The organism is Bacillus salacetis, from assembly GCF_003581585.1.
Taxonomy (GTDB): domain Bacteria; phylum Bacillota; class Bacilli; order Bacillales; family Bacillaceae_B; genus Rossellomorea; species Rossellomorea salacetis.
In genome coordinates this window covers 1-57,671 of sequence record NZ_QXIR01000027.1, presented here as the reverse complement: position 1 = coordinate 57,671, position 57,671 = coordinate 1, and the positions used below count along the sequence as shown (strand labels likewise).

At 41.9% G+C, this 57,671-nt stretch carries 57 protein-coding genes and 1 tRNA gene (1 of these 58 running past the window's edge); 42 read left to right on the top strand and 16 right to left on the bottom strand.

The features are described from left to right. Both D3H55_RS24465 and D3H55_RS17270 read left to right on the top strand, forming a co-directional pair. Positions 1-437, top strand: the 3' portion of a protein-coding gene (locus D3H55_RS24465; RefSeq protein WP_119548572.1) for a hypothetical protein. It extends 88 nt beyond the left edge of the window; 437 of the gene's 525 nt are visible here — the last part of the coding sequence; its start codon lies beyond the left edge, outside the window; it ends in the stop codon at positions 435-437. A 23-nt stretch (positions 438-460) separates the two neighbouring features. Beyond that, a complete protein-coding gene (locus tag D3H55_RS17270; protein ID WP_119548571.1) occupies positions 461-1,345 on the top strand; it encodes an MBL fold metallo-hydrolase in 885 nt (294 codons plus the stop codon). 179 nt (positions 1,346-1,524) lie between these two features. On the opposite strand, the gene D3H55_RS17265 is transcribed toward D3H55_RS17270, so the two are convergent. The 4 genes from D3H55_RS17265 to D3H55_RS17250 all read right to left on the bottom strand — a co-directional run bounded on the left by D3H55_RS17265 (position 1,525) and on the right by D3H55_RS17250 (position 4,307). Further along, positions 1,525-2,199 (bottom strand): DUF421 domain-containing protein, encoded by a 675-nt coding sequence (locus tag D3H55_RS17265; protein WP_119548570.1) that lies wholly within the window; start codon positions 2,197-2,199, stop codon positions 1,525-1,527. Between the two features lie 128 nt (positions 2,200-2,327). Next, the gene (locus D3H55_RS17260) at positions 2,328-2,747 is read right to left on the bottom strand and encodes a GNAT family N-acetyltransferase (protein ID WP_420808765.1); all 420 of its coding nucleotides are present in this window, start codon (positions 2,745-2,747) and stop codon (positions 2,328-2,330) included. A gap of 12 nt (positions 2,748-2,759) precedes the next feature. Further along, positions 2,760-3,275, bottom strand: coding sequence for a YjcG family protein (locus D3H55_RS17255; protein ID WP_119548568.1), 516 nt, complete (start codon positions 3,273-3,275; stop codon positions 2,760-2,762). 306 nt (positions 3,276-3,581) lie between these two features. After that, entirely contained in the window at positions 3,582-4,307 is a 726-nt protein-coding gene (locus D3H55_RS17250; protein ID WP_205685505.1) for an alpha/beta hydrolase, read from the bottom strand. Positions 4,308-4,565: 258 nt separating this feature from the next. Here D3H55_RS17250 and D3H55_RS17245 point away from each other — a divergent pair, with 258 nt between their 5' ends. Next, positions 4,566-5,120 (top strand): phosphatidylglycerophosphatase A family protein, encoded by a 555-nt coding sequence (locus D3H55_RS17245; protein ID WP_119548566.1) that lies wholly within the window; start codon positions 4,566-4,568, stop codon positions 5,118-5,120. A 132-nt stretch (positions 5,121-5,252) separates the two neighbouring features. Here D3H55_RS17245 and D3H55_RS17240 read toward each other — a convergent pair whose 3' ends face one another. After that, positions 5,253-5,510 carry a hypothetical protein gene (locus D3H55_RS17240; RefSeq protein ID WP_119548565.1) on the bottom strand — a complete coding sequence of 86 codons (258 nt, stop codon included), beginning with the start codon at positions 5,508-5,510 and terminating at the stop codon, positions 5,253-5,255. Between the two features lie 152 nt (positions 5,511-5,662). On the opposite strand from D3H55_RS17240, the gene D3H55_RS17235 reads away from it, so the two are divergent. Continuing rightward, positions 5,663-5,734: transfer RNA gene (locus tag D3H55_RS17235), tRNA-Val, on the top strand. Between the two features lie 49 nt (positions 5,735-5,783). On the opposite strand, the gene kynA is transcribed toward D3H55_RS17235, so the two are convergent. Next, positions 5,784-6,626 (bottom strand): tryptophan 2,3-dioxygenase, encoded by an 843-nt coding sequence (gene kynA, locus D3H55_RS17230; RefSeq protein WP_119548564.1) that lies wholly within the window; start codon positions 6,624-6,626, stop codon positions 5,784-5,786. 295 nt (positions 6,627-6,921) lie between these two features. Here kynA and D3H55_RS17225 point away from each other — a divergent pair, with 295 nt between their 5' ends. The 3 genes from D3H55_RS17225 (at position 6,922) to D3H55_RS17215 (ending at position 11,126) form a co-directional block, all read left to right on the top strand. Next, entirely contained in the window at positions 6,922-7,974 is a 1,053-nt protein-coding gene (locus D3H55_RS17225; RefSeq protein WP_119548563.1) for a M42 family metallopeptidase, read from the top strand. 556 nt (positions 7,975-8,530) lie between these two features. Then, positions 8,531-9,556 carry a DmpA family aminopeptidase gene (locus D3H55_RS17220; protein WP_119548562.1) on the top strand — a complete coding sequence of 342 codons (1,026 nt, stop codon included), beginning with the start codon at positions 8,531-8,533 and terminating at the stop codon, positions 9,554-9,556. Between the two features lie 100 nt (positions 9,557-9,656). Beyond that, positions 9,657-11,126 carry a UDP-N-acetylmuramoyl-L-alanyl-D-glutamate--2,6-diaminopimelate ligase gene (locus D3H55_RS17215; RefSeq protein WP_119548561.1) on the top strand — a complete coding sequence of 490 codons (1,470 nt, stop codon included), beginning with the start codon at positions 9,657-9,659 and terminating at the stop codon, positions 11,124-11,126. Positions 11,127-11,357: 231 nt separating this feature from the next. Here D3H55_RS17215 and D3H55_RS17210 read toward each other — a convergent pair whose 3' ends face one another. Together D3H55_RS17210 and D3H55_RS17205 are read right to left on the bottom strand one after the other, a co-directional pair. After that, complete coding sequence (locus D3H55_RS17210) at positions 11,358-12,431, bottom strand: FUSC family protein (protein ID WP_119548560.1); 1,074 nt, start codon at positions 12,429-12,431, stop codon at positions 11,358-11,360. A 297-nt stretch (positions 12,432-12,728) separates the two neighbouring features. Then, positions 12,729-13,946, bottom strand: a complete 1,218-nt coding sequence (locus tag D3H55_RS17205; RefSeq protein WP_119548559.1) for a NupC/NupG family nucleoside CNT transporter — start codon at positions 13,944-13,946, stop codon at positions 12,729-12,731. Between the two features lie 212 nt (positions 13,947-14,158). On the opposite strand from D3H55_RS17205, the gene D3H55_RS17200 reads away from it, so the two are divergent. The 11 genes from D3H55_RS17200 (at position 14,159) to D3H55_RS17155 (ending at position 27,307) form a co-directional block, all read left to right on the top strand. Continuing rightward, entirely contained in the window at positions 14,159-14,395 is a 237-nt protein-coding gene (locus tag D3H55_RS17200; RefSeq protein WP_240628641.1) for a YueH family protein, read from the top strand. Between the two features lie 87 nt (positions 14,396-14,482). After that, positions 14,483-16,051: a peptide chain release factor 3 gene (locus tag D3H55_RS17195; protein WP_119548557.1), complete on the top strand. Its 1,569-nt coding sequence runs from the start codon at positions 14,483-14,485 to the stop codon at positions 16,049-16,051. Positions 16,052-16,151: 100 nt separating this feature from the next. Then, positions 16,152-16,283 (top strand): hypothetical protein, encoded by a 132-nt coding sequence (locus tag D3H55_RS25305; protein WP_276310252.1) that lies wholly within the window; start codon positions 16,152-16,154, stop codon positions 16,281-16,283. Further along, positions 16,276-17,067 carry a nuclease-related domain-containing protein gene (locus tag D3H55_RS17190; protein WP_119548556.1) on the top strand — a complete coding sequence of 264 codons (792 nt, stop codon included), beginning with the start codon at positions 16,276-16,278 and terminating at the stop codon, positions 17,065-17,067. The genes D3H55_RS25305 and D3H55_RS17190 overlap by 8 nt, the downstream gene beginning before the upstream one ends. Before the next feature lie 628 nt (positions 17,068-17,695). Beyond that, positions 17,696-18,724 carry an EAL domain-containing protein gene (locus D3H55_RS17185; protein ID WP_119548555.1) on the top strand — a complete coding sequence of 343 codons (1,029 nt, stop codon included), beginning with the start codon at positions 17,696-17,698 and terminating at the stop codon, positions 18,722-18,724. A gap of 211 nt (positions 18,725-18,935) precedes the next feature. Then, positions 18,936-22,016: an efflux RND transporter permease subunit gene (locus D3H55_RS17180; protein ID WP_119548554.1), complete on the top strand. Its 3,081-nt coding sequence runs from the start codon at positions 18,936-18,938 to the stop codon at positions 22,014-22,016. A gap of 122 nt (positions 22,017-22,138) precedes the next feature. Then, positions 22,139-23,227 (top strand): SDR family oxidoreductase, encoded by a 1,089-nt coding sequence (locus D3H55_RS17175; RefSeq protein WP_119548553.1) that lies wholly within the window; start codon positions 22,139-22,141, stop codon positions 23,225-23,227. 99 nt (positions 23,228-23,326) lie between these two features. Then, a complete protein-coding gene (locus D3H55_RS17170; RefSeq protein ID WP_119548552.1) occupies positions 23,327-23,800 on the top strand; it encodes a hypothetical protein in 474 nt (157 codons plus the stop codon). Positions 23,801-24,068: 268 nt separating this feature from the next. Then, positions 24,069-25,244 (top strand): DUF5667 domain-containing protein, encoded by a 1,176-nt coding sequence (locus D3H55_RS17165; RefSeq protein ID WP_119548551.1) that lies wholly within the window; start codon positions 24,069-24,071, stop codon positions 25,242-25,244. A 180-nt stretch (positions 25,245-25,424) separates the two neighbouring features. Beyond that, complete coding sequence (gene sigI, locus D3H55_RS17160; RefSeq protein WP_119548550.1) at positions 25,425-26,177, top strand: RNA polymerase sigma-I factor; 753 nt, start codon at positions 25,425-25,427, stop codon at positions 26,175-26,177. Beyond that, positions 26,174-27,307 (top strand): anti-sigma-I factor RsgI family protein, encoded by a 1,134-nt coding sequence (locus D3H55_RS17155; RefSeq protein WP_119548549.1) that lies wholly within the window; start codon positions 26,174-26,176, stop codon positions 27,305-27,307. The genes sigI and D3H55_RS17155 overlap by 4 nt, the downstream gene beginning before the upstream one ends. Positions 27,308-27,354: 47 nt before the next feature. Here the strand turns inward: D3H55_RS17155 and D3H55_RS17150 are convergent, their stop codons facing one another. Next, a complete protein-coding gene (locus tag D3H55_RS17150; protein ID WP_119548548.1) occupies positions 27,355-27,546 on the bottom strand; it encodes an alpha/beta-type small acid-soluble spore protein in 192 nt (63 codons plus the stop codon). Positions 27,547-27,723: 177 nt separating this feature from the next. Between D3H55_RS17150 and ykzP the strand changes: the two genes are divergently transcribed. Together ykzP and ykzE are read left to right on the top strand one after the other, a co-directional pair. After that, complete coding sequence (ykzP, locus tag D3H55_RS24460; protein WP_168413156.1) at positions 27,724-27,900, top strand: protein YkzP; 177 nt, start codon at positions 27,724-27,726, stop codon at positions 27,898-27,900. Beyond that, a complete protein-coding gene (ykzE, locus tag D3H55_RS24455; protein WP_205685504.1) occupies positions 27,890-28,030 on the top strand; it encodes a protein YkzE in 141 nt (46 codons plus the stop codon). Before ykzP ends, ykzE begins: the two co-directional genes overlap by 11 nt. 202 nt (positions 28,031-28,232) lie before the next feature. Here the strand turns inward: ykzE and D3H55_RS17145 are convergent, their stop codons facing one another. Together D3H55_RS17145 and D3H55_RS17140 are read right to left on the bottom strand one after the other, a co-directional pair. Then, positions 28,233-29,987: a B12-binding domain-containing radical SAM protein gene (locus D3H55_RS17145; protein WP_119548547.1), complete on the bottom strand. Its 1,755-nt coding sequence runs from the start codon at positions 29,985-29,987 to the stop codon at positions 28,233-28,235. Positions 29,988-30,204: 217 nt separating this feature from the next. Continuing rightward, entirely contained in the window at positions 30,205-31,257 is a 1,053-nt protein-coding gene (locus tag D3H55_RS17140; protein WP_119548546.1) for an acyltransferase family protein, read from the bottom strand. Between the two features lie 269 nt (positions 31,258-31,526). Between D3H55_RS17140 and D3H55_RS17135 the strand changes: the two genes are divergently transcribed. The 6 genes from D3H55_RS17135 to D3H55_RS17110 all read left to right on the top strand — a co-directional run bounded on the left by D3H55_RS17135 (position 31,527) and on the right by D3H55_RS17110 (position 37,787). Beyond that, the gene (locus tag D3H55_RS17135; RefSeq protein ID WP_119548545.1) at positions 31,527-33,692 is read left to right on the top strand and encodes a PAS domain-containing sensor histidine kinase; all 2,166 of its coding nucleotides are present in this window, start codon (positions 31,527-31,529) and stop codon (positions 33,690-33,692) included. Then, positions 33,689-34,159 (top strand): methylated-DNA--[protein]-cysteine S-methyltransferase, encoded by a 471-nt coding sequence (locus tag D3H55_RS17130; RefSeq protein ID WP_420808764.1) that lies wholly within the window; start codon positions 33,689-33,691, stop codon positions 34,157-34,159. The genes D3H55_RS17135 and D3H55_RS17130 overlap by 4 nt, the downstream gene beginning before the upstream one ends. Before the next feature lie 426 nt (positions 34,160-34,585). Next, positions 34,586-35,170, top strand: a complete 585-nt coding sequence (locus D3H55_RS17125) for a DUF2087 domain-containing protein (protein ID WP_119548544.1) — start codon at positions 34,586-34,588, stop codon at positions 35,168-35,170. A gap of 83 nt (positions 35,171-35,253) precedes the next feature. Then, complete coding sequence (locus D3H55_RS25040) at positions 35,254-35,583, top strand: aspartyl-phosphate phosphatase Spo0E family protein (RefSeq protein ID WP_240628633.1); 330 nt, start codon at positions 35,254-35,256, stop codon at positions 35,581-35,583. A 148-nt stretch (positions 35,584-35,731) separates the two neighbouring features. Then, the gene (locus D3H55_RS17115; RefSeq protein ID WP_119548542.1) at positions 35,732-37,306 is read left to right on the top strand and encodes a bifunctional metallophosphatase/5'-nucleotidase; all 1,575 of its coding nucleotides are present in this window, start codon (positions 35,732-35,734) and stop codon (positions 37,304-37,306) included. A 31-nt stretch (positions 37,307-37,337) separates the two neighbouring features. Continuing rightward, positions 37,338-37,787 carry a MarR family winged helix-turn-helix transcriptional regulator gene (locus D3H55_RS17110; RefSeq protein WP_119548541.1) on the top strand — a complete coding sequence of 150 codons (450 nt, stop codon included), beginning with the start codon at positions 37,338-37,340 and terminating at the stop codon, positions 37,785-37,787. A gap of 445 nt (positions 37,788-38,232) precedes the next feature. Here D3H55_RS17110 and D3H55_RS17100 read toward each other — a convergent pair whose 3' ends face one another. Continuing rightward, the gene (locus D3H55_RS17100; protein ID WP_119548539.1) at positions 38,233-40,329 is read right to left on the bottom strand and encodes an ATP-dependent Clp protease ATP-binding subunit; all 2,097 of its coding nucleotides are present in this window, start codon (positions 40,327-40,329) and stop codon (positions 38,233-38,235) included. A gap of 296 nt (positions 40,330-40,625) precedes the next feature. Between D3H55_RS17100 and D3H55_RS17095 the strand changes: the two genes are divergently transcribed. Both D3H55_RS17095 and D3H55_RS25035 read left to right on the top strand, forming a co-directional pair. Further along, positions 40,626-41,666, top strand: coding sequence for a YkvI family membrane protein (locus D3H55_RS17095; protein WP_119548538.1), 1,041 nt, complete (start codon positions 40,626-40,628; stop codon positions 41,664-41,666). A 61-nt stretch (positions 41,667-41,727) separates the two neighbouring features. Then, positions 41,728-41,853, top strand: a complete 126-nt coding sequence (locus tag D3H55_RS25035; protein ID WP_240628624.1) for a DUF6254 family protein — start codon at positions 41,728-41,730, stop codon at positions 41,851-41,853. A gap of 458 nt (positions 41,854-42,311) precedes the next feature. On the opposite strand, the gene D3H55_RS17090 is transcribed toward D3H55_RS25035, so the two are convergent. Continuing rightward, positions 42,312-42,491 carry a YkvS family protein gene (locus D3H55_RS17090; RefSeq protein WP_119548537.1) on the bottom strand — a complete coding sequence of 60 codons (180 nt, stop codon included), beginning with the start codon at positions 42,489-42,491 and terminating at the stop codon, positions 42,312-42,314. 251 nt (positions 42,492-42,742) lie between these two features. Here D3H55_RS17090 and ykzS point away from each other — a divergent pair, with 251 nt between their 5' ends. Then, positions 42,743-42,937 carry a protein YkzS gene (ykzS, locus tag D3H55_RS17085; RefSeq protein WP_119548536.1) on the top strand — a complete coding sequence of 65 codons (195 nt, stop codon included), beginning with the start codon at positions 42,743-42,745 and terminating at the stop codon, positions 42,935-42,937. Positions 42,938-43,034: 97 nt separating this feature from the next. Beyond that, positions 43,035-43,775, top strand: a complete 741-nt coding sequence (locus D3H55_RS17080) for an SDR family NAD(P)-dependent oxidoreductase (RefSeq protein ID WP_119548535.1) — start codon at positions 43,035-43,037, stop codon at positions 43,773-43,775. Between the two features lie 392 nt (positions 43,776-44,167). Here D3H55_RS17080 and D3H55_RS17075 read toward each other — a convergent pair whose 3' ends face one another. Further along, positions 44,168-44,572 carry a PilZ domain-containing protein gene (locus D3H55_RS17075; RefSeq protein WP_119548534.1) on the bottom strand — a complete coding sequence of 135 codons (405 nt, stop codon included), beginning with the start codon at positions 44,570-44,572 and terminating at the stop codon, positions 44,168-44,170. 103 nt (positions 44,573-44,675) lie between these two features. Here D3H55_RS17075 and D3H55_RS17070 point away from each other — a divergent pair, with 103 nt between their 5' ends. The 10 genes from D3H55_RS17070 to D3H55_RS24450 all read left to right on the top strand — a co-directional run bounded on the left by D3H55_RS17070 (position 44,676) and on the right by D3H55_RS24450 (position 53,785). Continuing rightward, the gene (locus D3H55_RS17070; protein WP_119548533.1) at positions 44,676-45,608 is read left to right on the top strand and encodes an AAA family ATPase; all 933 of its coding nucleotides are present in this window, start codon (positions 44,676-44,678) and stop codon (positions 45,606-45,608) included. A gap of 2 nt (positions 45,609-45,610) precedes the next feature. After that, complete coding sequence (locus tag D3H55_RS17065; RefSeq protein WP_119548532.1) at positions 45,611-46,804, top strand: DUF58 domain-containing protein; 1,194 nt, start codon at positions 45,611-45,613, stop codon at positions 46,802-46,804. After that, positions 46,774-48,063, top strand: coding sequence for a hypothetical protein (locus tag D3H55_RS17060; protein WP_119548531.1), 1,290 nt, complete (start codon positions 46,774-46,776; stop codon positions 48,061-48,063). The genes D3H55_RS17065 and D3H55_RS17060 overlap by 31 nt, the downstream gene beginning before the upstream one ends. 66 nt (positions 48,064-48,129) lie before the next feature. Continuing rightward, the gene (locus tag D3H55_RS17055; RefSeq protein ID WP_119548530.1) at positions 48,130-48,762 is read left to right on the top strand and encodes an ABC transporter ATP-binding protein; all 633 of its coding nucleotides are present in this window, start codon (positions 48,130-48,132) and stop codon (positions 48,760-48,762) included. Next, entirely contained in the window at positions 48,759-49,541 is a 783-nt protein-coding gene (locus tag D3H55_RS17050; protein ID WP_119548529.1) for an ABC transporter permease, read from the top strand. Before D3H55_RS17055 ends, D3H55_RS17050 begins: the two co-directional genes overlap by 4 nt. 85 nt (positions 49,542-49,626) lie before the next feature. Continuing rightward, positions 49,627-49,893 (top strand): hypothetical protein, encoded by a 267-nt coding sequence (locus tag D3H55_RS17045; RefSeq protein WP_119548528.1) that lies wholly within the window; start codon positions 49,627-49,629, stop codon positions 49,891-49,893. Positions 49,894-50,304: 411 nt separating this feature from the next. After that, a complete protein-coding gene (locus D3H55_RS17040) occupies positions 50,305-50,571 on the top strand; it encodes a phosphocarrier protein HPr (protein ID WP_006836389.1) in 267 nt (88 codons plus the stop codon). Beyond that, a complete protein-coding gene (ptsP, locus tag D3H55_RS17035; RefSeq protein WP_119548527.1) occupies positions 50,571-52,289 on the top strand; it encodes a phosphoenolpyruvate--protein phosphotransferase in 1,719 nt (572 codons plus the stop codon). Before D3H55_RS17040 ends, ptsP begins: the two co-directional genes overlap by 1 nt. A gap of 398 nt (positions 52,290-52,687) precedes the next feature. Continuing rightward, positions 52,688-53,563, top strand: coding sequence for an NAD(P)-dependent oxidoreductase (locus D3H55_RS17030; RefSeq protein WP_205685503.1), 876 nt, complete (start codon positions 52,688-52,690; stop codon positions 53,561-53,563). A gap of 84 nt (positions 53,564-53,647) precedes the next feature. Then, complete coding sequence (locus D3H55_RS24450; protein ID WP_168413153.1) at positions 53,648-53,785, top strand: hypothetical protein; 138 nt, start codon at positions 53,648-53,650, stop codon at positions 53,783-53,785. A gap of 90 nt (positions 53,786-53,875) precedes the next feature. Here the strand turns inward: D3H55_RS24450 and D3H55_RS17025 are convergent, their stop codons facing one another. After that, positions 53,876-55,042, bottom strand: a complete 1,167-nt coding sequence (locus D3H55_RS17025; RefSeq protein WP_119548526.1) for an aminotransferase A — start codon at positions 55,040-55,042, stop codon at positions 53,876-53,878. Between the two features lie 142 nt (positions 55,043-55,184). Here D3H55_RS17025 and corA point away from each other — a divergent pair, with 142 nt between their 5' ends. After that, positions 55,185-56,180, top strand: a complete 996-nt coding sequence (gene corA, locus D3H55_RS17020) for a magnesium/cobalt transporter CorA (RefSeq protein ID WP_119548525.1) — start codon at positions 55,185-55,187, stop codon at positions 56,178-56,180. A 144-nt stretch (positions 56,181-56,324) separates the two neighbouring features. Next, entirely contained in the window at positions 56,325-57,224 is a 900-nt protein-coding gene (locus D3H55_RS17015) for a chemotaxis protein (RefSeq protein ID WP_119548524.1), read from the top strand. Here the strand turns inward: D3H55_RS17015 and D3H55_RS24445 are convergent. Next, a complete protein-coding gene (locus tag D3H55_RS24445; protein WP_168413152.1) occupies positions 57,219-57,500 on the bottom strand; it encodes a hypothetical protein in 282 nt (93 codons plus the stop codon). The two genes, D3H55_RS17015 and D3H55_RS24445, sit on opposite strands and share 6 nt — an antisense overlap. Positions 57,501-57,671 lie beyond the last annotated feature (171 nt).

Below are 57,671 nucleotides of genomic sequence, written 5' to 3'. Positions count from 1 at the left end.
CAATGAAAGGTCAATCACACAATCGTCATTACTTCATAAAAAGTACAATACTCAAAAAAATTTCTTTTCACCCGCGCAAATGCATACTCTTCTCCGTATTTAATAGTAATAGAAAGAGAGTTTATGTTTATTCTCGAGCGGGAAATGAAATGAAAAGCGAGGTGAGTATAATGGGATACATTGCACCGGTCCCTCATTATCAATATATGCAGTATGCGGAGCGTGAAATCAGCAAGGATTACGACCCTTTTACATTTATGCCCGTCACTAGGATCCGTCCGCTGGTGAATAAAGACCAGCAATACGATGGTTCTCTTTCAGACGGTAATATAGAAAAATTCGGGAATCGAAAAAGAAGCAGCAAGAGTGAACACATTTCATCTGAGTTTTTAGCAGATATTACAGGAAAAGGGAAGTACGTTAACGAATATGTATAAAAAACGGAAAGGATGTATTTCCCTTGGAACTGAGAAAAATCAATGAAAACTGCTATTATTTTTCTTCTGCGGTCAATGCAGGGTATATCCTCAACGAGGGGGAAGGGATGCTCATCGATACAGGAATCGATGATTCTTCCATAAAAAAAATGCTTAAAATCTTGCTGCAGGAGAACCTTCCTTTGGATTACTGCATTATTACACATGCCCATACTGATCACTTTGGAGGAGCCTCTTACTTGAAGAAAAAGGGAATAAAATTATTTGCTCCCGTATTCGAGAAAGCCATTATGGAAAATCCATTGCTGGAACCGGTATATTTATGGAATGGGGCATTCCCATTGAAGGAATTAAGGAACAAATTTCTGGAAGGAAAGCCGGTAGAAATTGATGAATGGTTTTCACCTGGAGAAATGAAAGTAGGGGCATTCAAACTGGAAGCCCTTCATCTTCCAGGGCACAGCATCGGACAAGCGGGCATTGTGTATAACGATATTCTTTTCGCTGCTGATTCTTACTTCGGGCAGGAAGCTTTGGAAAAACATATCGTTCCATTTATTACAGATGCCCAGAGAACAATTGAGACACTGGAAAGAATAATGAGCCTTTCGGTTGAAGGGGCTGTACCCGGGCATGGTGAGCTGGAGAGAGATATAACGGCCACTATTGAAGCGAACATCTCATTACATAACAAATTATTGGGCCAGATAATAGATATTGCAGGAAACAGCAAGCGGGATTTCGATTGTATGCTGAAGGAGTTCCTGGATCTAAACGGAATTGATGCCGGGTCACTTGGACAGTATTTACTTTATCGAACAAGCTTCACAGCTTATCTTACCAAGTTAGTGAGTGATGGAATATTGAAGGTCACTCTGGAAAAGAATAAGATATATATTAGTAAATAGGAGAGGGCCCAAGAGGCCTTTTTATTTTTTTCGCGTTTTGCCAAAATTGGTGCTTTGTGAAAAGATCCTGGGTTTTCTCCTGTGAAAAGAAAGACCAGATCTTTAATCCCTGCTTAGCAGGAATTTGCAGGTACAACGGGGTGGCAATAAGTTCACATTAACAGGCCTTACAAAAAGATTTAGTAGCCTTGAAGCAGCAACTCTTTTCCATCCTGCCATTCACCAAACAAAACGTCCCTTGCAGACGTGAATCCTTTCTTGTGAAGTTCACTGACCAGCCAATTTTCATCGACATCGATCATCTTCAAGTTATCATAAATGATTTCTCCGTCGAGGATAACCGAAATGGGGATGGCTGCCGACGCAGGTGCAAGATTTAAATCCTGTTTTTGTACAGAAGCATACAACGGTTTCTTAATAACACTCAAGCTTCCATCAGTCTCAAGGATGGCATACTCACATTCACGCACGGAAAATACGTCTTTTGCACGCAGCAGCTGCTGAAGCTGATTGAGATCGAGGTGATTCTTTTTCAATTCCTTAAATTCGATCTGCCCTTTTCTGATGATGATGGATGGGGTATTTTCAAACAGATGCCTTAACCTACGTGACCGTTGCGTGAGCTTCTCAGTAAGAAAAATCAAACCGCCCCAGATCGAAATGGCAAAAAGGATTTCTTTTACCCCTTCCTTATTATCATAAAGAGAATTTCCCACAAGTTCCCCAAGGATAATCGCTGATATGAAATCGAAAGGAGTAATCTGTGAGATCTGTGTCTTTCCCAATACTTTAGTCAATATAAGAAGTGCAACAAAGCCCACGATAAGTTCAAAGGCAATTTCCAAATAATCCATAGTGTTTCTCCCGTTTCCAATTGAGTTATTTATTATTCATTCTCAACAAAACCCTGGAGATTTATTCAGTTGTTAAGATGACTTGGAACAAAAAACAACCGTGTTCCAGCATAGGAACACGGTTGTACTTATTTCAATTCTTTTTTCATGGATTTATGGGGAATCCCGGCATCGAGGAATTCACCTGATGTAACAGAGTAGCCAAGATTTTCATAGAATGGAATGGCATGTGTCTGTGCATTCAGGATCAAGGCAGGGATATCCTTGCTTCTCGCATGATCCTCTATGAAATTCATGATCAGTTTCCCGGCGCCTTTTCCGCGTGCACTGGAAAGTACACATATACGTTCGACTTTTCCTTGGCCATCCTTTACACGAAATCTTCCGGCACCGACTGGTTCCCTCTCATCATACAAGACAAAATGAGCGGAAGAGTTCTCGAATTCATCTATTTCTTCTTCTAAAGGTACGTTCTGTTCACCAACAAATACTTCTTTGCGGACAAGCATGGCATCATTCAGTTCTTTGTCGGTTTTCACTAGAATCATTTCCAAAGCAGTCTATTCCTTTCCCAGGCGGAATGTTTCATATACTGTCCATGAGCCATTTTCAAGCTGATAGAGCAGGTGGAAACGATCCACTGTTTCTTGATAATCGACCCCCATCATTCTGAGGGAACCGAATACGTCCGAGTGTTCATCATCCGAGAGGTTTTGGGCTACGGTGATGTGCGGCACGAATGCATATTCCGGTTCTTGACCATTGAACTCAGGAGAGTGCATGTCATCATGCAGTCCTTCCAATTCGGGAGTGGACTCCACTTTGAAGTAGATAACATTGTTCACCGGCTGAAAAGAACTGACCCTGTAGACTTTCAGGTTGAACGGATCATAATTCTTGGCGATGTCCCTTAACTTGTTGGCAATGTCCTTTATTTCACTATCATCTGCAGAAAAAACATTCTTAAGAGTCAAGTGGGGAGTGATTAGCGCGTAATGGGGATCATAACGCTTCCTGTAGGCATTGGCTTTATCCTGAAGCGATTTAGATGGAAAAATAACGACACCATAATTCATAAATGTTACCTCCTTAGTTCGAGAAGTTCGATAAATTCAAAATAATTTAATATATCAGTTATTATAGCACAAAAAAGTAAGAAATTAACTAGAGCGAAAGGTGGTATTCTGATAGCGAGTTTAAGAGAAGGTTTGTTACCAGGCAAGCATTCAGTCATTCTTCATATATCTTGCCTGGGAAAACAATTCATGAAGCTTTGCCAGCCTCTGAATTGTTCCCTGCCAGGCATCCATTCAGAGGTGCCGAAAAGTAAATGGAAAATGAATTAGAATGACAATAATTATTATGCCATACTTTCTGATGTCTTATGAGAACATATGCTTTAGCGCACGCTTTAAGTCTGGCTGCCAATGCTTCCAGGTATGGTCTCCGTCGAATTCCTCATAAAAGGTGGAGAAATTCTCTTTCTCAAACAGTTCATGAAGCTCCCTGTTCGGGCTCAGGAAATCAGCGGTTTCCCCGTTTGTGGTCTTGACCTCGGTTTCACCTTTCCCGATGATATGGTAGATATCCAATAGATGAGGCTGTCCATTCCGCTTTACTGCGTCAAGGACTTTATCATTGACAAAAGGTGACTGGAGGATGACCTTTCCAAAAGTATTAGGATATTTTAATGCGGCCATCAAAGATACAGAAGCACCAAGTGAATCACCTATCAGTGCCCTTCCCATCCCCATATGGTACACAGGATATTGTTCATCAAGGTATGGCACTAGTTCATGGCCTAAAAACCTGATATAGGCCGCATTCTCTTCACCGTCCGGGTGGTACTTCCTGCGGCGGTCATGGACATCCTTATAGGGGATTGCAACGATGATCATATTTTCAATTTCCTGATTGCCGATCAATTCATCAGCCAGCCTTGGGAGCCTTCCTAATTGGAAATAATCCTTCCCGTCCTGACAGATTAATAAAGAATATTTATATAATGGCGAATAGGAAGGAGGCAAATAGACAAGCATGTTAATTTCTTCATTCAATTCTTTACTGAAGAGGCTTATTTCATTGATCGTTCCTCTAGAAGCTGACATTATAAGTGACCTCCTTATATTATAGTTTGTTCAATTTACTGGGTTATTCTTTCAAGGCATTTGCGAAAAGCCTTCCAAAAAAGATTGTACCATATTTATTTCTTAAAATCCCTGCAACCGCTCACATCATCCATTGTTTTACCCCGGCAGGTTTTAAAGGTCAGGTCTTTGTGAAAAGTATAAGAGGTTGGCAGTTTCATATTCGGTGAAGTGTCAGTATAATGTGAAAAAAGGATAGGTTAACTTAGGAGGGGAATCATGTCTAAAATCGTACATTCTAAAGATGTTACATATGCAGCCAGACAGAAACTCGAGGAAAGAGGTGTTTCGGTAGAAGATATAGCAGACATCGTCTTTCAAATGCAATACCCTTATCATCCGGAGCTTGAAATGTCGGATTGCATAGAGAGTGTTGAGAAGGTCTTGCTAAAGAGGGAAATCCAGCATGCGATACTTGTTGGGATTGAACTGGATGTCCTGGCAGAGAAGAAACAGCTTTCGGAACCGCTGCAATCAATCGTCGAGACGGATGAAGGCCTGTTCGGGGTCGATGAAACCATTGCCCTGGGAGCTGCACTTGGGTATGGCAGTATCGCCGTTACTACCTTCGGCCATCTTGATAAAAATAAAATCGGTGTAATCCGCGACCTCGATACAAAGAACGGAGAAGGTATCCACACCTTCCTGGACGACATGGTGGCAAGCATTGCAGCCAACGCAGCGTCAAGGATAGCCCACAGGCTGCGGGATGAAGAGGAACAATTCAGCGATGAACAAATCAAGGCACACGATGAAGAGGAAATCATCGGATAGCAGATTCCCCCGTTAAATGTACGGGGGATTTCTTAAGTTGGATATCTATCTGCCTTGTATTGATTTTCAGGGAAGGGTATATTCGCAATTGTTGATTGACTAATGCCAATTACAAAAAGCTCAATCCCTATATCATAAATCAATTTTTCCGTACCTTGGAACATTCCAGGTTGAGGGATTTTTTCGGAAACAGCCTTTGGGAAAGGCAGCAAGAATATTTTCCGTCCTGAACGTGCGGAACTGCTTCCTCATGCAGCAAAATGCCCTGATATGATCTTTTTCGATTTTCATGATCAGGATGGATCGCTGGGTAAAAACATTCTCCTCGGTTCTGTAAATAATCTCCACTTGTGTATTGTCCGCAAAAGCTCTCTTCAAAATCTTTTCCATAGGAGTGTCTCCTTTTAACAGAAGATAAGTAGTCTCAGTTTACGCGAACATCCGTTCTTTTATTCCGTTGTTGAATAAAAATAGTAAAGAGTGTATTGACAAGTGCGGATTTTTTCATATAATAGAGTATGTAGCAAAAATGCTGATAACACGATCTGATAGTTCAGCGGGAGAATACATCCTTGACAGGGATGGGGTCGGGGGTTCGAATCCCTCTCAGATCATACCAAAGAGGGCTGCTTTTCAAATATGAAAAGCAGCCCTCTTTTTTGTTTACAATTTGGTGCGTACATCCCAAAGTTCAGGGAAGAATCGATGGTCAAGGACTTTTTTGAGGTAGCCGACCCCTGATGATCCTCCTGTCCCTTTTTTGTGCCCGATGATTCTCTCGACTGTTTTCATATGCCGGAATCGCCATTGCTGAAGCCAGTCTTCTATATCGATCAGCTTCTCGGCAAGCTCGTAAAGGTCCCAGTATGTTTCAACATTTTTATATACAGTGATCCAGGCATCTTCTACTGATTGTTGATATTCATAAGGAGAGGTATAGTCCCTGTTCAGCACTTCATCAGGGATATCCAATCCTGCTCTTGACAGCGCCAGGATGGCTGCATCGTAAATGCCCGACTTCTTATACGCTTCCAGCAGTTCCCCGTGAAGCTTTTGATCCTTTTTATAGATTTCCAGTACATGCTTAGTTTTGTAGCCAAGCTTGAACTCAATCATTCGATATTGGTAGGATTGGAAGCCGGATGCCTGGCCGAGCTTTTCACGGAATTCCATATATTCAGCTGGAGTCAAAGTAGACAGTACATCCCAGGCCTGGATGATTTGGGATTGAATCTTTGACACCCTTGCAAGCATCTTGAATGCCAGGGAAAGTTCTCCTTTTTTTATTAGAACAATACTCGCCTCAAGCTCATGCAGGATAAGCTTCATCCACAATTCGCTTACCTGATGGATGATGATGAACAGCATTTCATCATGATGCCCTGAAAGCCTTTTCTGGCTTGAAAGGAGTGAATCCAGCTGAAGGTAATCACCATAAGTCATCTTCTCCAAAAAATCTGTATGTATATCTTTATCAAAAATAGTTGGCTCTTTATCTTCTCCCATATTTATCCCTCCTGAAATGAATACAATTGCTGTTCCTATACAGACTTCGATTAAAAATGTCATATTCCTTCAAATTTAACGGCAGTTTGGCATAAAAGGCAGATTGCCAAACAAACTTATTAATTTGTTTGGATAATGCGGGTTCTTCACCCGGATGCAGCTCGTTTTGGTTTTTCCCATTCAACAACAGAGATAAAGAAAAAGTGTAAAAAGTTGGATTGAACAATAGCGGAAATTTTCATACTCTTCCCCTTTTGGGCTATAATGAGAGAAAAGGGGAAAGGAGAATAGATAGATGACTACATATCCAAACACCAAAAACACTATGGAACTTATTGAACAGCTGGTTTCAATCCCGAGTCCTTCCGGAAATACAAACACGATTATATCGTTCGTGGAGGATTATCTGAAATCGGCCGGTTATGAAATGTACAGGAACAGAAAAGGCGGCTTGATCGTCTCAATACCGGGGGAGGATGACAGCAGGCACCGTATGCTGACTGCCCACGTAGACACGCTGGGTGCAATGGTGAAAGAAATCAAGGGTGATGGCCGCATGAGGCTTTCCATGATTGGCGGCTACCGATGGAATGCAGTGGAAGGGGAGTACTGCACAATTGAAACTTCTTCCGGAAAAACATTTACCGGGACAATCCTGATGCATCAAACCTCTGTACATGTTTACAAAAATGCAGGCGAGGCAAAGCGTGACGATGTGAATATCGAAGTCCGTATTGATGCAAGAGTCTCAAACCCCGCCGAGGTAAGGGAGCTAGGAATAGAAGTAGGAGACTTTGTTTCCTTTGATCCTCGTGCAGAAATCACAGATACAGGTTATATCAAATCAAGGCATCTCGATGACAAAGCCAGTGTGGGAATGCTTCTTCAGCTGATAAAGAAAATCAAAGAAGACAATATCAAGCTTCCATATACAACTCATTTCCTCATTTCTAATAACGAAGAAATCGGTTACGGCGGAAACTCCAATATCACCCCTGAGACGGTGGAATATCTTGCGGTAGATATGGGGGCACTTGGGGATGGACAGTCTTCAGATGAATATACTGTTTCGATTTGTGCGAAAGATTCAAGCGGTCCCTACCACTTTGGCCTGAGGCAGCATCTGGTGAAACTTGCACAAGAAAATGACCTGGAGTACAAAGTGGATATTTACCCATACTACGGCTCGGACGCATCTGCTGCCATCCGTTCCGGCCATGATATCATTCATGGATTGGTAGGAGCGGGGATTGATGCTTCCCATGCATATGAAAGAACGCATGAAACATCCCTGTATAACACAGAGAAACTTCTATACCATTATGTTCAGTCAGAAATGGTTGAGTAAAAGCAGAAACACAAAGAGGCCGATCCGAATGATTGGCTTCTTTTCTGTTTTACGGCATTTTCCTCCCCATCTCGCTGCTATTTAAAACGCTCTTTTCGTAAACTTTGTTGCTATTTACTATATAGTTCAAATAATATCCTGGTAATTCACCGAAAAACCCCCGGTAAACAAGAAAGAAAAGAGCTACTCTACCCTTTTGGGGTGAAAGACCTTGGAATACATGGGAAAAATCCGGCTCTTGGGATTTTTTCGAAAGCAACAATTAATGTGAAAACAGCCATTTAAAAACAGCATATAACAGGATGGACGGATATTACCCTGGGTCAGTTCGTGTGATTGTATACACGATAGAAAGTCCTCTCGGATATAAACCAGGTCCATGATCACCGGTCAATATGCTATAACGGAGGAAATGTTTGTAATAGATCTCTGCCGGGAAAAGCAGAGCTCCATTTAGATTTCATTTCAAAAGAAATATAATAGGGAAAAAACTTGAATTATTCTAAATAAAATAAGAAGATGGTAATAACTAGAAAAGGAATAAAGAGGTGAAGGGATGAATACTTTGTTTTCAATAGGCGTATTGCCTAAGGGCCAAAACAATTGTATTACAGACGTAGCCGGAGTGAAGGCAGGTCATATCACTCTGTCTGAGGACAAAGGTAATGGTGTGAAAGTGCAAACAGGCGTCACAGCCGTGCTGCCTCACGGCAAAAATTTATTCCAACATAAAGTACGTGCCGCTAGCTATGTCATCAATGGTTTTGGGAAAACAACCGGGCTGATCCAAGTGGATGAATTGGGGCTTTTGGAATCACCCATCATGCTGACCAATACTTTTTCAGTTGGAAATGTTTGGCAGGGAACAATGGACTATATGCTCGAAAACACACCTGAGATAGGGGAAAGCGCAGGTTCAATTAATATTGTCGTAGGTGAATGCAATGACAGCTTCCTTAACTCTGTAAGGCTTCAGGCGGTTCAGCCGTATCATGCCGCAGAAGTAATCAAGGCGGCGAGCAGCAGTCCATGTGAAAATGGAGCTGCAGGAGCAGGTGCCGGTACTCTTTGCTTAGGGTTTAAAGGAGGGATCGGAACTGCCTCGAGACTTATAGAAGCCGAAGGAAACCAATTTACAGTCGCCGCCCTGGTGCAGACCAATTTTGGCAGAAGAGAGGAAAACCGGTTCCTTGAAAATAAATTAAAACCGGCAGGCGAAAAGCTGCCTGACGGATCGATTATGATCATTCTTGCCACAGATGTCCCGTTATCAGACAGACAGCTGAAAAGACTGGCTAAAAGGGCTAGTGTAGGACTTTCCAGGTCGGGGAGCCATATCCACCATGGAAGCGGTGATATCGTCATAGCTTTCACCACTGAGAATCAGGTGAACCATACACAGGGAGATCTATTCGAAAGTGTCAAAACAATCAGGGAAGACCACCCTGTCATGAATAAGATTTTTCAGGGAGTGGCTGAATCCGTGGAAGAAGCGATTTTGTCGTCAATATACTTTGCTGAGGAAACGACGGGCAGGAATGGCAGGAGTGCTCCATCTTTTGGGAACCATTTCAATGGCTGAATTTGCTTTTTAGGAAAGTGGGCTCTTTTTCTTCTCAATTTACCGGTGGTAATATAAAATAGAAGATAATTGATTTCAACACATTGTGAGGTTATTGAAAATGAATACATATGAATTATTATCGAGCTTAAAAGTGAGGACCACTTATGGTGAACTTCCTTCCAATATTTCAAAACTGCACGTTGACTCCCGTAAAGTCAGGGAAGGCGATGTCTTCATCTGCACAAGGGGATTTACAGTGGACGGCCATGATTTCGCCAATGATGCAGTGGAAAAAGGCGCGGTGTTAATCATCGCCGAAAAGCAGCTGGACATCGATTTGGAAAAAGCTGCCCTCGTAGTGGTTAAGGACACATTTAAAGCCATGGCACTGCTTGTCAATAGGTACTATGATTATCCTTCAAGGAAGATGAACGTGATAGGCGTCACGGGAACCAACGGCAAAACAACTGTTACAAACCTTATCCATGCCATTCTGCGGAAAGACGGCCAGCGTTCTGCGCTGTCAGGGACAATCGGGTTTGACCTCGATGGAGAATTGTTTCCAAGTGAAAACACCACTTGTGATGTCATGACCAACCAGGAAATGATCCAGAAGGCATTGGACAGGGATATTGGGAATATGGTCCTGGAGGTCTCTTCTCACGGACTTTCCCTTGGGCGCTTGTGGGGGGTTGATTTTGATGTGGTCACCTTTACCAACCTCAGCCATGACCATCTGGACTATCATCAAACCATGGAGCATTATGGATATGCCAAAGGCCTGCTTTTCTCACAGCTCGGCCAGGACTTGTCCGATTCCAAATACGCTGTTTTGAACAGCGATGATGAATGGTATGAACGATATTCAAGCATGACCGCCCATGAAGTCATCAGCTACGGCCTGGAAGCTTATGCAGATTTTAAGGCTGAAGACATTCAATACTATAACGACTTGACGACATTCAGGTTGCATTCTCCTGAAGGTGCCTTTGAGGTGGAATCGAAGCTTCTGGGAAAATTCAATGTTTATAACATCCTCGCGGCAATGGCGACTTTATATGCTAAAGGGATGCCGGTCGGAAAGCTGGTGGAAATCATCAGGGAGCTCCCTCCAGTCAGCGGAAGGATGGAAAAAGTCATTTCGGATGCCCCTTTATCGATGTATATTGATTATGCACATACACCAGATGCGATTGAAAACGCCATTCAGTCTGTTCTTCCATTCAAAGAAGGAAAGATCATTTTTCTAGTGGGGACCGGGGGCAACAGGGATAAATCAAAGCGCCCTTCCATGGCAGAAAAAGCATCCATTGCCGATTATGTCATCCTGACTACTGATGATCCCCGCTTTGAAAGCTTTGACAGCATCGTCAATGATCTTGGAAAGGGAATGCTGCATGAAAACTATGCGTTGATTGGAGATCGAGAAGAAGCGGTCAAACACGCGGTCGATGTAAGTGAGCCCGGCGACATCATTATCTTTGCTGGTAAAGGCCATGAGGATTATCAAATCATCGAAAATACTAAATACCCGCACAGCGATAAAGAAATTGCCATTCAGCGCTGCAAAGAAAAATACGGGATGTAACAGAAAAAGGGCTGGAGTTTGTGAAACTCCAGCCTTTTATAGTGGTATGGAGACAGCAGCTTGACTAAAAAATTCCCAGGTTACTGAATATGAGGCTGCTGAATGGATATCACGCAATGAATGTTAAAAATCATTCTATAGTCGATGTCGCTAGGGTGTATTGCGAATGGTGTCAGTAGAAATATTCCATCTGTACTTTCTCAGTTTAAGCCCATCAAGCCTCACTGGAAATTATTGTTCCTGAGCCTGCATCAATACTGTATCGTTTCGTTGCTGCATTGCATATATGTGCGATAATTCTTCTGTTAAATCCTGAATGGAGAGCAATTCATAGAGCAGTATTGTCTCTGAAGAAAAGAAGTGGTGGTGATCTGTTTCTTTGACCTCTTTTAATTCCCCTCTGACATGCCAGAATTCTTCAAGTAATTCTTTGTACTTATTGTAGTGCTCATCGGAAATGATGTGCTTTGGATCCTGGATGATTTCAACCAGTGATTGTACAGCATTTATAATTTTTTTCTGTTTCTCTTCTTTCCAATTGATATCATGCTGAGGAAGGAGCATCAAGTTTCCTAAGTGGTAATGGATCTGCCTGAGTATGCTCATCTTCTTGTTTTCATAATGGAAAACCTTCATATCTTTTCTGCTGTACCGATGATATTTCCATTCTTTCCGTTGATAACGGCACAATTTCTCTATCGTATCCATCGACTTATTGACTTCCTCGAATAGAAAGCGGGTCCTGGCTTCGGATTTATTGCCGTATACCAATTCAATAATCCTTGCTTCAAGCAGATTGCCCGTTTTGACGAATAAATTATGAGTCATTGTACTGATCCGCGGTGAATAATTAGGCGGCAATACAAAAATATTGACCAGGGTTGAGACGATCAGGCCAATACTCGTAGTCTCCAACCGTGAAAGAAAGGACAAAAGATAGTGGTCATGAGTAGTTGGAATCATTGCAACAGCTGTCAGGGTGGCCACCAGCATTCCATCCTCAAGGCGCAGCTTAAGGCAAATGACAATCGTAAATAATGTAGCGAGTGTGTAAGACAGCGGGGTATCGCCAAAAAAGAACGTAAACAGCATGGCAAGCCCCGCACCTATTGCGGATGCCGGAAAGCGGACAAGGCCTTTTCTAATGGAGTCCGCTGCAGTTGGCTCAATGGTAACGATGGCAGTAATAACGGCAAAAGCAGGTGGAAGTTCGAGCCAGAAACAGATCAACGCCGTCAAAAAAACGGCAATTGCCGTCTTAATAATCCTGCCGCCTATAATCTTAAATTTCTTTATCTTTAACATCAAAAAATCTCCTTTACTCCTTCTACAAGTATAAAAAAAGATAAGATAGAAAGCAAAAGGCAAATAAAAAGAACCGCAGATTATTCATCTGCGGTCCTTCTATCAGGCTCTTTAAGTCAACTTTGTTGCTATTTAATTTATTTTTCAAATAATATCCTGGTTATTCACCGAAAAATCCCTGTAAACAAGAAAGAAAAGAGCTACTCTCCCTTCGAGTGAAGGACATTGGAATACAGGGGAAAAATCCGGCTCTTGGGATTTTTCAGAAAGCAACAATGAATGCGAAAACAGCCTCTATTAAATAAACATACCAGCAATGGCTGCACTCAATAATGATGCCAATGCCCCGGCGGCAATTGCTTTTAAGCCGAGGCGCGCGATATCCTGGCGGCGGTTCGGTGCAAGGTTGCCAAGCCCGCCAAGCAGGATGCCGAGTGAAGACAAGTTGGCGAAACCGCACAGTGCGAAACTGATGATGGCAGCCGTCTTAGGTGACATCTCATCCATAACTGGAGCAAAGTTTGAATAAGCGACAAATTCGTTGATGACCAGCTTTTGGCCAATGAAGTTACCAGCCTGAACAGCTTCGTTCCACGGAACCCCAATTGCAAAGGCAAGCGGAGAAAAGACATAGCCAAGGATAAGCTCAAGCGACAGGTTGTCTGCTCCAAACCATCCTCCGACAAAACCAAGAATACCATTGATCAATGCAACTAGAGCGATAAATGCAAGAAGCATTGCCCCGATATTCAAAGCTAATTGAAGTCCGACAGAGGCTCCTTTCGCTGCGGCATCTATGACATTTGTGGAATCAGAATCATTTTCCATTTCAAACTCCTTAGGTTCAGGAGCCGTGTCTGTTTCAGGTATGAACAGTTTAGCCATCACCAGACCCGCAGGTGCTGCCATGAAACTGGCTGCGAGCAAGTATTCAAGCGGCACTCCGAGGAGTGAATAACCGATCAATACCGAACCGGCAACAGACGCCAGTCCGCCTGTCATGACTGCAAATAATTCGGATTCAGTCATTTTTGGAAGGAATGGACGTACAACTAAAGGAGCTTCTGTTTGTCCAACAAATATATTGGCAGCTGCTGACATCGATTCAGCTTTTCTAGTGCCAAGAAGCCAGGAAAGGCCTCCTCCGAGAATATAGATGAAGAACTGCATGACTTTCAGATAATACAAAACGGAAATCAACGAGGAAAAGAAAATGACGACAGGCAGAACGTTGAATGCAAAGACCATCGCTATGTTCGATTCTTTCGTATATAGCCCGCCGAAAAGGAAGTTAATTCCCTCATTAGAATAATTGATGATGTTGTTGACAACTTTTGTAAAGTTCTGCAAAGCATCTTGGCCCCAGCCCGTATTCAATACTATGAAAGCAAAGAAAAGCTGAATCGCCAGTCCTCCAAGGACGGTTCTCCAATTAATGGATCGTTTATTCGTTGAGGAAATAAATCCGATCGCCAAAACGACCAAAATACCTATAATACCCCAAATATACTGCAAACCTCTCACCTCTTATGTAATATTCTTGCTAGGTTAGTAAGATTACTTTAAAATTTACTTAATGTAAACCCTTTAATGAGTTTTGGAAATTTTTAATCACTATTATTATGGAGAATTTCATTTTTTTTATCCGAGTGAATTCGGCTATATTTTTATTCAGATTTAATTACCCATGAATTGAGATAATGTCAAGATGAAAAGGAGTAATGAAATTGAAAATAAGAAAAAGTCTTGCGGGCGGGAAGGAACGCAAGGTATTCATTTATGAAAATAAGAAAGAAGAATATTTTATGGTCGCCGTTCCAGATGTGGGATGGTCGGCTGATTTCACATACGAAACCGAGAATCTAAAGGAAATCCTGGAAAAGTCTCTGTATCCTGCTGCAGGGACCATGGAAGAAGCAGGGGAATTGGCTCAAAGGATTTTCAATTGGACAAGGGAAATGTAGTATGGGCTCCATGTTTATATTGCAAATGAGAATAGGAAAGAATATGATGAAAACGTGAGATTTTATAGATGAGAGGGTTATATTTCAATGACGAATTTAAAAGATGAAGTTCTTTCCAGAAGAACCTTTGCTATCATATCGCATCCAGATGCCGGGAAGACGACATTGACGGAACAGCTGCTGCTTTTTGGCGGCGCCATTAGGGCAGCGGGTACAGTCAAAGGAAAAAAGACCGGTAAGTTTGCAACCTCTGACTGGATGGAGATCGAGAAACAAAGAGGAATCTCGGTAACCTCGTCTGTCATGGCTTTCGATTATGACGGTTACCGTGTAAATATACTTGATACACCTGGTCACCAGGATTTCAGTGAAGATACCTACCGTACCCTCATGGCAGTGGACAGCGCAGTCATGATCATCGACTCGGCAAAAGGGATAGAGGCGCAGACCATAAAGCTGTTTAAAGTTTGCCGCATGAGAGGAATTCCTATTTTCACTTTCATCAACAAACTTGACCGCCAAGGCAGGGAGCCGCTGGAAGTCCTTGAAGAGCTCGAAGAAGTTCTGGGAATCGAATCTTATCCGATGAACTGGCCGATTGGTATGGGGAAAGAATTCCTTGGGATTTATGACAGACACTATAACCGGATTGAACAGTTCCGCGTGGGGGACGAAGAAAGGTTCCTTCCGCTCGATGAGAACGGTGAATTGATAGGAGATGCTGAATTGAAGTCTTCAGGACTTTATCAACAGGCATTGGAAGACGTTCAGCTGCTGAATGAAGCCGGCAATGACTTTTCAGAGGAGAAAGTAGCGAATGGTACACTGACCCCTGTATTCTTTGGAAGTGCTTTGACAAACTTCGGGGTTCAGACATTCCTGGAAACCTACCTGCAGTTCGCACCATCCCCTCAGCCGAGAAAATCAGAAGAGGGTCCGGTCGATCCTGTAAAAGAAGAATTTTCAGGATTCATATTCAAAATCCAGGCTAATATGAACCCGGCACACCGGGACAGAATCGCTTTTGTCCGAATCTGCTCAGGCAAGTTCGAGAGAGGGATGAACGTTACCCTTTCCAGGACTGGAAAGTCAATCAAGCTTTCCCAATCTACCCAATTCCTTGCGGATGACCGGAGTACTGTGAATGAAGCTGTCAGCGGGGATATCATCGGCTTGTATGACACAGGCACTTATCAAATCGGCGATACGATCGTCGAAGGGAAAGAAAACATACAGTATGAGAAACTGCCGCAGTTCACCCCGGAACTATTTATGAGGGTGACGGCGAAGAACGTCATGAAGCAGAAGCATTTCCACAAGGGGATTCATCAGCTTGTCCAGGAAGGTGCCATTCAGCTGTACAAAACACTGCGTACAGAAGACATCATTATCGGTGCCGTGGGCCAGCTCCAATATGAGGTATTCGAACATCGCATGAAAAACGAATACAATGTTGATGTCATCATGGAAAACATCGGAGGGAAGATCGCCCGCTGGATCGAAAATGAAGCAGACGTTACAGAATCCATGTCCAGTTCACGCAGCATCCTAGTCAAAGACAGACACGACCGCCTCGTGTTCCTTTTCGAAAATGACTTTGCCATGAGATGGTTCCAGGATAAAAATCCGGATATCAAGCTGTACAGCTTATTATAAAAACAGGAAACAGAGGGAGCAGATGCTCTCTCTCTTTTTTTGTAGCGTTTAATAGTTAACTGGTATAAAATGGTGCAGAAAGGAGAGGTGTGTATTGATAATGAAAGAACGAAAGGAAAAAAAAAGAAACGCAGATACTAAGATCCCTGGATTCCCGGACACATTTGCCCAAAGAAAAGAAGAGGATTCTGGCTTCCCAGCAAAAAGGTTATCAAGGAGAATTGATGTTTGATGAATGGGCTCTTCCCCTGGAACCAAAAATGGTTTTCCTGAATGATCTGCTGCTTGACCATCAAGGCTCCACTTTTCAAATCGACTCCTGTGCCCTCGGCTCTAACACTATCTTCAACTTCGAAGTGAAGAACTTTGAAGGAGATTATAGAATCAAGGACGATAAGTGGCTCGACCCTTCCGGAGAAGAAATCAAAAACCCTTTACTTCAAATACAAAGAGCAGATTCACTTATCCGGCAGAAGACCCGGCAGTCAGGATTCAAGCACAGGGTCGAATCATTCCTCATCTTTATCAACCCTGGCTTTTACCTCTATAATCCACCGCCTGATACGTCCATTATCTACTTCCCTCAATTGTCCAGATTCTTGGAGAAAATCCTAAACCGTTCGATGATCGTTCGCAAAGAAGACCAGAGGCTGGCAGAGAAACTTTTGTCGATGGATATTGAAGAAGATCCATACAGAAGGCTCCCCCCATATCAATTTGAAAACCTACGGAAAGGAATTATTTGTCTTCATTGCCGCAGTTTCTTTCAGTCGGTTACTGGACGATGGCTTATTTGTTCTTACTGCAAAAAGAAAGAAACGACTGCCGCCGCGATATTGCGGACAACAGAAGAGTTCAGGCTTTTGTTTCCGGGTGAGAAAGTGACTACGGGGATGATCTATGAGTTTTGCGGGGTGGTTGAGGACAAAAGAACGGTTAGGAAAGTTCTATTAACAAACTTTGAAATGATAGGTATTAGAAATCATGCTTATTATGTTGAAAAGCTTAAATTGTAATGGAAAAATGGTTTCAAGGACACGAACCCCAAAAAAGGCACCCAAAAGTGTCTTGAAGAAGAGTTTCAAGGACACGAACCCCAAAAAAACGACCCAAAAGTGTCTTGAAAAAGAGTTTCAAGCACACGAACCCCAAAAAAGGCAACCCAAAGTGTCTTGAAGAAGGGTTTCAAGGACACGACCATCAAAAAAGCCAACCAAAAATGTCTTGAGGAAGTGTTTCAAGGACACGAACACCAAAAAAACGACCCAAAAGTGTCTTGAAGATGAGTTTCAAGGACACGAACCCCAAAAAAGGCAACCCAAAGTGTCTTGAAGAAGTGTTTCAAGGACACGAACACCAAAAAAACGACCCAAAAGTGTCTTGAAGATGAGTTTCAAGGACACGAACCCCAAAAAAGGCAACCAAAAGTGTCTTGAAAAAGGATTTCAAGGACAAGACCACCAAAACAGCGTCCTAAAAATGTCTTGAAGATGAGTTTCAAGGCAACGAACTCCAAAAAACAGTGTTTTAGAAAAACTTTTCTGGCAAGGAGCCCGAAAAAAGCTTAATCAACCTACTAATGTTACAATAAAACTAGTAAAATAGTACGATAAAATAAATCATAAGAACAGGAGAACAAAGCGGATGAAAAACACATGCGTAAACTGCGGGGTCTCGATTCCTTTTTATGAAAAGGGATATCTGACCATAAGAGGTGAGGACGAGCTTTCATTCAGCGGCCTCCCATTTAAGAAAGAAAGCTCAAACAGAAGCAGCGACACACACCATTTCAAGTATCAGTCATTCAGTGAATTGCAGGAACTGCTCAAGGTGATGGAAGAATACTCACCTGCGGTCAGCCAGTGGGAAGCGGGCATATCTGAAGAAATTAAAAACCTTAGGCTCATCCCCTTCAAGGATTTCAAAACAAGAGTGGATCATCGCGAGGCCGTTGAGTTCATCCAACAAGGAAGGCTGGTCAGTCATTTTCAGCCAATAATGGACTTGCGGAATGACAGGGTATATGGGTATGAGTCGCTGCTTCGGTCGGATGACAATGAAATCCAGATATCACCGGGGCGTTTATTCCAAACAGCAAATGAGACAGGGCTTCATTCCTTATTGGACCAGAGAGCGCGTGAAACGGCGATCAGATGCAGGAAAGATCAGCTGCAGAGCGGCATAAAAAGTTTTATCAACTTCCTTCCTTCGACGATCTACAACCCAGAATTCTGTCTTCAGCATACGTTCCATTTTGTAGAGAAATATGGAGTGGATCCGGCTGATCTCGTATTCGAAGTTGTGGAGACAGAAAAAATTGCAGATGTCGACCATTTGAAGAGTGTCTTTGCGGTTTACAGAAGAGAAGGGATGAAAGTGGCGCTTGATGACGTGGGTGCAGGGTTTGCAACACTTGAGATGCTGAGCCAGCTGAAGCCTGATTACGTAAAAATTGACAGATCTTACATAGATCAATGTGACACGATGGCAGAAAAGCAGTCATTTCTTAAGGAAGCAGCCCATATCTCGAAAGAATTGGGTATCCGGGTGCTTGCGGAAGGAATTGAAAGAAAAGAAGAATTGGATTATTGCCGGGCAATTGGGATAGATTTGGCCCAGGGCTACTATATTGGCAAGCCGGCAAAAGAAGCAAGAATCCCTGTCATCATATAATACTTTTCGAGGAGGCTGATTCATATGCCTCTTTTCTTTTTGCCCTTGCCCGGTCTCAGTCCGGGTTGCATCTTTTTTCCTTGAATCTCCTATACTAAATGTGTTGTAGAGAAGCTTAAATGTTGATAGACGGGGGGACAAGAATTATAGTAGGTGTAACTTAAGAAAATAGTCGATTGAAGGCTGTGCTTTTCAGGGAAGGAGATTTTGGATGAAAATAAGTGATTTTTCCATCAGGAGACCGGTTTTTACCATTGTGACAATGTTCCTGATATTGATATTGGGAGGTGTCTCACTCCTTAGAATACCTCTCAAATTGATTCCTGATATCAATCCGCCTGTTGGAGTGGTAGTGACTACCTATGAAGGTGCGGGTCCGACTGAGGTTGTTGAAAAGGTGACTAAGCCCTTGGAAGACAGCCTGGCGACACTGCCTGGGATAAAAAATATCCAATCGACTTCACGAGAAGGATCAAACTTCATCCTCCTCGAGTTTTCATGGACTACTTCTATTGATGAAATACAGGATGAGGTTCTCCAAAGGCTCGATGGCGTTCCACTGCCGGACGATGCAGAAAATCCCCGGTTCCTGAAATTTGATCCTGCTCAATTTCCGATCATTCAGGTTTCCCTGAAAGAAACGGGGGAAGGGGACAACATCCAGGATCTTGCGGATGATTTAAAGCTGGAACTGACAAAGGCAGAGGGAGTGGCAAGCGTCAATGTGTCGGGGGTCAATGCGGACGAGATTGCCATTGAACTCGATCAGGAAAAGCTGAAAGAATACAAGCTGACCCAGAGCGATATTGTGAATTCCATCAGGGCAAATAATGTCACCATGCCCGGAGATACGATTACTGCCGACGATAAGACACTAACGACCAGGGTCATAAGCGAACTCGCCAATGCGGAGGAAATTGCCGGCCTGGTCATGGGTAAAAATCCACAGACAGGCAAGAATATAGTGCTTGGCGATGTAGCGGAAGTCGAACAGAGAAAGCAGGAAAGCAGCACAATTACAAGAGCGGACAGGAATAATGCGGTCCTGCTGAGTGTTTTGCAGGAATCTGATGCCAATACAGCTGAAGTTTCGGACGCCTTTCAGGAAAAACTCAATCAGCTGATGGACCAGGAACGGTATAATAATATTGAGGCTGACATTCTGTTCGACCAGGGTGATTACATTAAAGATGCAATAGGCAATATAGCGAACTCCCTTATTATCGGCGGCGCGTTTGCTATGCTGGTGCTGTTTTTATTCCTGAGAAATGTCAAGAGCCCCCTGATCATTGGTGTGGCGATTCCATACTCAGTCATTGTTACGTTTGTGCTTATGTACTTTGCCGATTTTGCTCTTAACATCATGACTCTTGGTGCTTTGGCATTGGGGATCGGAATGTTGGTGGATAACGCAATCGTAGTCATTGAAAATATTTACCGCCATCTTTCAATGGGAAAAGATCCAAAGCAGGCTGCAAGAGACGGGGCGAAAGAGGTGGGCACAGCCATTACAGCGTCTACCCTGACAACTGTTGCCGTTTTCTTGCCGGTTGTATTCATCTCAGGTTTGATCGGGCAGCTTTTTACTGAGTTTGCCTTGACGATTTCGTTCAGCCTTTTTGCATCCCTGGTGGTGGCATTGACAGTCATCCCCATGCTGGCAAGCAGGATGCTGAAAACTGCCAGAGGGAATCACGAGGCGATCAGAAGGCGATCCAAGTCCATGAATACTTTTGAGAGGAGCATTCACTGGTCCTTGAAACACAGATGGGCAGTACTATTGATCACCACCATTTTCCTTGCTGTCGGGACCTTCGGATTGACGACTGTGGGCACACAATTCCTGCCAGCGACGGATGAAGGATTTTTCAGTATGAATGTAAAGCTGGAAAATGGTTCATCTCTGGAAGAAACGAATTCTGTTGTCCAAGCCATTGAAGAAGAGCTTGGTAAAGAAGAAGCGATCGATGTTTATGTTTCTTTGACAGGGACAAACCAGGAACAGTCATTCAGGGGCCAGTCAAACAGAAATATAGCTGAAATATACGTCAAATTGGATCCTCTTGAAGAAAGGGACATTTCAGTATTCAAGCTTGTGGATGAATTGAAACCACTTGTTGAGGATGCTGCGCGTGAACAGAATCAAACGGCAACTGTAGGGTTTAATCTGCAGTCCACATCCGGGCAAAGTCCGCAGACGCTTACATTCAATGTAAGGGACACAGACAATAAGAGGCTTACCCAAGCTGTTACACAGATTGAAGAAAAGCTTCAGTCTGCAGAATATGTTACGGATGTATCCACCGATCAGAATGAGTTGATCCAGGAAGTGCAGATGAAAGTAAACCGGGAAAGAGCACTGGAGGAAGGTCTTTCGCCTGCCGGGATAGCCCAGACGGTCAATGAGGTAACCCGTGGTGTACCCGCTGCTCAGATTGTGTCCGAAAACGATGAGGTCTTGACGGTTTTTGTCCGCTACGACAGGGAAATCACTGAGAACCTTGACAGCCTTAAAAAGCTGGAGGTCCAAAATGCACAAGGACAATTCGTCCAGCTCGATCAAATAGTCGACTTCAGTATTGAAGAAGGACCTGTCAGCATTCAAAGGATCGACCAGCAGGGTTCTGTGCAATTCACATTGAAGTATTCCTCTGAAACGAACCTGGGAGCGATCTCGAGGATCGTTGATGAAGAGATTGCGGAGCTGGATCTGTCGGACGAAACTGAGATAACATTCTCAGGGGACAGGGAACTCTTGGAAGACTCAATCGATGACATGATCCTGGCCATCGGCTTGGCGATTGTCCTGGTCTACATTGTCATGGCGGCACAGTTCGAGTCATTCAAATATCCATTTGTCATCATGTTTACTGTTCCTCTGATGGTAATCGGCGTGGCGCTGGCACTTACGGTGACCAGGACACCTATCAGTATCTCGGCGGTCATAGGGGTGATTGTGCTTGCTGGTATTGTTGTCAATAATGCGATAGTTATCGTTGATTATATCAACCAAAAGAAAGCAAACGGTACGGACAGTTATGAAGCAATTGTCGAATCGGTAAAAGACAGGGCACGCCCGATCCTGATGACGGCCCTGACTACCATACTTGGATTGCTGCCTCTTGCACTGGGTATCGGACAGGGGACAGAAATCAATCAGCCAATGGGGATCACAGTCATCGGCGGACTATTGAGTTCCACATTATTGACGCTGTATGTCATACCGGTCATCTACAGCCTGTTTGATAAAAATACCAGAAGAATGAAGAGAAAAAGAAGAGCATATAAATAATTGTAAAATAAGAATAACAATTCCCTATTGTCCTTCCACCTCAAGATTGAACATCCAGCTTTCGTTCAATCTTGAGGTTTTTTTGCTTTTTGGCGATGTAAAAAAATAACAGAGGTGAGAATATGGCCAACTATTTCTTAACTGGTTTCCCTGGATTCATTGCCAATGAATTGATTATTGGGCTTTTAAAGGAAAGTGACGAAAATGTTCTATATTGCCTTCATCTTCCTTCCATGAAATCAAAAGCATTGGCCGCAGCCAAAAAATTAGAAAAGGAAGCCGGTATGTCAAAAAAAATCATCCTTCTAGAAGGAGATATCACCCAGAAAGGACTTGGATTAGAGGATGGGAAAAAAGAATTTCTAAAGCGGAATATAGACTTTGTCTGGCATCTGGCTGCAATATATGATCTGTCGGTGGCATATGAGACTGCCTATAGGGTCAATGTGACTGGCACCCTTAATATGAATCATTTCTGTGAAGAGCTGATGAACCTGAAGAGGTATGTATATTTCAGCCCAGCATACATTGCCGGTACACGGACAGGGACGTTGCTGGAGACAGAACTGGAAAGGCCGGAATCATTTCATAACCATTATGAAGAAACGAAATTTGAAGCAGAAATCCTTGTGGAGGAAGTGAAAAAACGCCTGCCTGTCACCATCATCCGTCCTGGAATTGTCAAAGGTAAATCTGATACAGGTGAAACAAGCAAGTTTGATGGTCCCTATTTTATCATGAACATGTTCCGCAGGCTCTCCTTCCTGCCTGTCATCCCAGCAATTGGGGACGGAGAAAGTGTAGTGAATATCGTCCCTGTTGAATACATAATAAGCGCATCCATATATTTGGGGCATCTACCTTCAGGAGAAGGGAAAACCTATCACCTGACAGATCCGCATCCCTATAAAGTCAATGACATCTACCGTTCGATTCTGTGGGAAATGAACAGGAAAAAACCAATCGGAAGGATCCCTCTAAGGTTAGCCTCTTCATCCCTTAAGCTGGCGCCGGTGCGTAAATTTTTGCGTGTGGAAAGGGAAGCGTTGGACTATTTTGCCTGGAAAGGTACATTTGACTGTACAGCCACCATCAGGGATCTCGAGCCGGCAGGAATTGTCTGTACCGATTTTTTGCAAACAGTAGGAAGTATGGTCGGGTTCTATAAGGCGAATTGTGAAAATCCGCAATATCATGTGAAGGTGGATTAACTTTCCTCTGCTCTTGATATGTAAATAAAAGTAATAAGAGTTCCATCTCTGTGCAAACTAAGGTCAGCATGTAATTTGGAGGAGATGGAATGAGAGTATATGCCTAACAAAAAAATAAATAAACTCGAAGCCATCTTATGGAGTATAGCTCTTCCGGGATTTCCGCAGCTTTTGATCAATTCAGTAGTCAAAGGGATTTTTTTCGTGATATTGGAATTCCTAATCAATGTCCAAAGTAATTTCAATGAAGCGATACGCTTAAGCTTTCTTGGTGAAACCAGGATGGCTGCTGAAGTGATCGACTATCAATGGTTGATGTTTTATCCCTGTTTATATATGTTTGCAATGTGGGATGCTTTCAAAAGTGCCGAGGGAGAAAGGGATAAGTACTCATTTCTTCCTTTTGTTTGTTCGGCTTATACCGTCACAACGGGCCTGATGGTTTCACAAAAGATATATATCAATGATATTTTCATCGGCCCAATTTTCTTTCCGATGCTTTGTGTAGTGCCCGGGGTAGGGGCGGGTCTGTTAATACAATATATCCTCTGCCATTATAGTGGCAATAAATAGGGGTAGCCGAAAAAATACAAATTTAGCTTTAAAACCTTTACCAGTAATGGGAGAGGTCTTTTTTTTATCTTCTTTAGGAGAAAAGGAGCCCATTACATGGTGCTATCCGTCTAGATTTGAAAACCGGGGGTTTTTCCTTCTCTCCAACTAACTACCTGATTTCAGGTGCTGAAATAGATAACCTTAAATGACCCCCAAAAGAAAGTTTAAGTTTCCGTAACCTTGTAATGAGGCGATCGCTTGAAAACAATTTATGAGGTGAACTACATTGTCCAAACAGTCGAAGGTAACAAGAACATCATTAGCCATACTTGCAGCAGGTGCTATTTCATTTTCAAGTACACACGCATATGCCAATGGGAATGATGCAGAGTCATTTGAAAAGGTAGAATTCCAACAGAACACTGAAACCCAATCCAATGTAATTGCAAATGATGACATGGTTATGGAATCAGTCAAGGAAGAAATGGAGTCATTGCAAGAAGAAAAGGAATCCCCTTCATTACTTCCGGGAGATTTCTTTTATTTTGCCAAGCTGGCAATAGAGAAAGTCAAGCTTGCATTTACTGCGGATGATGTGAAAGAGGCACAGCTCTTAGCAGAATTTGCAGCTGAACGACTTGATGAAGCACAAGCATTATTCGATGCTGGAGTAGAAGAGAAAGCAGTAGAAACAATAGAAAAAGCACTGGAAACAATGAAAGATGCAGATAATGAAAAAGGCGATGACCAAAAGTCGGGAGAAGAGGAGAAGGAAACAACCGATGAGGTGATTTCTGACAAAGAAGGAACCGAAGAAGATATGGGGGGATCTGAGCAAGCAGAAACAGAATCCGAGGATGAACTTGAAGAACTACTGGCTCAAAATATCATAGCTCTTAAAGCTGCTATGGAAAAAGTGAAGAATCCTACTGCAAAAGCAGCACTTCTTAAAAATATTGAAAAAAGCTATGTCAGACTTGCAGAAAAAATGGCCAAGCTTGTTGAACAAGAAACAAAAAGTGAATCTGAAGCAGAAACAGTGGATGATACCACAAATGGTACAGAAGACATCTCTACAGATAAGGATGATGAGAAAGAACCGGCACCTATTCTAAAGCAGAAACCTGTAAAAGAAATAAAGGCTGAGCACAAACAAACGAAAGCACAACAAAAAGCAGAGAAAGAGAAAATTAAAGCAGAACGTAAATTTGATAAAGAAGAAGTAAAGGCACAACAAGAGGCAGAAAGAGAGAAAGTCAAAGCAGAACGTCAAGCAGTCAGAGAGGAATTGAAAGCTAAGCAGGAAGCAGAAAAGAAAAACGCAAAAGCGGAGCAGGCAGCAAAGAAAGAAAGACAACATGCTGAAAAGGAAGCAAACAAAAAAGAACACCATAAGGGGAACAGTCACGAAAACAAAGGCAACAAAAATGACCAAAAAGGGAAAGGCAATCAAAATCAGTAAAGGAATTGCTTTACAGCTTTAATTAACCTATCCCTATACAGACATTAGTCCGGAGAGGCTGTCCTTTTTGACTGAATCACTAGTGAGGACAGTTTTAAAGAGGCAGCCTTTTCCATACTTCAGTACCTTCAGGTTTGCTTTTTACATGTTATAATAAGGTTCGAAAATGAGGTGAGACTAATGCTGAATGTGTTATTAATCTTTACGGCAAACAGAAACAAAAAAGGTTCTCTGGAAGACCTGGCAGCAGAAATCCAGAATGGCAATAAAGAAATTGTCAATCAGATACTGGAGGATTATAAGCCTTTTGTGAAAAAGGCTGTTTCTTCGGTATGCAAAAGGTATATATATGAAAGTGATGATGAATTCAGTATAGGTCTCATAGCTTTTCATGATGCCATTTATAAATATGACAGCGGCCGAGGGGCTTCGTTTCTAAGCTTTGCAGAAGTGATCATTAAAAGGAAAGTGATTGATTATATACGCATGAATGGCCGGCACCGGAGTCTCAGCATGGAAGCACTTTCTGAAAGTAAAGAAGGAGAAACCCGAAATGCAATTACAGAAACTCTTTCAATGGAAGAATATGACCGGGACAAAATAGTAAGCGAAAGAAAAGAAGAGATTATGGCCTTCAGCAAGCAATTAAAGAAGTACTCTCTCAGCTTTGAAGACCTTGTTAAGATCTCTCCTAAGCATGAAGATGCCCGAATGAATGCAATATCGATTGCTGAAGTAGTCGCATCGACTCCATCACTACTGGAGTACTTAGAGGAAAAGAAGCGTCTGCCGATAAAACAATTGGAAAAAGAAGTAGGTTTCAGCCGAAAAACAATCGAGCGGAATAGAAAATACATTATTGCGATTACTCTTATCCTCATGGGGGATTTTTATTATCTTAAGGATTACTTAAAAGGGCGGATGAAACAATGAAAAAAGGGATCGTTATGGAGGTTAAATCGGATACCATCATCATGATGACTCCTGAAGGCGAATTTCATAAGGCAAGAAAGCAGCCTGCAGTACAATATGAAATAGGAGAAGAGCTGACTTTTCTCCCGAAGCTGAAAGGTGAGAGTCATTTATCATTTTTTGATCACTGGAAGCAGCGGTTACACTTCAAACCCATCCTGGCGGGGGCAGCCGCATTGTTAATGTTATTATTCATACTTATTCCTGCAGTCAATGATCCCGGGGTTTATGCTTATGTTTCGGTTGATATCAATCCAAGCTTCGAAATGAGCATCGATAAAGATCGGGAAGTTTTGCAAATGAAGGCCTTTAATCCTGAAGCGAAACACATATTGGAAAGCCTCTCTGATTGGAAAGGAAAATCGATCGTTGAGGTTGCAGAAGAGATCATTTCCATTAGTGAAAAGAATGGATATTTGGACGAGCATAAAAAAGTGACTCTTACAACAGTATTTACTGAAGAAGCCGATGAAGAAATTAAGAATTCCATTGAGGACGAGATCAAGGAATTTGCATCGGAGAAGATGAAGGAAGGAACAGCCGACATCTCTTCCATCGAATCCAGTTTGGAGACAAGAAAAGAGGCCGCAGCAGCAGGTTTGACAACAGGACAGTTGTTGATGAAAGAAGAGAATGCCCAAAAAGAAAAAGCAACTCGACAGAAAGCCTCTGAAGAAACCAGTCAACCTTCAAAGCCTGAGATCACAAAAGAAAAAAATGAACAGCCTAAAAAACTTCCGGAAACAAAGGGAAAAAGGCCGGATCACGTCGAGGAGAAACAAGCGGGTAAATCAAAAGCGAACAGTAATTCCCGGGCCCATCAAAACCAATCAGATCATGGTGCTGATAAAAAAGAAGAAAAAGGAAATAACGGCAAAAGCAATAGAAATGAAAAAGGAGAAAAACCAAATACCCCGGAGAATAACAATGGAAGCAAAGGAAAAAATGACTTAGATACCAATCGAGGTAATCAGGGAAAAAAGGATCATAAGGATAAAGGAACAGATGACAGGGACAGCAAGAAAAAACCGAATGAAAACCATAAGGGTAATCCTTCTGATAGTGATAAAAGAAAAGGAAACGGACACTAAATTAAACCAGGCTGCCTGCAGGCAGCCTGGTTTAATTATTCGGGATATTATTTTCCTTTAAGCTGTGACTGGGCTTGTTTTACAAGGCGCTTTGTGATTTCGCCTCCGACAGAACCATTGGAACGGGAAACTGTATCAGAACCAAGTGTCACTCCGAATTCCTCTGCAATTTCATACTTCACTTGATCCATGAATTGCTCCACGCCCGGAACTAATAATTTATTTGAACTTCTAGCCATTGATGGTGTCCTCCTTTTGAATAGTTTATTGTTTCTACTGTTATCATCTCTCCAAATATAAAGAAAATGAGTGGTAATTTTTCGCATCACAAGAAATGGGTTTGAAAAGGTCAGACTGTATGAAATTTAATAACCCGGAAAAACTATATTCAGTTCATTCAAAAGGAGCTGACGTAAATGGCTAAACGTAAAGCAGAATATGATGCAGCAGAGAAGAATAATAAAACACCAAGAAAGAATTTATCGGAGCAAAAGGATTTCAGTGCTGAATTTGCACAAGATGAAAACCCGGCTAAAGGAAAAAATAGAAACTCTAAACATGGCAGGGAAGGCAGAATGAATGATGAAAGATAAATGTAAAGATACAGAGAAGAAACAAAATTTCCAGGAAGAGTTTGGAATGGAATTCGGGGATTTCAACGCAGCCAAACATTTTGAAATTCCTGAAACGAACAAAAAGCAGGATAAAAAAAGAGGATGTTGAGAATACAAATACAAAAAGGTTAAGCCCCAAGATGAGGCTTAACCTTTTTACAATAGAATTTTTTCGCATTTATTGCTGCTTCCGAAAAAGAAAGAACAGCCCTTCGCTTTCCTTTCCGGCGGACTGCCAGCATATCATTTGAAATTCATAATAGGTTGCATCAAAGTTATCGAAAAGAGCCTTAACAATTAGTCAAACAATATTAAATCTTTTGGAGTATATCCGAACCTGCAGAGGTAAACAGCTGTGCGGTACCGGAAACGGGTTCATAGTAGGAGAGAAGGTAGCAAGGTTCCTCCTTAATTCCTGATGTAGACGGTGTCACCGATAATCTTTCCAAAAGGGTATGTTTATGCAGATCTTTTTCATTTAAGTTCAACTGGACAAAGTCACTGCCAAATAATGCAGGGTCCTTCAAGATCTGTTGGTACACTTGAGAGCGGTCCCGTTTTTCCAAAGTCGGCTGCCACCAAGCCTTTCTTGGTTTATAGCGCTGATTCTTCAAATAATCATATTTCATTATGGCTTCAATGGTTGGAATGTGCCCGCTTTTGGTTTCTGATAGAAATTCATGAAGCCTTCTGAATAGATCTTCAAGCTGGTGGCCGATCCTTGACCATCCGCGGCCTTCCCAGTAAGACCCAAAGCTTTGAAAGAAATCAAATGGTGTATCAAAAACATTTGTAACAAGGTATTCAATGGTTTCATCCATCCGGTGATCGTTCCAATACTTCTCCAGTACATCCTCCACTTGTTTGATTCTGACGATATCGTCAAAGGAAAGGACGTTATTTCCCAATATTTCATATGGAGCGTTGTCCATATAAATATAATCCTGTTGTTTGGCATTGATTCTTAAGCCGGTCCCGCGCAGCATTTTTAAAAAGCCCAGCTGCAGTTCTTCCGGTCTTAACTCAAATACATCATTGAATGTTTTGCGGAAGGATTGGTAGTCCTCCTCAGGCAATCCAGCGATTAAATCCAGATGCTGATCAATTTTCTTTCCTTCCTTTACCATGGTCACAGTTCGGGTCAATTTTGAGAAGTTCTGCTTTCTCAGGACAAGATCATTGGTTTCATCATTTGTTGATTGCACCCCGATTTCGAATCTGAATAATCCTGCAGGTGCTTCTTTATTAAGGAAATCGATAACTTCAGGACGCATGATATCAGCCGTGATTTCAAACTGAAAAACAGTTCCAGGGCGATGTTCATCGATTAGGAAGCGGAACATTTCCATTGCATAACTCCGGCTGATATTAAATGTCCTGTCCACGAACTTGATCGTCTTGGCCCCATGTTCCATCAGAAAACGAATATCATCTTTGACTTTTTCCCTGTCGAAGTAACGGACTCCGACTTCTATGGAAGAAAGGCAGAACTGGCAACGGAAAGGACAGCCGCGGCTGGTTTCAATGTATGTTACCCGTTTGGAAAGATCATGAAGATCTTCCTCGAACCTGAAAGGCGATGGCAGTTCCCTCAGGTCAAGTTTGTTCCGCTGCGGGTTGATTTTTACCTTGCCGTCTTTTAAATAGCCTATGCCATTGACCTCTTCCCAATTTTGGCCGCCATAGATCTGCCCAAGCAGGCTTTTGAAGGTTTCTTCCCCTTCACCGATCACAAAGAAGTCAACTTCAGGCAAACGTTCCAGCCAGTAGGGGACATCATACGAAACTTCAGGACCGCCAAAGATTACGACAGTCTCAGGAGATATCTTTTTCAGCATTTTGACTACGGATATTGTCTCCTCAATATTCCAAATGTAACAGCTGAAGCCTACGACATCAGCTTTTTTAGTGTATAGATCTGATACGATGTTCATGAGCGGGTCTTTAATGGTATATTCTGCTATCTCGACATCAAATTCTGGTGATGAAAATGCCTTAAGATTCCTGATGGCTAGATTTGTGTGTATATATTTTGCATTCAATGTGCTTAATACAGCTTTTTTCATTATGAAAACTCCTTTATGTACCTTTAAAAAGTTAGAGCAACAGTACTTTAACATTGTAACCAAGCAAGGCACTAAACTCAACGTTATTCGGTATTTTGACCTATTTCCAAATTATATGAAGGAATTTGGCATCAGTTATGAGAATATGTATAAAAAAGTAAAAGACCGGCAGGACTGCCGGTCTGGTTTTTTGACGGCAGCATATGGCCGATCAGTATCAATACTTCATATATTCAGTATGTCGCTTCTTGTAGTTCTTTAAGTCTTTCAAAAGTTTAACGAATTTACTTGTCTTCAGCTCGATCAAGGGCTGTGTCAAAGAAGTGAATGCCCTGCTGGACAATAGTACAGTCAGGATAAAGGAAGCAGCCACAAGTAAAATGATCGACTGGACGGGAGGCAGGATATCCGGATAGGAAGTTTCCCGGAAGAACTTTATGATAAATCCATGTATCAGATACACATAAAGCGTGCTGGCTCCCCACTTTGTAAAGAAATGCCTGCTTTTCGGTACAAATGCGAAAAAGCTGAAGGACATTGCGACATTCATCAAATAGACACCGCTTCTTTCAATCGCGCTGAAGAATTCTTTTCCGCCAAGCTGCTCATAGGATTTCGAATGCAACAGCCACTTGTCTGAAAACTCCGGCACCAGGAACATGAATGCAAATACAGCTGCAGGAATCAGTGCTGCGGCAATACGGGCCCGGTTTGTCCTCATGAGTGTGAAATGTTCCTTTTTAAGAAAATAGCCAAGAAGGAACAGCGGGAAAAATACGAATGTCCTGGACAGACTTAGATAATTGGAAACATTGTCGACAAACCCAATGGCTATCCCGAGGGCAAAAGCTATTAACAACGCCTTATTTTGCTGCAGCTTCCATTTGCGGACGAACAAATACAGCAGTATATTCCAGCAGAATAAACTTAATAGAAACCACATCGACCATTGGGGATCATATATATCGATAGTCAAACTGTTCCTGTTGTACAGAAAGAAATAATAGACCGTATAGATGATTTGAAATAATAGATAGGGCAGTATCAGCTTTTTAAATAATTTCGGTATATACCCTTTTTTAAAGAATCCTTTGGCGAAAAACCCTGAAACAATGATAAACGCGGGCATGTGGAAGGTATACAGCGTTTTGTACAGGGCAAGGACAAATTCATCGTTTTCAATGAATGAACGGAGAAAATGTCCGAATACGACAAGGAAGATCAAAATGACTTTCGCATTATCGAAGTAATAATTTCTAGTTTTCTTCATGAAGTCACCAACTTTGAGTGTTATTGAAAAATAGATTGCTTTTTTCTTGTGAAAGTATATCCTGATACCCTGCTCTTTATTGGGTGGAGCAGCGTGCTCTCCCCTAATAACGTATCAAAAATATATCTAGAAAGTACCCTTTCAACCCATTCTTAAACTATAAATAACTGAATCGATATAAACCGAAATTAAGCTGTAAACTTTCTGAAACAGAAGAAAGATAACATAGGATAAAAGGCAGAGATGCAAGGTAATAGGAGGAAAGTGGAATGGCCAATAATCAAACGTACAAGCGTGATAAGGATTTAAGCCCATTGGATCCCAAGGATTACAGGGTGATTTTGACAGCTTCCCCCGCCCCGATTTTGATAGTGAGAAAAGATTTCTCTATCGTTGAAGCCAATTCAGCTGCATTGGATTTGCTTGAAATAGAAGAAGAGTCCTTGCTTCATCAGTCTTTTGTCCAATTCTTCCAAGCTGTTCCCGCCCCTATATTTTCTCAATATGAGAAAGTTGCAGTTGAAGGAGGGGAAATCGAGGATGAAACACTGCTGACAACTGTCTCGGGAAAAATAAAGCATATAGACCTGAAGATCACTAAATCAACTGATTGTGAATATGCTTTCTTTTTTCTGCGAGATATTACGAGTGAACGAGAGAAACTGAGAAATGATCATATGAACCTCCATATGCTTAATAACATATTTCAGCAGGCTGCTGAGGGGATTCTCTTATTTGACAAAGATGGGACCATCCAAGAGGCCAATCAGGCATTCTGCAAGCAGGTGAACCTGAACAAAAGGGATGTCCTGAACCGGAAAGTCGCCTCCTTCGTACCTGAAAACTTTCATTTCAAGGTGATGAAAATCAAAGAGCTCCTCGATTCAGGAATACAAGCGAGAGGAGAAATGCCCATTACCCATTCTGAAGGGATATCAGTGGTCGAATACACGACAACCCCATATGTAAATCATGAACTACATATGGCCATCCTCAGGGATATTACGGAAAAAAGGCAGATGGAAATCCAGTTGAAACGCAGTGAAGAGTTGTTCAAAGATCTTTTTGAAGAAGCAATCGATGCCATAGTACTATGGGATCATGACGGGAGGGTGCTTCGCGCTAACCGATCGGCTTTGAAGATTTTTGAGTGCTCACTGTCTGAAATTCTGACTAAAAAGATTGAAGACTTTGTATATCCACTGGAAATGTCTAAGTTTGAATCTGTGACACATGAACTCAAATCCAAAGGGGCTGTCCGGGATGAGGTACTATTCCTTATGCCCAATAATCAATTGAAGCATCTGGAGTTCACTTCGAAGCTGCATTCAGTGGATGGTTATAATATGACGATCTTTCGAAATGTCAGTGAAAGGCATCAAATGGAAAAGAGCCTTAGGGAAAGTGAAGAACGCTTCCGGAAGGTTTTTGAAGGGACTCTCGATGGAATGGTCCTTACCAATCATTCCGGACAGGTGGTCGATGCCAATCCAGTCGCCCTTGAAATTCTGTCTACCAATAAAGATAAGTTGATCGGCAGTGACATAAAGGATATCTTTATGATTAAAGAAAATGAAGATGAGGAATACCTGAGATATCAGGCTAAGTTGAAGGAAGAGGGCCAGGCAAGCTTTGTAAAGCTGATTAAAACGGACTCCGACCGCCAGCAGCATTTGGAGCTGTCATCTAAATACAATCTTTTATCGAATATGAATCTGACCGTCATCAGGGATATTACAGAAGAAGTGGAACTTCAAGACCAGCTTAGGAAATCGGACACCTTATCGGTAGTCGGAGAGCTTGCAGCAGGCATAGCCCATGAAATAAGGAACCCTATGACTGCTTTGAAGGGATTCATCCAGCTATTGGAGAACAGTATGGAAACTGAACATGAAATGTATTTTCAGGTTATACAGTCAGAATTGCAAAGGATTGAATCCATCATCACTGAGTTTCTGATCCTTGCCAAGCCGCAGGCAGTTCAATATCAGGAAACAGATCTTGTCAGGATCATGAAGGATACACTGGAACTTTTGAAAGCACAAGCAGTCATGCATAATGTACAATTCCAAGAAGAGTATGGCAGCGGGATACCAGCTGTTTATGCTGAACCGAACCAATTGAAGCAGGTTTTTATCAATATTGTGAAAAATGCCATTGAGGTGATGCCGAAGGGGGGCATGATTTCGATTGCCATTTCAGAAAAAGATGAAGGTATCCTGCGAATATCAATTAGGGATGAAGGAATGGGAATTCCAAAAGAAAAAATCAAGAAACTGGGAGAACCATTTTATACAACAAAGGAAAGAGGAACCGGCCTTGGCTTAATGGTCACTTTCAAAATTGTTGAAGAACATGCAGGCCTGGTAGAGGTAGAGAGTGAACTGGGCAAAGGCACCACGTTCCATATTGACTTTCCGTGTGCGAAAGGATGAAAACATTGAAAACAGAAAGCATGGTGGTTACCAGTCCTGTCGGTAATCTGAAAATCACAGCTGAAGAAGGCTTCCTGACAAAAGTCGAGTTTGTAACTGCACCAGAATCAACCAGTGAAAATACACTGCTTCAAAAAGCGGCAGCACAAATGGAAGAATACTTCAGGGGAAACAGGGAGAAGTTCGACCTGCCCATAAAAACCAAAGGCACTCCATTTCAAGAATCAGTTTGGGAAGCACTGAAGGACATTCCTTATGGAAGTACTTGCAGCTACAAGCAAATTGCAGAAAAAATCAATAATCCTAAAGCGGTAAGGGCAATTGGCCAAGCGAACAAATCCAATTCCCTTCCCATTATCATCCCATGTCACAGGGTGATCGGGAAAAATCAATCGCTGACAGGATATGCCGGCAGCCAGGTGGATAAAAAAGAAATCCTGCTTAAGGTAGAAAAAGCAGTTCAATAGAAGATGTATCAAAGTCCAGACTGTGTAGACAAACCCCGCTCTAACCAAAAGGGTGGAGCGGGGTTTGCTGATTTCTAGTGGGAATTGTGGATAATTAGACTGGGCATGTTCCTTGCCATGTCCAATAAATTATCAAAACAACAGGGTTGATATTCGGTCTTCCGTTGTCGGGAGACCCGCCCCGCGGAGTCGAGCGCCTGTAGCGGAAATCAACTTTTCGTTCCAATCATCCTAATTTGTAAATATTTAACTTAACTATGCAAAAAAAGCTTGTAGACATGGTCCGTATATTGGACCTTGTCAACAAGCTGAAAGCCTCAAATTACCTTGGGGCTTTTTTGTGCCTGAATGATTTGACAATGCAATCTATTTAGATAATAATTAAATTAGATGAACATCTAAATAGGGGTTTTAGGGAGGAACGATATGCAACTCGATAAACTGGTCTCCTTTTATAAGACGATCGGAGATCCAACCAGATTGAAAATCATCATGCTCCTTAAGGAAGGGCCATTACATGGACTTGCCATTGCAGGTAAATTGGGACTAACCGCACCGACCATTTCCCATCATTTAACAAAACTTAAGGATATTAATCTTGTGTTTTCGCGCAGGGAAAAAAACTCATTATATTATCATCTGAATAAGAAAGTGATGAAACATCATGGAGAGGTACTGCAAAGGATGGCAGAAGAAAACAAGGGGGACAAAGAAGCAATGGAAAAAATCCAGAAGGAAAGACAAAAGGTATTAAACAACTTTTTTACTGCTGAAGGAAAGTTAGCTCAAATTCCTGCACAACGAAAGAAGAAGCTTTTCATCTTTGAACATATTATCCAAGGTCTAAGACCCGGGGTGAAATACGAGGAAAAGGAAATCAATGATTATATAAAGAAATTCCATGAAGATTACGCCACCATCAGAAGGGAGTTCATCATTAATCACTATATGTACAGAGAGAATGGAATCTACGAAATGAATCCCAAGGAAATGTGGGCAAGAATTGAGTAACCCTGCAAAAATCCCCTGTCAATAAAGAGACCGGGGATTTTGTCGTATCCCGTCAGTTCTGAGGTAGCAATACTGAACTTTTTGTGAAATTTTGTCTTGTTTTAGCGATTCTATTTACTTTTATACCTAATGTTGCGATACTTCAGAGGTATCTATTAATTATCGAATACACTGAGATTCCATATACAGACAGAAAGGTGCGAGTTTCATTGATGTTCCCATTTGATAAAGTCTACCAAAAAGTCATTCTTTATAGAATTGCTAAAAAACAAAGAGAAATGATTGAGATAGGGGCAAGATTCGGACTGAATGACAGCCGTACGGTGGAAAGCAGCCAGGAGCTGGACAAACTCATCACTAAATATCAGGAAATAAACCATATAAAAAGCGTCCAGCAAAGTTCTCCGCAATGATAGGGGGGACTTTTTTTGTTGTATTGACCCGGGGTCTGCTCTGAGGAGGTTCACATTTGGTTCATGTATAACATAGCGCTCTAAGGAATGTGACACAGCGCCTGGAGAAATTTGATACAATATCAATAAGAGAGAACAGCGGAGGTAAATGATGTCACAAATTTCAATGACAATAGTGGAAACAAGTGATGTTCATGGCAGCATCTTTCCGATACATTATGGAACCAATGAATTCCATCCCCTGGGTTTGGCCAAAGCGGCAGCATTGATCAAAAGGATCCAGCAGGAAAACGACTATGTCATCACTCTGGATAATGGTGATCTCATACAGGGAACACCGCTGACATACCATTATGTAAAACACATGGCTGATCAAACAAACCCAATGGTCAAGGTGCTAAATCACCTTCAGTATGATGCGGCAGTCATTGGCAACCATGAGTTCAACTATGGAAATTGCGTCATCACGGAAGCTGTAAATCAATCTGGGTTTCCTTGGCTATCAGCAAATATCCTTGATAGACAGACTGGCAAGCCTTACTTTGGACAGCCGTATGTGGTAAAAGAATTCACGAACGGGTTAAAGGCTGTCATACTTGGTTTGACAACCCACTATGTACCGAATTGGGAAAATCCGGATTATATTTCAGGGCTGAAATTCAGTAATGCTCTTGAAGCTGCCAAACATTGGGTGAAGTTCATCAGGGAAAAGGAAAATCCGGATATCATGATTGTTTCCTATCATGGCGGGTTTGAAAATGACATTGAAACTGGAGAACCGACAGAGCCTCATACCGGTGAAAACCAAGGCTATAGCATTTGTACTGAAATCGAGGGTGTGGATGTACTGCTTACAGGTCACCAGCACCGCCAGCTGACAGGCATGGTAAATGGAGTATTGGTCATCCAGCCGGGTTTCAATGCGCAGTATATCGGCCGGGTGGATATTACACTAGAGGAGGTCAACGGCAGGTGGGAAATCATCAGCAAGAAGGCTGAACTTCTTTCTGTAGCTGGTGAAAAAGAAGATGAACAAATCCTTCAGCTTGCAGATGCCTATGAAACCCGAACACAGGAATGGCTGGATCAGCCGATCGGTTTTATAGAGGGTGACATGACGATTACAGATCCTCTAAAAGCCAGGATGGTGGAACACCCATTAGTGGAATTCATCAATAAAGTACAGATGGATGCACTTGATGTGAGCATTTCGAATACTGCTTTGTTCAGTTTCACAGCCTCAGGTTTTCCCAATACAGTGACAATGAGGGATATAGTATCAAATTATGTATACCCTAATACGTTGACAGCAATTGAGATCAGCGGGCATGATATGAAACAGGCATTAGAGCGCTCAGCTTCTTATTTTCAGTTGGATGATAAGGGGAGCATCATTGTAAATCCGGCTTTTTCTACACCCAAGCCTCAGCATTACAATTACGATATGTGGGAAGGCATTCAATATACAATCAATATCAGCAATGAACCCGGAAGCCGGATTATGAATCTGGAATACAAAGGGGAATCGGTTGATATGGACGGTAAATATATTGTGGTGATGAACAACTATCGTGCCGGCGGCGGTGGAGAATACCCAATGTTCAAAAACCGGCCGGCCATAAAATCGAGTCAGATTGACATGACGGAATTGCTTGCGAATTACTTCTTGAAACATAAAACAGTAAAAGCCGCTGTTAACCATAACTGGAAAGTTGTAAAATAGAGATAATTATATTAAAAGGAAATGATTAAACATGGAAGATAGAAGAGACATAGAACAATCATTGAAATTATTTATTGTGCTTTCTAGAGCCTATAAAGCAATCAACGAAGACGTACAGGTCTTCATACAAAATAACGGATTGAATATGACGGAATTTGCTGTCCTCGAACTCCTTTACCATAAAGGGGATCAGCCGCTGCAGCAGATTGGCGGGAAAATATTATTAGCAAGCGGAAGCATCACCTATGTGGTGGACAAGCTGGAGAAAAAAGGCTTGATCAGGAGGGTTGCGTGCCCAACTGACCGTCGTGTGACATATGCTCAAATCACAGACGAGGGGAAGGCATTCATCGGTGAGCTCTTTCCGCGTCATGAAGAACAAATCCATCAGCTGATGTCCGTATTGGACAGTGATGAAAAAGACACAGCGATTGAATTATTAAAAAGAGTAGGTCTGTCAATCAAGGATCTTTCTTATTGATGTAGGGAGAGAGTATTCTCTTTTACACTTTATAGTTAAACCATTCTCAAAAAACCGATTGGTTCCTAAGTGGAAACAGATGGGGATGTTCCAGGTGGTCCTTTTTTCTTGCTTGAAGGCTCCTTTCGTAAACTTTGTTGCTAAATATCCTGATAAATCGTTTCAAAAACCCTGGCGAGCAGGATAGAAAAGAGCTGCTCGTTCTTTTTTTAGAGTAAAACCTTTGAATACAAGGGAAAACCCGGCACTTGGGATTTTTTCCGAAAGCAACATTATATGCGAAAACAGCCTGCGTGAAAGAAATCAGGATGTCTCATGCAGGTTCCATAAATCACTTTTTCTTGCTGGAGGGACTCAGGGAATCTCAAGAAAGGATCTATATCAACCTCAATTCCATCCCGCACAAAAAGCCTTGCTCCCTTTTAATGAGGAGCAAGGCTTTTAGTTACTTGATTACAATTTCATTTTCTTCAATGGCAGCTGTCATTTCTTTCTTCTCTGGATGATCCAAGATAAAATCTGCAATGGAATCTTCGAGTTTTTCCTGGATGATCCTGCGCAGCGGACGTGCTCCGAAATCAGGATGGTAACCATCTTCCACAAGCTTATCCTTAACTTCTTCTGTTACGGTCAAATTAATATTCTGCTCTTCAAGTACGCTGTAAAGTTCGTTCAGAAGGATATCGATAATTTGTTTTAGTTCTGTCGTCCCTAATGAATTGAACTCGACGATGTTGTCAAAACGATTAAGGAATTCAGGTCTGAAATAATCTTTTAGGTTATCCAGGATTGATGCTTCCTTCATTGTATGGCTCGTAAAGCCGACATGTTTCTCTTTGAATCCGACGCCGGCATTGCTTGTCATGATAATTACGGTGTCTTTGAAGCTGACTGTTCTGCCCTGGCTGTCAGTCAGACGGCCATCATCAAGGATTTGAAGGAACATATGCTGTACATCAGGGTGGGCTTTTTCAATCTCATCCAGAAGTATGATGCTGTAGGGATTTCTCCGTACCTTTTCTGAAAGCTGCCCGGCTTCTTCATGTCCAACATAGCCCGGAGGTGAACCGATAAGTTTTGAAATGCTGTGTTTTTCCATGTATTCACTCATATCAAGCCTTATCATGGCTTCAGCAGTTCCAAACAACTCCTGAGCAAGAGTTTTGGAAAGTTCTGTTTTACCTACACCTGTCGGCCCGATGAACAAGAATGACCCAATTGGACGATTCTTATCTTTCAGTCCGGCCCGGCTTCGCCTGATGGCTTTCGAAACTGTCCGAACAGCTTCTTCCTGGCCGATAACCTGGTTGTTGAGCATGGTCTGGAGATCCTTCATTTTCTGCTGTTCGCCTTCTTGGAGTTTCCCGACAGGAATACCGGTTTTCTTTTCGATCAATTTCTGGATAAGCTCAGGTTTCACAACAGGGTATTCCCGGCGTCCATGGCTTTCCACCAGTTTTTCCAGTTGAACTTCTTCATCCCTCAGTTTTGCTGCAAGCTCATAATTTTCTTCAGTTAATGCCTTCTCTTTCTCGGCTGCAATTTGAGAGAGTCTGCTGCGGAATTCATCTTCATTTTGCTGTCCGCTTTTAAGATTTTCGTAAGAGCCGGCTTCGTCAAGAAGGTCGATTGCTTTATCCGGCAGGAAGCGGTCCTGGATGTATCGTTTTGAAAGGATGACACAGCTTTCGATCGCTTCGTCGCTGAATTTCACCTCATGATAATCTTCATATTTATTTTGCAGCCCTTTCAATATCTCGATAGCAGCCTCTTCTGATGGCTCTTTGACCTGGATTGGCTGTAAACGTCTTTCCAAAGCAGCATCTTTTTCAATTTGTCTGTATTCTTTCAGAGTCGTCGCACCGATGAGCTGCAGTTCTCCTCTGGCAAGGGCTGGCTTTAAAATATTTCCTGCATCCATGCTGCCTTCCGCTGAACCTGCGCCGACAATCAGGTGAATTTCATCAATGAACAGCAGGATGTTCTTACGGCTCTGAAGTTCCTCGATCAGCGCCTTTATTCGTTCCTCGAATTGACCCCGGATACCTGTGTTTGCCACTAAAGAGGCCACATCCAGAAGATAGACTTCTTTATTCAGCAATTTGGATGGAACCTGGCGATTGGCTATCTTGATGGCCAACCCTTCTGCAATCGCTGTCTTCCCTACCCCGGGCTCCCCGATTAATACCGGGTTATTTTTATTTCGCCTGTTTAGAACCTCAATCATTCTGTCTAATTCTGAATCCCGTCCGATAACCGGATCAATAAGGTCCGCTTTTGCAAGATGCGTTAAGTTCCGGCCGTACTGATCAAGGAACGACTTTTCCTTGCTTCCTTCGTGTGCAGATTTATGGTATGGCTGCTGGCTTTCCCCGGTGCTGCCCCCAAAGAAATTCTGAAAAGGGTTATTATTTGAAGAATGAATCATGTCTTTTTCACGTGTATAACATCCATGGCAGAGAAATAAAGATTTTTTGTGACCATTCACATTAACATGCAAGTTTACTTTTGCGGTGTTTTCTTGGCATTTTTGACAAAGCATATATTATTCCTCCAGTCAGATATGAAGTATTTTGACTTTGATTAACTTTGACTAATTTTATATAAAAAAAGAATTGATATACTTAATGTTTGATCATTCCTGATCTAATGTTCATTATACTTTGACTAACTTTGACTTTCAAGCGCTGGATCAAGGTAATTATTTCCTTTTAAGAACCAGGTTTGTACTTCTTAAATGGCATGCTTGTACATAAGGTTTAATAGCGGGTTACTTAAATTAAGGCCGTATTTCAGCCAGCAATAGCGTTTCAACAAGCAGATCAATGAGGTGAATAGATGAAGAGATGGAGCGGTGTATTTCAATTAGCGGCAGTTTATGTAGGCACAATTATTGGAGCAGGTTTTGCAACGGGAAGGGAGATTGTGGAGTTCTTCACCCGTTTTGGTTTCATTGGATTGATCGGCATCCTTATCAGCGGTTATTTATTTATATTCCTTGGTTCAAAGATAATGGTGAAAGCACATGAAATCAAAGCAGTATCCTACGAGCAATTTAACGAGTACTTGTTCGGGAAGTGGTTTTCGAAATTCATGAATATCCTTATGATGCTGATGCTTCTTGGTGTAACCGCAGTCATGCTGTCAGGTGCGGGAGCGGTTTTTGAAGAACAGTTGAATATGAATAAACAGACAGGGGTCCTGCTGTCCATTTTCCTGGGACTCATTGTAATGGCTGTGGGAATGAAGGGGTTGTTCGCAGTCAACACTCTCGTTGTCCCTGCTATGATCATTTTTAATATATCCATCATGTTTGCCACTATATTTAAACCGGAATTTCTTGAAGCGATTATGAAAATACCTCACGCAGACGATGGATGGAAAGCGGTCATCAGTCCTTTTTCATATGCTGCATTCAACCTGGCGATGGCACAGGCAGTCCTTGTGCCGGTTGCGGCGGAAATCAAAGATATCAAAACGGTGAAATACGGGGGGATACTTGGAGGAGTCCTGCTTACCATTATACTGGTTTCCAGTCATTTCACCCTGGTAATGATCCCGCATGTAACAACCTATGAAATTCCAATGGCGGTTGTCATGAAAAGCCTGGCGGGCAGTTTGTATGGTATCTACATTTTCATTATCTTTGGAGAGATATTCACTTCGATAATAGGCGGAGTGTTCGGGCTTGAGAAACAATTGGCCAATTACTGGAATGGGAGGAGAATCTTCATTACACTCGGCATTTTTGGTTTCGTATACCTATTGAGTTTCTTCGAATACAGCCAGCTTCTATCCTACTTATATCCCCTTTTTGGTTATCTGAGCTTGTTGTTCATCATCCTGTTATGGATGAAACCGGCAGAGACAAGGCTTTGAGGGAAGGAATAAACATTGAGAAATCAGGCACCATAGAAATGACTGAAAGGAGGTATGTAACATGACGAAATCAAAGCAAGAAAAAGAAAGGCAATGGAATGCAAGAAAACAGGAACAGCATCCTCACGGAAAGGTTGAGTCTTTTAAAGAGCTTGAAGGAGAAAGTCTTTCAAAGGGCAGTAAGTAATTCCTTTTATACAGTTCACTGGCAGGTATTGAGGGAATGACTGGAATGTTTGTATCAAAAAAGCGATTTTATAAGAATCTTTCATGAGTCCTGCAGCATTATTCCATAGCAGTACTTTCTTCTTTTGGAATGATTATGAACTCTTGCTGTTTTCGAAAAGGTCCCGAAAGCCGGATTTTCCCTTTCGGTATTAGGTCTTTCCTTAAACAGGGCGGAACCTATACTGTTTTTTCATCTTTAGTGTTTTAGAAAAAATTTACGGCCAGGATTTTTCGCCTGTATCCCAGGGTTTTACTCTCTAAGAGAATGATCAGCTCTTTTGGTTCCTGCTCACCGGAGTTTTTGTGACGGTTTATCAGGATATTATTTGAAATTTATATTGAATAACAACAAAGTTTACGAAGAGAGCCAAAAAAGAAAAGCCGGGCACTCCATATGGGCTGCCTGGCTTTGTCCTGTTATGATTCAATGATTTTATAATTTTTATGATTGACAACTGTTTTTTCTTCCAACTCAAGGTCGCGGTAATTCTCCATGAATGTCAGGTCAACGATGACAGAATTCTCGTTCACTTTCTCAACGATGCCTTTTAAGCCATCACGGAATTCAATTAGATTACCTACTTCTGCTTTCTTCACAAACACTCTCTCCTTTGTCAAAAGTTTCAGAAACAATTAATTACAGTTTGCCTTAAAATAACAAAAAGGTAAAGGGCTTTACGAAATATTATTCTAATAATCTGTTAATTTGTAAAAGAAAATGGTTTTCTGAGATTTTGACTGCAGGAAACGGTGGATTTCCCTGTCCGTTATTCCAGGTGATAAAATGAAAGTTGAAAACAATTATAGTACACTAATGATAATATTAAAAAGGGAGGGAGGGAAGCTATATGGGAGATCAGGAAGTTTTGGCAATATTGGATGAATTAAGAAGTGGAGGAATAGAGGAGTACAGGGTGCAGAAGACTGACTTTTTGCACTTCAGGAAGCATCTTATCGCTCAGGAAGATTTTAAGCATTTTAGAGGGATTGCTCAGCAGGGCGGAGATATCATTTATACTTATATGGAAAAACCAAGAAGTTAAGATCTGCTCATAGTGGGCAGATTTTTTTATTGAATGGACGGCACAAGGGTTTGTGAAAAAGAGAATAAGGAAAAATGAACAAAAAGGAGGGCTTAAGATGAAACATGAAAAACTGGTGATAGTAACAGGCGGAGCCCAAGGGATCGGCAAAGCCATAGTGAATGAATTCAGCAAGGGTGGATACACTGTTATCCTTGTTGACAAACAGAAGAAAAAGGGCCTGAGCTTATCAAGGGAATTAAATGAGGCCGGGGGTAAAGTCATATATAAACAATGCGATGTTGCAGATCCCCAGGAAGTAGAAAAAATATTCAGGGAGATAAAAGCCGAGTATGAAAAGATTGACGTTCTGATTAACAATGCCGGCATCTCAAAGTTCAAAGATTTTTGGGAAATGGAAACAAGTGACTGGGATGAAGTGATATCGACTAATTTGAGCAGTGTATTTTATTTCAGTAAAGAGGCAGCCTCTCTTATGAAAGAATCTGGCGGCACCATAATCAATATGGCTTCAACGAGGGCAGCCATGTCAGAAGCGAATACTGAAGCCTACTCTGCAAGCAAGGGCGGGATTTATTCAATAACCCATGCTTTAGCCATTACGCTGAGTGAGTATAATATACGTGTAAACAGTATCAGTCCCGGCTGGATTGAAACGGGTGATTATGATTCCCTGAGAGAAGCCGATCATTTTCAGCATCCATCCAACCGTGTCGGAAAGCCTGAAGATGTTGCCAGGGCATGTCTTTTCCTGTGCCATGAGGAGAATAATTTCATTAATGGTGAAAATCTTGTAATTGATGGCGGGATGACCAGGAAAATGATATATGAACACTGATCTTCTTATTCTTTTTTCAAAAGTATAATATTGATGATGCCGACGCACCATACAAAAATGATTGGGAGCACAATACTCAATGACATAGTCAACCCTCCACTGGTCGGTTACTATCATCGTAAGGGTTAAATATGCATTAAGTTAAAGTGAAGTCTAAATATTTTGTAAAATTTGATGCAAAAAGAAGCAGGGAGTGACTGCTTCTTTTTTTTTGCTCTATTCGTAAACATTGTTGCTTTCAATATAGAATTCAATTAATATCCTGGTAATCCGCCGTAAAAACGACGGTGAGCAGGAACCAAAAGCGCTGATCATTCTTTTGCGAAAAAAATGCTATATACGTAAAAAGCTTTTTATGAACACTAATTTCCAAACTCTCCTTGAGGAGCAATCTATATAAAGAAAGTTTTTGTGAAGGACTTCAACGAATCAATGATCTCCTGCTCAGTCTCTGAATCTTCAATCGATTGGAATCCATACATGAACCCAGTTCCTGAGGGCCTTCTCCAGATAGGATGGCCGGCTACAGCCAATTCATGTCCGTTCATTTTCAGATGGATTTCCATGTCAATATCAAAGCGGTCTACTGGCAGGTTAAATTCTGTTTTGAATTTCATGCCTTTGGGACTGAGATCAAGAACATACAGATGTCCCTCTTTTGATGATACAATTTCATTTTCTTTCTGTATCATCAATTGAAATTTGCCGGGATAGGGGTCTTTAAAAGTATAGCGAAAGGATTCATCGCGTTTAAATGGTTTCACTCGCTCACCACCCAATTCATCTTTTTTATTCATTTTAGAGGAACATAAGCAGTGATGCAATAAACGAAGAAAATTTGGAATATTTTAAAAGATAAACGTTTTTGTGATATAATTCATTTAAGAATGGGGGGCCAATATGTTTATAGACAGGCTGAAAAAAGAGATAGGCAAAGTCATGATTGGGATGGACAAAGAAATAGAAATACTGAGCATTGCACTGCTTCAGGGAGGACATATCCTGTTTGAAAGTGTCCCTGGTACAGGGAAAACCATGCTTGCAAAAACATTTGCGGGATGTGTCCAATCAAGTTTCCGCAGGATCCAGTTTACACCGGATGTCCTTCCAAGTGACGTAACTGGTATTCAATACTTTAACCCAAAGGAAAAAGAATTTGAATTGCGCCCGGGACCGGTCGTAACAAATGTTCTGCTTGCTGATGAAATAAACAGGGCGACGCCGAGGACTCAATCCAGCCTCCTTGAAGTCATGGAAGAAAAGCAGGTTACCATTGAAGGGAGCACCCTGAAGCTGGAAGATCCTTTCATTGTACTTGCTACACAGAACCCAGTGGAATCACAACAGGGAACCTTTCCTCTTCCTGCAGCTCAGCTTGACAGATTCTTAATGAAAGTCCCCATTTCCTATCCGGAGTTTGAAAGTGAAAGGGAAATGTTAAGAAGGTTCAAAGAAAGGCAGCCGCTTGAAGATGTTCAGCCTGTCATTACTCCTGAAGAACTTAAGGAGTGTTCGAAGCAGGTGAAAAGAATTCATGTTTCAGAAGACATTGAATCATACATATTACAGATTTCAAGGAAAACAAGGGAACATGAATTGATCGAACTCGGGGTAAGCCCCCGCGCAAGCCTTGCTCTGCTGAGAGCATCACAAGGAATGGCATTCATCAGCGAAAGAGCTTATGTGACCCCGGAAGATGTCAAAAAGATGGCCGCATACGTGCTGAGCCACAGAATATCCCTCACACCTGAGGCGTCATTGACTAAAACGAATGAACGGGTGATGGAAGAACTCATCGAGGATGTTTTAGTTCCAGTAGAATCGAGGGTTTAACATTGGAGTGGAAAAGAGAGACGACCGAATCCAATATTTTATCCGCCTGCATCTTCCTGTGTTTGTTCTTGGCGTTTCTGGGACTGATTTTGCAGAACATATTGCTTCTCTCAATTTTTCTGCTGGTATTTGCCTTATTTTATGGCTCTCAGCTTTATATCAACCATGCAGGAAGGAAACTAATATTCACTAATGAAAGAAACAGGGAAAAATTCAATAAGGGTGATAAAGGGGACTGGTCATTTACATTCGAGAATTCAGGATTGCCGATTTTAAGCGGTTCCATCATCCTCCGTTTTGATGACGTGGTCGTTCCGCTTGGAATTGACTTTGATGAATTTCCCGGAGGCATAATCGAGATGAAGATACCCTTTTCTTTAAGCAAAAACGAAAAGATAGATGTCAGGTTCCCTGTAGAAGCGAGAAGAAGGGGACTTGCAAGGGTAGCGAAACTCACCGTTGATATTCCTAATTTGTTTGGCAGCGGAGGAGTACACCTTCAATATGGTAAACCGGTGAAATCAGATATTTTGGTTTTTCCTCACGGTAAACCTGTGGAAGGTTTTACTTCTGCCCATACCAAGACACAAGGGAATTTTGCAGTTCATAATTCCCTGTTTCATGACCCGTTTCAGCCGGTAGGCACAAGGGATTATGCCCCAGGTGATAGTTTTGCGGCTATCAATTGGAAAGCGACAGCCAGGCTGCAAACCCTGCAGACAAAAGTTCATTCCCCGGCCACAAGCAGGAATTGGCTGATTACGCTGAATATATCAGCACATTACTCCATAACCAGCAAGCTGGAGGAATTGATTGAAAGAACAGCCTACATTATTGAAATGGCTGCAAAGCAGGATATTCCTTTCGCTCTGGCGGTCAATGTTCGTTCTTTAAATAGTACTCCATTTTATTATTTGCCTGCCGGAGAAGGGAAGAAACAAAGGCAAAAGGCACTTGAGATGCTTTCGGTCCTTTCTACAGATGATATCACTTTTCCTTTCAGCTTGATGTATCAATATCTGGTCATGCATCATCAAGTTCCTCCTGTACTTATTACTATAGGGGAACAGGATAGTGAAAGTGAAAGGCTTTTATCTTTGATGAGCAATAGGGACGTGTCCATCTTTCAGTTGGTCTATCATAATGAACAAGGAGTTTTGCAGGAATGGAAGCAGCAGAGCAGAAAATTCGCTTGAAAAGAAAGAATGCATACTATTCAAGGGTATCTATTAAGTTGATCGCTGATGCTTTGATGCTCTCAGCACTTCTCACATTTTTTGCTGATGAGTATTTCTTTTTATACCGGTGCATCCCTTTCATCAGCCTTTCCCTGCTTTTGACCTTTCCTTTTATATGGATGGGGATTGATTCCAGCAGGGTATTTAATTTGATTTTTACAGGTATAGGGTTAACTTTATTTCTTACTGGCCAGTTCTTTCTTGGTTTTCCATGGTGGCTTTCGTTATTCATTCTATTGATGCTTCATTGGAGGGTTTCCCTCCATCTTGAAGAGGAGAGGGATTCCCGATTCGATTTGGGCGGAGGATATATCGGGACCCTATTGATTGTTGCCCTCATTTCCTGGGCATATCAAAATATATATGAAAAGCAGCCTCCAGTTTTTGTACTGAGTATTTTCATGTTCGGCATGCTTCTTTACACTGCAGGTACATATATTGTGAGGTATATAGAAAGTTCAGAACATTCAAAGAAGACATCAAGGATCAAATCGGCCAAACTTCCAATTGTTTATAGTGGTGTTTTGGTTGGTTTTTGTGTACTGGCGGCCGTTATGAGTAAATCGGTCAGCGGTCTATTGAATAAGGGGTTTGGATGGATGTTCTGGCTTCTGTCCTTTCTGATTGAGCCTATTTGGATCATAATTGACTGGGTTATGGGTATGCTTCCCGGGAGTGTTTCAGAAGGATGGGAGTCTCTAAGGAATTCTGATGAAGCACCTTCTGAAATTACACAGGAACAGCTTCAAAATGGAGGTGATCTTTCTTTTGCATGGTGGGATGAGGCTTTGGCCGGCTTGCTGCTGCTTGTCATAATCTTATATGTCTGGAGAAGCTTCAGAAATAAAGGCTGGAAGGAAGAGGATGAATCCAGGAGAAATGCTGGATACTCTTCATTTAAAGAATCCATCCTGCCAGGCAGGGGGAAAGTCATCCAGGATGTTATGTATTCCAGCCCGGACAGTGAAGTCAGAAAGAGTATTTTCATGCTTGAAAAACTTGCGGAAGAAAAAAAGAGGCCGCGGCAGAATGGCGAAACCATTCAAGAATGGTTCTCCAGGATGGGTTTTCAGGAGGGCTGGGAATTTTACCATATATATGAGGCTGCCAGGTATGGAGACCAGGAGATCCCTCCCGATAAGTTAGCCTTGTTTAAACAAGGGATAGAACGTGCTGTCAATCGAATAGAGCAAAATGAATTTTCAAAGAAACCTTAAAAAGAGCATAAGTGCTCTTTTTTTTGGGTAAATTTTCAACTGAGCGATAAGAAAGAGGTGATTTTGGTGTTCAGATTGAATGATGTTTCTTACCATGGAATCCTTACTTCCATCAACTTGGAATTCGGGGATGGTGTGGTTTCCTGTATGACCGGTCCAAGCGGTGCAGGGAAATCAACCATCTTGAAATTCCTTAATAAAATGCTTGTACCCACCAGCGGGGAAGTATTCTACAATGACCGAAACCTGCAATCGATGGATTCTGTCGAGTTAAGGAGAAAAGTTGTTATGCTTCAGCAGAATCCTGTCATGTTTGAGGGAAGTGTGGAAGATAATCTGCAGATCGGTTTAAGATTTGCCAGGGTACAACCAGCTTCCCCGGCTGAATTGGAGGATGCCCTCAGGATGGTCATGCTTGAAAAGCGGTTGGAGGAACCGGCAGATAAGCTGTCCGGAGGCGAAAAGCAGAGGCTGGCTCTTGCGAGGGTATACCTTATGAAGCCAAGAGTCTATCTCCTTGATGAACCGACTTCTGCCTTGGATCCCGAAACCGAAGGGGAAGTGATGGGGGAATTTCTTAAAGCGGTAAAGGAGCAAAGCGGGACGGTCATCATGGTTACTCATTCAAAAACGGTTTCTGACCGTTTCGGTGAATCGCATTTTTATATAGAACCAAAGAGCAGGCGGGTCCAAAGTTGAACGGCGGCATCATAGACATAGAGCTGGCGAGGCTTATAGCAGCTTATATTTTTGTCCTTTTACTGCTATTGATTGTAAGGGTAAGGAAAATATCAAGAGAGAAACAAATTGCCATAGCCACACTGAGAATGACCATCCAGCTGATTCTTGCAGGATTCATACTTACATATATTTTTGATAACCCGCATCCGCTTTTAACAATTCTGATCATCTTCATCATGGAGATGTTTGCAGTCAGGAATGTGTTTATACAGGTAAGGGAAAAGCTTTCCAGACAAATGAAGGTGATCATCACCGTCTCCATGGCGGCAGGCAGCCTGGCAAGCCTTTTATATTTCAATTTGATAGTCATCCATTTCTCCCCTTGGTATGATCCCCGCTACTTCATCCCCATAGCCGGGATGATTATCGGGAATTCTATGACCGGGATCACTCTGGGGGTCAAAACACTGCTTCAAGGGTTTATTGCTGACAAGGAAAAGATAGAAGGGGCGCTTATGCTGGGGGCAGAACCACAAACTGCTGCAAAGCCGTACATTGATAATGCATTTGATTCTGCAGTACTTCCAACGATTAATAATATGCTTGGCATGGGTATCGTGTTCCTGCCTGGGATGATGACAGGACAAATCTTATCTGGTGTCAGCCCCTTAACTGCCATTGAATATCAAATCGCCATACTTCTCGGGATCCTGGGAAGCGTTTCTCTGACAGTGATTTTGTTCTTGATTTTAGGCTACAGGACTTTTTTTACAAAAGACAGCAGGTTAATAGGATAATTCCGCGCTTTCGATTCTATCGGTTCTAATCATTTAAATCCGGCATAGAATTTAATAGAAAGATCGATAGAAAGGGGCGGCGGGAATGAACTTGGAAGTGGAGCAGGCATTGAAGGTGAAAAGCATTGCACTTGATATTATTGAAGAATTACTGCAGGACGAGGCCCATTATAAGGAGAAAGATTTGAAAAACGCAGCAGAGTTGCTTTCAAGGTGTGTATGTGATCTGGTCAATATATACGCAGGAATTTCGGAAGTCCACGATACCGCATTGCAAGGGACAATATCCAAAGTGAAAATCAGTTACAATTCCATTGTGAATAGTAAAGAAAAAGTGAAAAATTGTATTTAGAGGACGGAATCCATTGGGATTTCGTCCTCTTTCATCGTACCTCCGCTATCGACCGGTGCTCCCTGTCAGCATTTGCGTGTATATTTTTTATATTTCATGCGTTTAATTACTATACATGAGGGAAATCTAAGAGGGAACTGCAATAGAAAAGTGTAAAAGCGAAAAAACGAAATGTTTAGAAATGTTTCTAAAGTAGAGCGTAAATAATGCATGATTTTGGTCATAAGATGTCTAATTTATGAAAATGATAAAAATATCATGCTTTACAATTGTGAAACTTCGATTTGCATGCTATTCTTTTAAATTGAAAAGGCTTATATACAACCCGTACTTAAGCGGTATTGATTCGGAGTAAAATCCCTCCGGATTAAAAAGCTGAAAAATAAACAAATGTTAAGGAGAAGATCAATTATGGCACAAAAACAATTTACAGTAACAGCTGATACAGGTATCCATGCCCGTCCTGCAACATTACTAGTACAAACAGCAAGCAAATTTGATTCTGAAGTACATCTTCAATATAAAGAAAAGAAAGTAAACCTTAAATCAATCATGGGTGTTATGTCTCTTGGCGTAGGAAAAGGTGCAGATATTACTATCATCACTGAAGGAAGCGATGAGGAAGAAGCATTGAACAGCCTTGAAGAAACACTGAAAAAAGAAGGGCTTGCAGAGTAATGTCAAGCATGCTTAAAGGAATTGCGGCATCGAATGGCATCGCCATTGCAAAAGCATACCTTCTTGTAGAACCTGACCTTTCAGTGGAAAGAAAAGAAGTAGGGGACACAGAGGCAGAAGTGAACCGTTTCAGAGAAGCACTTGCGACCTCCACTTCTGAATTGGAAACAATCAGGGAAAAAGCAAATGTTGATCTTGGTGCTGATAAAGCGGCCATTTTCGATGCCCATTTACTGGTCCTGAGTGATCCCGAGCTTATAGCGCCCATCGAAGATAAAATTAAGAATGAAAGCCTTAATGCAGAGGCATCCCTTAAAGACACAGCCGACATGTTCGTTTCTATGTTTGAAAGCATGGATAACGAGTATATGAGGGAGCGTGCAGCGGATATCCGGGATGTGACGAAGCGTGTCCTTTCCCATCTTCTGGGTGTCCAGGTTTCAAATCCAAGCATGATTTCAGAAGAAGTCATCATCATAGCGGAAGATTTGACCCCTTCAGACACAGCTCAATTAAACAGGGAATTTGTCAAAGGCTTCACTACTGACATCGGAGGCAGGACTTCTCATTCAGCCATCATGGCCCGTTCCATGGAAATCCCTGCTGTAGTCGGTACAAAAGAAGTCACTTCAGAGATTAAAAATGGTGATCTTGTGATCGTAGATGGATTGAATGGTGAAGTACATATCAATCCTACGCAAGAAGTGGTTAATCATTATAAAAATGAATATGAACAATATGAGAAGCAAAAAGCCGAATGGGCTAAACTGGTCAATGAAAAGACAGTTTCGGCTGATGGCACTCATGTGGAACTGGCGGCCAATATCGGCACACCGAAAGATCTTGAAGGTGTCATCAATAATGGCGGTGAAGCTGTCGGCCTGTATCGTACAGAATTTCTATACATGGGAAGAAACGAGCTTCCTAGTGAAGAGGAACAATTCGAAGCCTATAAGGCTGTCCTTGAAGGAATGGGAGACAAGCCTGTAGTGGTGAGGACTTTGGATGTTGGCGGAGACAAGGAACTGCCATATCTCGACCTTCCGAAAGAAATGAATCCTTTCCTTGGATACCGTGCGATTCGTCTATGTCTGGATGAACAGAGCATTTTTCGGACTCAATTGAGGGCTTTGCTCAGAGCAAGCAGTTATGGAAACTTGAAAATCATGTTCCCGATGATTTCAAACCTGAATGAATTCAGGGAAGCTAAGTCCATCTTAGAGGAAGAGAAATCAAAGCTGGCAGACACAGGTACAAAGATCGCTGATTCCATTGAAGTCGGTATCATGGTGGAGATTCCATCGACAGCAGTCATGGCGGATGTGTTTGCGAAAGAGGTTGACTTCTTTTCAATAGGCACAAACGACCTCATTCAGTATACAATGGCTGCCGATCGCATGAATGAGCGTGTTTCTTATCTATACCAGCCTTACAACCCGGCTATATTGCGTTTGGTCAAGATGGTTATTGACGCGGCTCATAAAGAAGGAAAATGGGCTGGTATGTGCGGTGAAATGGCCGGAGATGAAATCGCGATCCCTATCCTGCTTGGATTGGGTCTGGATGAATTCTCAATGAGTGCCACTTCCATTTTGAAGGCGCGTTCGCAAATCCGTAATCTGACTAAAGCTGATATGGAAAACCTTGCGCAGGAAGTACTTCAGCTTGATACAAACGACAGTGTAATTGAGGCTGTCAAAAAAGTGATTAATGAATAAAGATAAGATTTGTCCAGGGAACTGTGAGTAATAAGTACTGTATTTGCAACAGACTTACTCAGCCTTTTCAATCTCACTTTTCCCGCTTTACCAGGTGTTCAGGCACCTGGTTTTTTTATTTTCAACAGCCATAAATATTATAAAACATGTAAGCGCTTTTTTGAAGGGGAAATTGAAAAATCTTTTTTTTAAAAAAGAGGTTTACTTTCCTGAGAGGGGGGGTATCCTTATAACAAGCATAAAGTTGGAGATTCTCTTTTTTACAACCCCCTTTTCCTTTTGACCTGTTAATTCAGGTCCTTTTTTTATTTTCATAACTTTGTACTTAGCGAGGCATTTGATTATCATTAACTGCAAAAATTCTTTATAATTACGGTAAAAAAACCTGGAGGAAGAAGATGAAAATGGAAACGACAAAGGTAGGGTTCATCGGTACTGGAGTAATGGGGAAAAGTATGGCACAGCATCTTCTGAATAAATACAAAAATCTTTATGTTTTCACCAGGACGAAAGAAAAGGCACGGGATCTGATTGGACAAGGGGCAAAATGGAGTCCATCCCCTGCAGAGCTGGCTTCATCAGTTGATATCCTGTTTACAATAGTGGGCTACCCCCAAGATGTGGAAGAAATTTATTTCGGAGAGAAAGGCATTTTAGAAAACGGGAAAAAAGGCTTGATAGCAGTGGATATGACAACCTCGAAACCAAGCTTGGCAAGGGAAATCTATATGAAAGCAAGCCACCTTGATATACATACCCTTGACGCACCGGTTTCCGGTGGGGATACAGGTGCAAAGAATGGTACTCTTTCTATCATGGTTGGCGGAGAAGCTGACATATTCGAGAAAGCTCTGCCCTTTATGGAGACATTCGGGGATAATATCCGCCGCCAGGGCGAAGCTGGAGCCGGACAGCATACTAAGATGGCTAACCAGATTGCAATAGCTTCCAATATGATTGGTGTCTGCGAGGCTCTTGTATATGCAAAAAGAGCAGGACTGGACGTAGAACAAGTATTGAAATCGATAGCAGGGGGTGCTGCAGGAAGCTGGTCCCTGTCCAACCTTGCCCCCAGAATGGTTTCTGAAAATTATGAACCAGGATTCTTTGTTAAGCACTTCATAAAAGATATGGGTATTGCATTGGAAGAAGGTGAGAGAATGGCATTATCCTTGCCTGGTTTATCACTGGCAAAAGAGATGTATGATGAACTGAAATCAATGGGTGCTGAAAATGATGGAACACAGGCATTGATAAAATTATGGAAAGAATAAACTTATACGATTCATCCCGAAAATACAGGTTAAGCGGTACAAGTCGATAAACCGCTGAGAGATGTTTTATAGAGGATGAACGGAATGGCGAAGTGCACCAAAAAGAATGATCCTGAACAGAAGAATAAAAAAGGCTTTGACTCGGCAGTTATTGACCAGGAGTTTGCACATGAATTTGGAAGTGCAGCCGCAAATAAGGCTCAAAAAGAAAAAGCTAAATAAGAGAGAGCTTCTAAAAAACAACGGGATGAGGGTCAATAACTCTAAACGCAAAAAAAGGACATTCAGTCCTTTTTTTGCGTTGTTTGGCATTTAGTGTGATTTCAATCCAAGGTCTCTTAGGAAAGCCTCGAGCCTTTCCATGCCCATTTTCAGTTCTTCCATGGAACAGGCGTATGAAAGTCTGAAGAAGCCCTCACCGGCACTTGAAAAGCTGCTGCCCGGGACTACCCCTGTTTTGTACTGTTGAGCCAATGTGAGGGCAAACGAGAAGGAATCGCCCTGGTAAATATCAGGGACCTTGACGAAGAAGTAAAAAGCACCGTCTGGAAGTATGATATCAAAGCCCATAGCGGTCAATTTCCCTGAAACAAAATCCCTTCTCTTCTTATACTCATTCCTCATATCATCCGCATCATCTATTCCGTTTGTTAAAGCTTCAAAAGCTGCTTTTTGAGAGATTGATGATGCACAGGATACATTGTATTGATGGACTTTCAGAATATGTTTTGCGATATTTTCCGGAGCAAACACCATTCCTATTCTCCAGCCTGTCATTGAATGGGATTTCGATAGTCCGTTAATGACAATAGTCTGTTCCTTTAAATAGGAGGCAATGGAAATGTGCTTCCTGTCATATGTCAGTTCACTGTAAATTTCATCTGCAAGAATGAAAACTTCTTTTCCCCTTAAAAGCTCCGCGATCTCCTCCAGTTCCCGGGGTGTAAGGCTTACACCGGTAGGGTTGGAGGGATATGGCAGTATGATGCACTTAGTGCGGCACGTTATGTATTCTTTTAATACTCCTGCATCCAGTTTGAATCCGTTTTGAACAGTATCTGCAATGACTGGCGTGGCCCCGCATAATCTGATGATGGGTTCATATCCTGGATATACCGGGCCTGGCAGGATTACTTCATCACCCTCATTAAGGATGGTTCTCAAAGCAGAGTCGATTCCTTGTGAAGCGCCATTGGTAATGATGACTTCCGAATCAGGGCTGAACGAGACGTTGTATTTTTTTCTGTAAAATTCGGAAGCTGCTTCCCTGAGTTCCAAGAATCCTGCATTGTGGGTATAGTTGGTAAAACCGGCATCTATGGCCGTTTTGGCAGCCTCTTTAACATGGGCCGGGGTAGGGAAATCCGGCTGGCCAAGGGTGAGGGATACCATGCCCTCAATACCGGCAACCAGATTGAAGAACCTGCGGATACCCGAAATTTCAATCTGTTGTACCTGCTTATTGATTAAATGCTCCATACTAACACCTTCTCTTTCTAACTTGCTTCATATTTTACCATAGAGATGACTGCTAAAACGATAGTTTAGATTAGTCTGTACAGGTTTTGGGTAATGTTAGAAAGGAAGAGGGAAATAATATAAAAGAATCAGGGAGCTAATCATGATCAGAACGACTGTTATCAACGTAAATGGAGAAGTAAGGCGTGATCTTCCCGTCGAGGAAGTACATAGAGAAGATGTGAAATGGTTTTGGGTTGATTTTGCCCAGCCTGAGGAGGATGAAATGAAGCTCCTGCGGGATTTCTTCGGATTTCATCCGCTTGCTGTTGAGGATTGTTTGGAGGATTTCAGTGAAAGGCCAAAATTGGATTTCTATGATGACTATTTCTTTCTTTTGCTGCATACCATTAATCCTGCCACACTTGATTTCCATGAAGTCAATATGTTTGTCAGCGACCAGTACATTGTTACATTTCATAAACAGCCAGTAAAGGTTGTCGATACAATTTGGCAGAAACATGATGTTGGGAGAAAGGGTAAATATACAACCTATAATATCATGCATGAAATAATCGACGGGCTTGTCGATGAATTCTTTCCGCTGGTCTATAAAATTGAAGACAGGCTCAACCAAGTGGAAGACGTCCTGGAAAACTCCAGCACGTCTGTCATGCTGGAAAGGCTGTTTGATATCAGGCATGATATGTCAAAGCTTCGGAGGTCCCTGATTCCGATGAGGGACTTGATGTACCGGATCCTTAATTCAGGAAAGCTGCACTTCCTGAAAGAACATCATCTTTATTATAATGATGTGTATGATCATTTGCTGAAGCTTGTGGAGATGCTTGAATCCTATAGGGAATTTTCTTCTGACATCAGGGATAATTATTTGTCCGTCAATTCGGACAAAATGAACAATATCATGATGACTTTGACTGTGATTACAACTATATTCATGCCTTTGACATTCATCGCGGGTCTGTATGGAATGAATTTTTCCTACATGCCCGAACTCGATGAGAGAAATGCCTATTTTATCGTACTGGCAGTTATGGGAATAATCGCACTGGGGATGTTTGCATTCTTTGTGAGGATTGGCTGGCTTCATTTTGGCATTAGGAAAAAGAAAAAGCGCAGGAAAATAAGGTTAAAATAGAAGATTCCCCTCAGTAGAAGGGGGATTTTCTTGTTTGAAAAATAAAAACCTGTTTGAGCCCAACGCTGAAAGTCTTCAGAATGACTGATGGATGCCGATATAAATTGTAGGGTCTATTATCGAAAAAAGGAAGGATGCTGAAAAGTGGCAGAAGATAAAGGAATCCTGCTGGAATCAGGAACAAATGAATTGGAAATAGTGGAGTTTGAAGCAGGAAGAAATAAATACGGGATAAATGTCATCAAAGTAAAGGAAATAATACAGCCTCAGCCTGTAACGGCAATTCCCCATGCACATCCATATATGGAGGGGATCATTCAGTTAAGGGGAGAAGTCCTTCCAGTCATCGATATGATGAAGGTTTTGGGAGCTTCAGCGGAGTCCGCAAGCCAGGATAAGTACATAGTTACGGAGTTCAATCAACAGAGAGTAGTATTCCATGTGAATAATGTCACTCAGATACACAGAATCTCTTGGGAGCAGATTGAAAAACCTTCGAATATATATCAAGGTTCAGAATCCAAAGTTATTGGTGTTATCAAAAAAGGAGAAAACATGCTGCTTCTGCTTGATTTTGAAAGCATAATGGCTGAAATCAATCCTGAGGCGGGTATCAGGGTGGATGAGGTAAAAAAGTTAGGAAAGAGAACGAGGTCAACCAAAAGGATCGTTGCTGCAGAAGACTCCCCACTCCTCAGAAAGCTTCTGAATGATACACTTGCGGAAGCGGGCTACGAAAATGTCGATTTTTTTGAAAATGGAAAAGATGCTTATGAATTTCTTGTCTCTTTGGCTTCTGCCGAAGAAAAGGAGGCGGAAGTCAGCTTAGTCATCACCGATATCGAAATGCCTCAGATGGATGGACATCATTTGACGAAAAAAATAAAAGAGAATCAACGTTTAAAACAGATTCCTGTCATTATCTTCTCTTCTCTGATTACCGATGATCTGAAACACAAAGGAGAAAAGGTAGGAGCGGAGGATCAGATAAGCAAGCCGCAGATTAATGAGCTCGTAATGAAAATCGACAAATATATTTTATAAAAAGCTGTCTTCACATTTATTGCTGCTTTTAGGGAAAATCCCAAGTGTGGATTTTTCCCCCTTATAGTCCAAGGTTATACCGTAATAGAAGGAGCAGTTTTTTTCTTTCCTGCTTACCCGGGTTTTACGGCTAAATGCCAGGACATCTTTTGAAATTAAATTAAATTGGAAGCTAAAGAAGTAAAGGATTTTTCCTGCGAAAATAAAAAGGCTGTTTTCGCATATATTGTTGCTTTCGGAAAAATCCCAGGTGCCGGATTTTTCCCTTGTAGTCAAAGGTTTTACTCTCGGAAAAAAAACGAGCAGCTCTTTTCTTTCCTTATCTTATCACCGGGGTTTTTACGCCGATATACCAGGATGTTATTTGAAATTTATATTGAATAGCAACAAAGTTTACGAAAAGAGCCAATAAAAAGAAGCAAAGCTGGGTTTAGTCAGCTTTGCTTC

Excerpts from the sequence above, each read along its gene's own strand:
- D3H55_RS17265 (WP_119548570.1), bottom strand. The coding sequence starts at position 2,199 with ATGGATTATTTGGAAATTGCCTTTGAACTTATCGTGGGCTTTGTTGCA.
- D3H55_RS17260 (WP_420808765.1), bottom strand. The coding sequence starts at position 2,747 with ATGATTCTAGTGAAAACCGACAAAGAACTGAATGATGCCATGCTTGTC.
- D3H55_RS17255 (WP_119548568.1), bottom strand. The coding sequence starts at position 3,275 with ATGAATTATGGTGTCGTTATTTTTCCATCTAAATCGCTTCAGGATAAA.
- D3H55_RS17250 (WP_205685505.1), bottom strand. The coding sequence starts at position 4,307 with ATGTCAGCTTCTAGAGGAACGATCAATGAAATAAGCCTCTTCAGTAAA.
- D3H55_RS17245 (WP_119548566.1), top strand. The coding sequence starts at position 4,566 with ATGTCTAAAATCGTACATTCTAAAGATGTTACATATGCAGCCAGACAG.
- D3H55_RS17240 (WP_119548565.1), bottom strand. The coding sequence starts at position 5,510 with ATGGAAAAGATTTTGAAGAGAGCTTTTGCGGACAATACACAAGTGGAG.
- kynA (WP_119548564.1), bottom strand. The coding sequence starts at position 6,626 with ATGGGAGAAGATAAAGAGCCAACTATTTTTGATAAAGATATACATACA.
- D3H55_RS17225 (WP_119548563.1), top strand. The coding sequence starts at position 6,922 with ATGACTACATATCCAAACACCAAAAACACTATGGAACTTATTGAACAG.
- D3H55_RS17220 (WP_119548562.1), top strand. The coding sequence starts at position 8,531 with ATGAATACTTTGTTTTCAATAGGCGTATTGCCTAAGGGCCAAAACAAT.
- D3H55_RS17215 (WP_119548561.1), top strand. The coding sequence starts at position 9,657 with ATGAATACATATGAATTATTATCGAGCTTAAAAGTGAGGACCACTTAT.
- D3H55_RS17210 (WP_119548560.1), bottom strand. The coding sequence starts at position 12,431 with ATGTTAAAGATAAAGAAATTTAAGATTATAGGCGGCAGGATTATTAAG.
- D3H55_RS17195 (WP_119548557.1), top strand. The coding sequence starts at position 14,483 with ATGACGAATTTAAAAGATGAAGTTCTTTCCAGAAGAACCTTTGCTATC.
- D3H55_RS25305 (WP_276310252.1), top strand. The coding sequence starts at position 16,152 with ATGAAAGAACGAAAGGAAAAAAAAAGAAACGCAGATACTAAGATCCCT.
- D3H55_RS17190 (WP_119548556.1), top strand. The coding sequence starts at position 16,276 with ATGTTTGATGAATGGGCTCTTCCCCTGGAACCAAAAATGGTTTTCCTG.
- D3H55_RS17185 (WP_119548555.1), top strand. The coding sequence starts at position 17,696 with ATGAAAAACACATGCGTAAACTGCGGGGTCTCGATTCCTTTTTATGAA.
- D3H55_RS17180 (WP_119548554.1), top strand. The coding sequence starts at position 18,936 with ATGAAAATAAGTGATTTTTCCATCAGGAGACCGGTTTTTACCATTGTG.
- D3H55_RS17175 (WP_119548553.1), top strand. The coding sequence starts at position 22,139 with ATGGCCAACTATTTCTTAACTGGTTTCCCTGGATTCATTGCCAATGAA.
- D3H55_RS17170 (WP_119548552.1), top strand. The coding sequence starts at position 23,327 with ATGCCTAACAAAAAAATAAATAAACTCGAAGCCATCTTATGGAGTATA.
- sigI (WP_119548550.1), top strand. The coding sequence starts at position 25,425 with ATGCTGAATGTGTTATTAATCTTTACGGCAAACAGAAACAAAAAAGGT.
- D3H55_RS17155 (WP_119548549.1), top strand. The coding sequence starts at position 26,174 with ATGAAAAAAGGGATCGTTATGGAGGTTAAATCGGATACCATCATCATG.
- D3H55_RS17150 (WP_119548548.1), bottom strand. The coding sequence starts at position 27,546 with ATGGCTAGAAGTTCAAATAAATTATTAGTTCCGGGCGTGGAGCAATTC.
- ykzP (WP_168413156.1), top strand. The coding sequence starts at position 27,724 with ATGGCTAAACGTAAAGCAGAATATGATGCAGCAGAGAAGAATAATAAA.
- ykzE (WP_205685504.1), top strand. The coding sequence starts at position 27,890 with ATGAAAGATAAATGTAAAGATACAGAGAAGAAACAAAATTTCCAGGAA.
- D3H55_RS17145 (WP_119548547.1), bottom strand. The coding sequence starts at position 29,987 with ATGAAAAAAGCTGTATTAAGCACATTGAATGCAAAATATATACACACA.
- D3H55_RS17140 (WP_119548546.1), bottom strand. The coding sequence starts at position 31,257 with ATGAAGAAAACTAGAAATTATTACTTCGATAATGCGAAAGTCATTTTG.
- D3H55_RS17135 (WP_119548545.1), top strand. The coding sequence starts at position 31,527 with ATGGCCAATAATCAAACGTACAAGCGTGATAAGGATTTAAGCCCATTG.
- D3H55_RS17130 (WP_420808764.1), top strand. The coding sequence starts at position 33,689 with ATGAAAACATTGAAAACAGAAAGCATGGTGGTTACCAGTCCTGTCGGT.
- D3H55_RS17125 (WP_119548544.1), top strand. The coding sequence starts at position 34,586 with ATGCAACTCGATAAACTGGTCTCCTTTTATAAGACGATCGGAGATCCA.
- D3H55_RS17115 (WP_119548542.1), top strand. The coding sequence starts at position 35,732 with ATGATGTCACAAATTTCAATGACAATAGTGGAAACAAGTGATGTTCAT.
- D3H55_RS17110 (WP_119548541.1), top strand. The coding sequence starts at position 37,338 with ATGGAAGATAGAAGAGACATAGAACAATCATTGAAATTATTTATTGTG.
- D3H55_RS17100 (WP_119548539.1), bottom strand. The coding sequence starts at position 40,329 with ATGCTTTGTCAAAAATGCCAAGAAAACACCGCAAAAGTAAACTTGCAT.
- D3H55_RS17095 (WP_119548538.1), top strand. The coding sequence starts at position 40,626 with ATGAAGAGATGGAGCGGTGTATTTCAATTAGCGGCAGTTTATGTAGGC.
- D3H55_RS25035 (WP_240628624.1), top strand. The coding sequence starts at position 41,728 with ATGACGAAATCAAAGCAAGAAAAAGAAAGGCAATGGAATGCAAGAAAA.
- ykzS (WP_119548536.1), top strand. The coding sequence starts at position 42,743 with ATGGGAGATCAGGAAGTTTTGGCAATATTGGATGAATTAAGAAGTGGA.
- D3H55_RS17080 (WP_119548535.1), top strand. The coding sequence starts at position 43,035 with ATGAAACATGAAAAACTGGTGATAGTAACAGGCGGAGCCCAAGGGATC.
- D3H55_RS17075 (WP_119548534.1), bottom strand. The coding sequence starts at position 44,572 with ATGAATAAAAAAGATGAATTGGGTGGTGAGCGAGTGAAACCATTTAAA.
- D3H55_RS17070 (WP_119548533.1), top strand. The coding sequence starts at position 44,676 with ATGTTTATAGACAGGCTGAAAAAAGAGATAGGCAAAGTCATGATTGGG.
- D3H55_RS17060 (WP_119548531.1), top strand. The coding sequence starts at position 46,774 with ATGGAAGCAGCAGAGCAGAAAATTCGCTTGAAAAGAAAGAATGCATAC.
- D3H55_RS17045 (WP_119548528.1), top strand. The coding sequence starts at position 49,627 with ATGAACTTGGAAGTGGAGCAGGCATTGAAGGTGAAAAGCATTGCACTT.
- D3H55_RS17040 (WP_006836389.1), top strand. The coding sequence starts at position 50,305 with ATGGCACAAAAACAATTTACAGTAACAGCTGATACAGGTATCCATGCC.
- ptsP (WP_119548527.1), top strand. The coding sequence starts at position 50,571 with ATGTCAAGCATGCTTAAAGGAATTGCGGCATCGAATGGCATCGCCATT.
- D3H55_RS17030 (WP_205685503.1), top strand. The coding sequence starts at position 52,688 with ATGAAAATGGAAACGACAAAGGTAGGGTTCATCGGTACTGGAGTAATG.
- D3H55_RS24450 (WP_168413153.1), top strand. The coding sequence starts at position 53,648 with ATGGCGAAGTGCACCAAAAAGAATGATCCTGAACAGAAGAATAAAAAA.
- D3H55_RS17025 (WP_119548526.1), bottom strand. The coding sequence starts at position 55,042 with ATGGAGCATTTAATCAATAAGCAGGTACAACAGATTGAAATTTCGGGT.
- corA (WP_119548525.1), top strand. The coding sequence starts at position 55,185 with ATGATCAGAACGACTGTTATCAACGTAAATGGAGAAGTAAGGCGTGAT.